This is a genomic window from Streptomyces sp. NPDC057136, from assembly GCF_042670885.1.
In the GTDB taxonomy this organism is placed as follows: Bacteria; Actinomycetota; Actinomycetes; order Streptomycetales; family Streptomycetaceae; genus Streptomyces.
Genome location: NZ_JBHUUV010000027.1, coordinates 55,985 through 108,762, shown reverse-complemented (window position 1 = coordinate 108,762; position 52,778 = coordinate 55,985). Strand labels below are relative to the sequence as shown.

The window sequence follows — 52,778 nt, the reverse complement described above, 5'->3', positions numbered from 1 at the left end:
GGCCCCGGACCTTTCTCGGTCCGGGGCGGCGGGCGCAGGTAGCGGGCGCAGGCGGCGGGAGCGCCGTTCGCTACTGCTCGGAGGGGTGCGCGAACCACTGGTAGGCGGGTACGTGCGGTCCCCAGGTACCGGGGCGGCCGTCGGCTTGCTTCGTCACGAAGACGCTCGGCTCGGAGGCGGTCACGCCGCCGCCGGGTGAGCGGGCCGTGACGAACCAGGCGTGGGCCGTACCGGGCCTGAGTCCCTTCCAGCTCACCGAAGCGGTCGTGCCGGAGTCGACCGTGGTCCTGCCGATGATGCTCACGGGGTTGTAGAGCGCCATCGAGTCGGTCTTGAAGGCGGTCGTACGGGTGGTGAGGTCGACGGGGAGGACCATGTTGTCCTCGGTGCCGTCGTAACGGTGGTCAGTGTCGTACTCCGTGGCACCGAACTCGTCGAGAAGCGGCGAGTAGGTGTCCACGGTCAGCTCGGACCGGTCGACGTCGAACTGGAGCATCCGGAAGAAGCTCGCACCGAACCGCAGCTGCTCGTCGGGCTGATAGCCACCGATCTCGGTCAGCCCGAGCCGGTCCGCCGACACCGTGTAGAACTGGTAGTCCGCGAGCAGTTCGACGACATCGTGGGCGACCTCGCCGACGCGCGGCTTCACGTTCGTACCCACGCCGTGCTCATGACCGGCGAGGATCAGGAAGACGTTCGGGTTGTTCTGGACGACCTTCTTGTACAGCATCGACCCGTCGGGCGCGGAGAACGCGGCGCCGCGTCCATCGGGGTTGCCGCTCGGCGCGAGGTAGTCGTGCGAGAGCAGGATGCCGTTGCGGCCGGGGTAGCGCTTGAACACGGCGTCGGCCCATTCGGCTTCCTCACGCGTCACCGAGTAGGACAGGCCGACGACGACGAAGTCGACGCCGCCTGCGGAGAACAGGTCGTAGTGGTTCTGGTTGTCGCCCTCGCGCCACGGACCGCCGTACTCCGCGTGCTTCCAGCCCTGGGCCGCCGTCTGGTAACGCTCGGGCCCGTAGTACTGGTTGTAGATGGCAGAGGGGCCGTTCTCGGTGCCCGACTGGTTGTCGTGGTTGCCCGCGATCACACCGTTCGGGACGCCCGCGTCGTCCAGGATCTTCTGCTGCTTCGAGGACACCTCCATCTCACCGACGACCTGCTGCTGGGCGGCCTCCGTGGTGGGTTTGCGGATGTTGTTCTCGATGATGTCGCCGGTGTGGGCGACGTAGGCGATCTTGCGGTCGTCCTTGTTGGCCGCGGCCCAGCGGGTGACGTCGCCGTACGCCTTCTCCCAGACCGCGCGTTCCTCGGCCGTCTCCTGTTCCACCGCACCCTCGGAGAGGTACTGCGTATCGGTGTGGTGGACGATCGAGAAGTCGTACGAGCCCGGGTCGGCGAACGCGTTCGGGTCGCCCGCCTCGATGTCGTCGGCGAACGGGTCCTCGCCGGTCAGCATGACGTGGACCTGCTGCCCGTCGATGTACGTCCGGTCGACGGAGGCGGTCAGGACCGTGTTGCCCTCGGCGGCGCCGCGGGCGCTGGTCAGGACGTCCCATTGCTTCGCCCCGGTGTTCCACACGCGCAGTGCGGCAAGGCGCTCGGGGTCGATGACGCCCTCCCAGCGCAGGACCGGCTCGTCGACGTGGCCCTTCACCTGTACGTCGAACCGCTGGAACGTGACGTCCTCGGCGGTCGGCGCATCGAGTGTCATGCCGTCGGCAGGTGCGAGGCCGACGGCCTTCACCTTCTTCTCGCCCGCGACCCGGAGCGTTGTGGGGACGGACGTGGCCGAGCCCTCGTACACCTGGTTGGGGGTGAGGATCTCGGCCTCGGAGAAGGTGGCGCGCACCTTTCCGCCGTCGGGCTCGGCCACCTTCGCGGACAGTTCGACGCTGCCGCCCGCGTCGGTCGTGCCGGACTTCGGGGCGAGGTCGGCGGGGGCGTCCGGGATGCCCGCGGAGGTGAACGTCACCTCGCGGACCCCTGTGTTGCCCAGGCCGTCGGTGGCGGACACCGACAGGGTGTGCTCACCGGCGGACAGGCCGGGGCCCACGGAGGCGCCGAGTTCGACCGGTCGGCCGTCGAGCTTCACGTCCGGGCCGTCCACCACACCGGAGGCGTCCTCGACCCGGACGTCGAGGACGACCGAAGCGGTGAGCCGCTGAGCCGCGGCGGGGGTGCTGCCGGCCACCCGGGGCGCCGCGTTGTCGGTGACCAGGGTGCGGGTCGCGGTCGTGCCGGACTTCGAGGTCGCGGCCAGGGTGTGGCTGCCGTCGTCGATCTTCGTGGTGTCGAGGTCGGAGCGCAGTCCCTCCGCCGGACCGTCGACGAAGAACTCGAGGTCGATCTCGGTCAGCGGGTTGACGTTGCTGCCGCAGTCGCCGTCGCCCATGGCGTACGAGCCCTTGACCATACGGCCGGTGGCGGTGCCTGCGGTGGGGGTGAGCGTGATGCCCGAGAGGCTGAAGTCATCGCGGTTGTCGCCGCACGCCGTCGCGTAGGTGCCGGTCACGAAGTCGACCGTGTTCCAGCCGGGAACGAGCCACTCGTTGGAGAAGGCCAGGTCGACGTGCTCGCTGACGAAGTCGCTGTCGAGCGGCAGTTCCTGGCCGTTGACCACGATCTTGTTACGGTAGTTGGTGTCGATCGAGTTGCTGCCGACGGCGAAGCCGAGGGTCGCGTTGCCGGTTCCGAGCGTCTCGGAGACGGCGACGGCCGGGGCATCGACCGCGAAGTGCAGGGCTGCTTCCCGGAGTCGGGTGTCGCTGGTCCCGCAGGCGCCGTCGCCCATGGCGTACGAGTCGGCGATGTCCCGGCCCGTGACGGTCGCGCCGTCGAGGGTGAGGGCGGGCTTCGCTATGTCGAAGTCGTCGCGGTTGTTGCCGCAACTCTCCTTGTAGGGGCTGGTGACGACCGTGATCGTGTTGTCCCCGGGCACCAGGTGGCGCGCCGGGATCGCTATGTCGACTCGCTGGCTCACCCAGGTGCCGCCGAGGTCGATGCGCTTGCCGTTGACCAGCAGGTGATTGTCGTACTTGTCGTCGATCGAGTTCGACCCGACGTCGAAGGAGAACGTCGCCGCGTCGTTGCCGAGGCGCGGGAACGTGACGGGTGCTTCACCGTCCACCGTCAGTGACTCGACGCCTTCCTCCGAGCCCGCCGGCCGACCGGCGAACACCGACTGCCGGCCGGCGGTCAGCGTGCCGTCCTTGGGCAGGATGCGCGGGGCTCCCGCCGGGGCGTTGTTCACCGTGACGGCGCTCTTGACGGTCTTGCCCGAGGTGGTCTTCGCGCTCAGGACGTGCTCACCGTTGCCGAGGCGGGTGGTGTCGAGGTCGGCCCGGAGGCCGGTCGTGCCCTTCGGGTCGCCGAGGGCGAAGAAGCTGAGCTCCGCCCGCTTCCGCAGCGAGGTGTTGGATCCGCAACTGCCGTCGCCGAAGGCATACGTGTAGTCGTTCTCCTCACCGTCCGCGACCTCGCCGAGCAGTTCCAGGCGGATGTCGGAGAGCACGAAGTCGTCGTAGTTGGTGCCGCACGAGCTCTCGACCGTGCCGGCGAGGATCTCGATCCTGTTCTCGCCCTTGACCAGGTGCTGGTTCGGGATGTCGATCGTGCCGCGCTCGTTGACGAGGTTGCCGATGTCTGCCCGGTAATCACCGTTGACCAGCACGTGGTTGCGGTAGCGGGCCTCCGTCGAGTTCGACCCGACGTCGAAGGTGAGGCGGGACACGCCGTGCGTCAGCTCGGCATCGATCGCCGTGCCGTCGACGGCGAGTGCTGTCACGGAGTCACCGGCCATCGTCGGCGTGGCGCGGACCTCCTCCGTACCCTCCATGTATGCCCCGTCTCCCGGGGTGAGGGTGGGGAGAGCCGTGCTGTCGGTGTCCGGCGACGCGCTGTGTCCTCGCGGGGGCTCTTCCGCCCCGGCGTCGGCGTTCGCCGTCGTCAGGTTCCCACCGACGAGTAGCAGGGCGGCGAGTGCCGCTCCCACCAGCCGTTGCCGGCCGGATACGCCACTCCATGGTCTTCGCCGCTCTGCCGGCCTCATCAGCAGCCGCCCTTCCTGATCGCCGCAAGGTGACGGGCAGGCGGTACCGATGCTCCACGTGCCCACGGTGATCCTGGTCAGCGCAGATGAACGGCGGCGGATCCCCCGTGGACCATCAGGGGAAGGGTGCGCTGTTCCGGGAAGGCGGCCGGGCGGGGACACCGGCCTGCCGGAAGAGGGCGCGGGCGCGGCGAACTCCGCGAGCGCTACGAACCGGTGTGTGATCCGGCCGGTCGGCCTTCGACGCCAAGCACCTCTGAGCGTCCGCTGTTCTGATCGAGCGGCGTCGCACCGTACGCCGTGGCATCGTGGGGGGCATGACCATCGAGGTGCGCCCGGCTTCGGTCTTCGGGGACGTCCGTACGCTGGTCGGCCCGAAGTCGCCCGGCGCCAACGTCTGCTGGTGTCTTAGCCACCGCATCCCGTCCAGGCTCAACAACGAGCTTCGCGGGCCGGCCCGAGGTGAGTACGTCGCCGAGCCGTGCCGTACGCAACCCCCGCCCGGAGTGCTCGCCTACGACGGTGACGAGCCGGTCGGCTGGGCCGCCGTGGCACCGCGCGCGGACACCTCCTTCGCACGCAACCGCAAGATCCCGCACGTCGACGACCTGCCCGTCTGGTCGCTGTGGTGCATCCGTGTACGCCCCGGTCATCGCAAGCAGGGGATCTCGCACGCCCTCATCGCCGGTGCGGTCGACTTCGCCCGGGCCCACGGCGCACCGGCGATCGAGGCGTACCCCCTGGACAACGGCGACGCCAAGGTCGACATGACGATGGCGTACGCAGGAATCCGGAAGAACTTCGAACGCGCCGGGTTCACCCACGCCGCCGACACCACCTCGGTGCTGGCCGGTCACCCCCGGGTCCTGATGCGGCTCGATCTGCGCTGACAGGTCGTCGTCGGACAAGCGAGGTGTGTCGCGCGCGCCGCTCAGCGGGCGATCGTCCACCGCTGGGCCTCGGATCCGTCGCACGTCCACACCCTGAGCTTCTTGTAGTCCTCGTTGTAGGTCAGGCAGTCCTGATCACTGATCCTGATCTGGTACGCGTCGCCCCCGACGTTGACCACCTCCCACTTCTGCAACGAACTCCCCTTCCAGGTACTGATGTTCGCGAAGTAGGTGCTCTTGTTCTCGGTAAGGTCCGGCCCCAGGCCGTTGGTGATCTCGTAGCGGCCGCCGTCCGTCTCCTTGAAGGTCCACTGCGCGTTCGCGGCGCCCAGCTTTCCGGCGACGACTGTCGAACCGGAGGCGGCGTTCGCCGCGACGGCTCCCAGGTTGTTGACGGTCTTCAGGTTCACGGGAACCCCACCGGCGGCCGGCCGGAGCCGGCGGGTGTGGTCGCCGCCGTGTCGGTGCGGTAGCCGGGACGGGGGCCGGGGTTGGCGGGTACCCCCGGTGTGATGGGTGTGTCGCCGGGGAACGGCGTCTCGCCCTTGGGCACCGCTGGGACCGTCGGCACGTCGGTGGGGCGGAAGTTCACGGTGGAGCCGTTACGGTCCCACAGGCCGTAGAAGGCCCAATTGCCCCAGCCGCCGTCGCCCTCATTGGTGAAGCTGCCGCCGCCGGAGAAGATCCAGATCCGCTCGCGGCGTTGCAGTTGTCCGCGATGGGGTCGTACGTGCCGTCCGCCGTCGCGGGTGTGGCGAGACCACCGACCGCCAGGGCGCTCACGCATACGGCGGCCAGAACCGACAGCTTACTTCTCGAACGCACGGTTCTCCTTCAAAGGGGACCGACAGAGCTACGTACGCCTAGAGCCCTAATGAACCTGGCGTGGTGCGTCGCTTTCCGGTCAACCTCTTCCGGCCGCGCGTACCCGGCACGTGCGGCATACGCTCGACGAGCACCATCCGGACGATCGGGGAGATTCGCATGCTTGCGTCCTGGTACGACGAACAGGGGCCGGCCGCCGATGTGCTGCACGTCGGCGAGATGCCCGACCCCCGGCCCGGCGACGGCGAGGTGCGCGTTCGGATCAGCGTCTCGGGCGTCAGCCCCGGTGACACCAAGAAGCGACGCGGCTGGCTCGGCTCGTCCATGCCGTACCCGCGTGTGGTCCCGCACAGCGACGCCGCCGGTGTGATCGACGCCGTGGGCGCCGGCGTCGACACGCGGCGTATCGGTCAGCGGGTATGGGTGTACGGCGCCCAGTCCTACCGGCCTTCCGGAACGGCTGCCCAGTACACCGTCGTGCCCGCCCTTCAGGCCGTTGACCTGCCCGATCACCTCAGCGACGACCTCGGGGCCAGCCTGGGTATTCCCGGAATCACCGCGCACCGCGCCGTGTTCGGTGACGGCCCGGTCGACGGCCGCACCGTGTTGGTGCACGGCGTCCTCGGCGGTGTCGGTGCGCTCGCCGCGCAGCTCGCCCACTGGGGCGGGGCCACCGTCGTCGCCACCGTCCGGCGCGGACATGACCTGGCGCTCGTCGACCCCGGCGTGGTGTCCCACGCGGTCTCCCTCGACCAGGACGATCCCGCGAAGGACATCCTGGCGTACGCACCCCCCGGTGTGCAGCGCGTCATCGAGGTGGCCCTGTCCGACAACGCCGACCTCGATGCCTCCGTCGTCGCCGATGACGCGGTCATCGCCGCCTACGCCACGTGTGACGACCGGCCGCACCTCCCGTTCTGGCCCTTGCTGTTCAAGAACGTCACTCTGCGCCTGCTCGGCAGCGACGACTTCCCCGTAGCCGCCAAGCAACAGGCGGCTCGTGACCTAACGGCGGCCGCAGCCGTCGGTGCCCTCACGACGGGCGTCGGCGACCACTACCCGCTCGATCGGATCGCCCAGGCCCACGACCGGGTCGACGCGGGCGCGCGCCGACGCGTCCTGGTCACCATCCCCGAGTAGCGTCCCGCGCCACCGCGGGTACAACTCTGGGTGACGCAGTCCAGCCGATTCCCCCGTTGGACACGTAGGACACGTAGGACAGGATGACCGCATGAACGATCCCGCAAAACCGCCTGCCCTGCGCCCCGTCCAGGGAGTGGCCCACGTCGCCGTCGCCGCCCTCGCCCTCGCCGGAGCGGCCTGGGCGGCCTTGGCTATGTGGCACATCCGACTCGCCGCGGCCGGACAGCCGCCGTCCGGGCCGCCGGAGCAGGGCGGCGGCCGTCACCGCCCACTGAACGCACTGGAGAACGCCTACCACCTCGTAAGCTCCCTCGCGGGAGTGGCCACAGCGCTCTGCGCGATCGCCTTCCTGGCCTGGCTGTGGAGCGTACGCGACAACGCGCGTACCCTCTCGGGACAGCACCACCGCTACGCCTGGCCATGGGTGTACGCCGGCTGGGTCGTCCCCATCGCCAACCTCTGGGTCCCCCGCGGAATCATCGCGGACATCCACCGCGCGAGCGCCCCCGACGAACGCCTGCCGCATGCCGTGAACTGGTGGTGGGGCCTCTGGCTGGTCGGCACCCTGACCGGGACGGGCCTGCTGCACGCCGAAACTGCGGACACCGTCATCGCCCGCGCCTACACGGACGTCTCACCGCTGTTGTTCGTCGACGCCGCCGTCGTCGGTACGGCCGTGGCCGGCGCCTTGATGGTGCGCGCCGTCACCGCCGTACAGCAGAAACACATGCCGGAGTTCCTGCGGCAGACCGCCGGCTCCAAAACCCCCGGCATCACGCTCAGTAACTCATGACCCACTCGATCAGAACGCTTGACTCGGTGTAGTCGCGCGGCCCGGTGACGTCTGTTACGTGACGTTCAGGTGCTCACGCAGCGCGCCGCCGCACCCCGCGCGAGCACCGTGAGCCCGCGAACGGGGGCCGTCGCTTCCGACGGCCCCCGAGCCGCTATCCGGCGTACGTCTCGAACTCGGCGACCTTCGGGGTACCGGTCGAGCTGGTGATCTCGAAGGTGACCTTGCTCAGTGAGGTCCGGGGGAAGGTGATGACGCCTGCCCCACTGCCGGTGGTCAGGACCGCGCCTGTGTCGGCGTTGATGACCTTCCAGGACCCGATGCTGCCCGTGGAGCCTGCCGCCTCACGGATGTTGACCGAGGACACGGCGGTGGCCGAGCCCCACTTGACCGAGACGGAACCGGTCGCGCCGGCCGGCGACCAGTAGGTGCTCATGTCACCGTCGCGCACGTTGCCGTAGCTCGTCCCGTCGGCCTTGCTGGAGCCGTCGGAGCCGGCCCCTGTGCTGAGGTTGGTCCCGCTGGGCTGGGTCGGTCCGGGGGTGGGCTCGGTCGGGTCCGGAGTGGGGTTGGTGGGCGTCGGAGTCGGTGTCGGCGTCTGCGGCGAGCAGTTGCCGTCCGACACCTGCAGCCCCTTGTTGGCACCTGCCGTCTGACCCACGATGGCCGGCACACAGCTCGCGTCATCGAGGCTGTAGGCGTACGGGATGTTCACAGTGGTGTTGGACTGCGGGTTGGGACCGGCAGGGTTGTTCTCGCTGCCGGGGCTGGACCAGGTCACGTTGTCGAACGTGTTGCCGCTGACCTGCCAGTAACCGGCAGCGTCGGTGTAGAAGGTGCCCAGGACGTCCTTGGAGTCCTTGAAGTAGTTGTTGTCCACCTTGGCGCGGGCCCCGGCACGGGAGTTGATGCCGGACTCATTGAGCTTCACGTAGTAGTTGTTGTACATGTGGGCTATTCCGCCACGCAGCAGGGGCGCACGGGAGTCGATGTTCTCGTACAGGTTGTGGTGGTACGTGATGAAGCCGTTCGAGAGTTCGGTCTCACTGGACCCGACGAGGCCACCGCGGCCGGAGTTGCGCAGAGTGCTGTAGGACAGGGTCACGTACTGGGTGTTGTCCTTCATGTCGAAGAGGCCGTCGTACCCCTCCGACTCCCCGCCCGACGCTTCGAGGCTGGCGTGATCGACCCAGACGTTGCGGACGTCGCTCTCCATGCCGATGGCGTCCCCACCGTTGGACGTGGGCGAGCCGGACTTCTTGACGTTCCGGACGGTCACGTTCTGGATGATGATGTTGCTGGACTCGCGGATGTGGATGCCCAGTTGGTCGAAGACCGCTCCGCTGCCGACACCGACGAGCGTGACGTTGCTGATCTGCTTGAGCTCGATCACACCGTCGGCAGTGTTGCAGCTGGTGCCCGACACCTTGGTGGTGTTGCCGTGGTTGATGGTCCCCTCGACCTCGATGGTGATCGGGGTGCTGCTACTGGCCCGGCCGCACAGAGCCGCATGGATCGCGGTCCCCGTGGAGGCCCGCACCGTCTGCCCACCCGCACCGCCGGTGGTCCCACCGTTCTGGGTCGCGTAGCCGGTGGGTATGCCGGTCGCTGCCGACGCCTCGGGCGTCGAAAGAACCACTCCACCCACGGCCGCAACGGCCAACGTGGCCAGCGCCGCACTGAGTCGGAGTACGAATGGTCGTCTCATTCTGGTCTCCCCATTCCTCTTCGCATGTCGGGTATTGGTGCTTCATGCCATGGGCATGTCAGGCGCCCCTTGAGGCTGCCGACGTTTCGCTGAGCAGGTCCTGGTTGCCCTCATACCTGAGGGCGCTTCGATATGATCCGGTCGAACTGTCGAACTGCGCCCACCCGTGCCTGATCGATAGCGGCTCGTGTATCGATTCACGGCAATGCAGGGGAAAGCGCTTTCTGTCGCGCAGCATAGGGCCGGCCCTATTGGGCTGGCAAGGCTCCTGCCGCTTTCCGAAATGGCCAACTCTCGTGATCTCCAAGGCTGTTGTCGTTCGCGATCAAGACCGGACGTCGAGGTAGCACGTCAGAGGCTTGCCGCCGGGCTCTGCACGCAACCTCGACCGAGGTTCGGCGCCCCGCACCGCATCCGAACCACGAAGAGACCTGTACCCGGAGCACCTGAGAACCTCCTGGAACCCGCCCCGCAGCAAGCGCTCTCACCATCACGGCACAGCAATCGCCGACGAGCCGACTACGCACCAGGGGCGGCCCGCCCGACACGGTGCCGTCAACGCCCAGGCTCCCGCCGGGAGTACGCCGTGCGCAGTGCATCGCAAGCGGCAGCCTCCTGCGTCAGGGGGTGGGACATGCGGCGCGCAGTGAAGACGGCGGCAGTATGCCTGGCGGCCGCGCTGACCGCCGCAGTCGCGGTGCTGGCTTCACTCGAAGCCAACGCCGCGACCGCGCAAGACCGTTGGCCGGGCATCCTCGTTGTACTCCGGGCCGACCCCTGGCCCTGGGTGGGCGCGCTCGGCGCCGGGGCCGTGGTGCTGTCCGTGATCGCGGCGCTGATCAGTGGCGGCCCCTCGGCGTCCGCTCAGGACCCGCCCCCACCCGGCGCGCCCACCGTCCCGGCCTGGGTGGTGGACCGCGCGGAGAGCCGCCTGGCCGTGGCCGCCGTGTGCGGACGCAGGGCCGAGGCGGTGGTCATCACCACCGCCCTGGAGGGTGCGGGCGGCTTCGGCAAGACCACGCTCGCCACGCTTGTCTGCGCACAACGGCGAGTACGGCGCCGGTTCCGGGGCCTGGGCCGGGTCTATGCGGTCACCATTGGCCGGGACGTACGGGGAAGGTCGGCGATCGCGGCCAAGGTGGCGGAGGCAACGGCCTTCATCACCGGGGACACCACCGCCTTCGAGGACCCGGACCGGGCCGGTGAACATCTGGGGCGGCTGCTGGAACGGCGGCCACGAACCCTGCTCGTGCTGAACGATGTGTGGGAGCCCGAACAGCTGGCACCCTTCCTGCGGGGTGGCCGGAACTGCGTGCGGCTGGTGACCACACGGGTGCCGGACCTCCTGCCGGACGGCGCGGAGCGGCTTCGGGTGGACGAGATGTCCCCCGAGCAGGCCCGGTCGGTTCTCACCTGGGAACTGCCCGAGCTGCCGGACGAGACCGTGGCCGGTCTGCTGTGGGCCACCGGCCGATGGGCACTGCTGCTGCGGCTGACGAACCGCCTGATCACCCGGCAGATCGCCACCGGAGCCCATGCGGCGGCCGCCGCCCGGGCGGCCTTGGAAGGGCTACGGACAGGGGACCTGCCACCGGGGAGGCCCCGCCCCAGGCCGAAGGCCATCAGGACGAAGCCGATGCCGCGGGCACCGTCCACGCCGGACCCGGCGTAGAGCAGCATGGCCATCGGTACCCCCAGCGCCAGGAACGCGAAGGCGCAGGGCACGATGGCGACAGCAGAGGTCCGCAGGCCGTAGGAGATGTCGTTCCGGATGGCCGCCATGTCGTCGTCCTGGGCCGAGCGGGAGATCCGGGGCAGTACCGCGGTCATCACCGACACGGTGATGACGACTTGGGGCATCTGCCACAGCAGCAGCGCGTAGTTGTAGGCGGTGATACCGGAGCCCGTATACCCGGACAGTTCGGCGAGGGAACCCGCCTTCGTGGCGAGCTGAGTGACGACGATCATGCCGAGCTGGTTGGCCGGCACGAAGAGGAGCGTCCACTTGGCCAGGCCTATGGCCTTGCCAAGGCCGTGAAGCGCAAACGCGGCGTGAAACCGGCGTCGCGCAGGTACGGGAGCATGGCAAGCGCCTGCACGGTGAGGCCGAGCAGGGTGCCGAGCCCCAGGAGCCGTACGCCTTAGGCGTGACGGTCGAGGGCTCGACGCCGGATGCGGTGAAGCCACCGAACGCCCAGATGAAACCACCGAACGAGGCGATGATCACGACATTATTGAGAACCGGGGTCCACATCATCGCGCCGAAGCGGCCTCGGGCGTTGAGGATCTGTCCGAGCACCACATGTGCGCCCAGGAAGAACAGGGTGGGCAGGCAGTACCGGGCGAACGTCACGGTGACAGCCATACGTTCAGGGTCGGAGGCGATGTCTGGCGACATCATGTGCACCAGGAGCGGAGCCGCCGGCACGCATAGTGCTGTGACACTCGCCAGCACGACAACGACCAGCGTGAGCAAACGGTTGGCGTACGCCTCGTCTGTCATCCGGCGGATCCGTCGCACAGCACCCTGCTGCTCACCGACCACGCCACCGCCGCCATGACTGTGAAGCTCCTCAACACCCTCGTCCTCGCGCAGAGCCGCTTCGCCTATCCCTCCGCCTGCAGCACCGCTGCGACCGCTGTGGACACGCAGCTGGACGAGGCCGTCCGCGCATTGCGTGATCGCCACCCCAGGCTCGTCAGCACATGGCAGCCCACCTGCACACCAGTGCCTGATACCACCGGCACCTCGGGGCGCATGCGGGATCGGGGCGGCACCGCACGAGTGGTCACACCGTCTTTATCGCGCCTCCGTCGATGATGTGGTCCGCCCCGGTGGTGCTGCCGGCGAGGGGCGAGGCGAGGTAGGCGACGAGGGCGGCGACCTCGTCTGGGCTTACGAGCCTGCCGGTGACCATGCCCATGGCGGTCGGGAGATGGGCGAGGAGCTGTTCCTGTTCCAGGCCCATCGACTTGGCCAGCTCGGCTCCGTAGCCGTCGGGGCTTTCCCACATGTCCGTGCGGACGGGCCCGGGCGAGACGGTGTTGACGCGTACCCCCTGGGGGCCGAACTCCTCGGCCAGCGCCTTGCCGAACGCGGTCAGTGCAGCCTTGGCGGTGGTGTAGGCGATAGGGCCCGCATGCGGGGTCCTGGCCCCGTTGGAGGAGATGTTGACGATGGCGCCACGACTGTTGGTGAGGTGGGGCAGCGCGGCCCGGGTCGTGCGGACCGAGGCGAGGAAATTCAGGTCGAACGCGTCGCACCACTGCTGGTCGCTGAAGGTGAGGAAGCCGCCGGTCTGTCCCTCCCCCGCGTCGCCACCGCCGACATTGTTGACCAGGAGATCCAGCCCGCCGAGCTCGGCTTCGGCCTGTGCGACGAGCCGGGCAGGGCCGTCGGCTTGTGAAAGATCCACGGACACGCCGATCGCCCCGGTGGCCTTGAGCTCCGATGTGATCGTCCGTGCCGCGGCCACCACCCGCATCCCCTCACTCACCAGTGTGGAGACGATGGCCAAGCCGATGCCCCGGCTCGCGCCGGTCACGACAGCGGTCTTGTTCGCCAACTGCATGTCCATGGAGCACCCCTACCCGTAGATGAGACTTATTCGATGCGCAAACCTTAGAACTTGCAACACCAGTGTTGCAAGTAGCCGATGAATGGCAACTGTCCCGTAGTCTCCTCGGACAGTCAGGGAGAGGGAGCCTTGTGGATCGGAAGAGTCAGCAGCGGCCACTGCGCGCGGACGCGGAGCGGACCGTGAGGGCAATCCTGGAAGCTGCCGAGCGTGTCCTCAGCTCCAATCCGGCAGCCACCATGGAGCAGATCGCGGAGGCGGCGGGCGTCGCCCGGACGACGGTGCACCGCCGGTTCACCAGTCGTGAGGCGCTGGTGGACGCTCTGACAGCCTGGGCAACGCGGGAGTTCCACGAAGCCGTGACGAGCGCCCATCCCGACAGCGCTCCCCCACTGGTTGCCCTCTACCAAGCGACCGCCAACGTCCTCCGGGTCAAGATCGGGTGGGGGTTCGCCATGAGCAGGACCACACCGGAGGACCCCGACGTGGCACGAGCACACACGGAGGTGCTCGCTCAGTGCGACCGCCTGTTCCAGCGTGCACTGGAAGCCGGGGTGCTACGCCCTGACGCCGACCTGGCGTGGGCTCGCCGCGTCTATTACGCCCTCATTCACGAGGCCGCCCAGAATCGCTCGGACGAAGCCGACGACGTCGATGAACTGGCAACCCTCGTGGTCGACACTTTGTTGCGTGGCATCGGTCGGCCGGGCGGCTTCCTCGGCCCTTGACGCGTTCTCGTGACGCAGCTCGTCAAGACCTGTGGATCGGTTGATCGCCGTTTCGCTCGGGTGACTCGATCGCGACGAGTTCGACCTCGAAGCCGTCGTCGTTCTCCAGATAGGCGGCGTAGTGCTGTCGGCCGCCGGCATACGGATGCCGCTCGGGGAACAACAAGTGCCAGCCGTACTGAACGGCGCCGGCAGCCAACTTCTCGACGGTGCCTGCGTCTTCGACGTGGAAGGCCACATGGTTCAGTCCTGGGCGGCGGCGGTCGTACTCATCGGCGGTCAGCGCCGGGGACTGCTCGATGACCAGGTAGGTCGGCCCCAGCCGCCAGCTGCGGCCGCCGTCCCAGCTCTGGAACGGGGCGTATCCCAGCTCCGCGAGCAGCCGGCCGAGCGAGGCGAGTGCGCGGTGGAGGTCCGGCACCCAGAGCTCGATGTGATGCAGCGTGCCGTGCACGGGTCGGCTCATGCGGCCACCGCCTCGGTACGCCCGACGAGGTGGGGTGCGTTGACGGACGCGATACCGTCAACGTTGACTTCCGTGAGCACGCGTGTCTCCCCGACGCCGATCCACAGGTACTGAGCATTGATCGGCACAACCGGGGTGCTCCTCACCGCCGTTGCCTCGGGCGGAGGCTGTGCCGGAAGATAGAAACATGCAGTTCCCCTACGTCTACCGCGTCACCAAGTATGACCCCGCCGATCGTGACGAACACGGGCACTACACCGGCTCCGAGGATGTCCTCAGCGACCACGGCGAGGTCGAGGCGGCGTATCTTCAGGCGGTCGCGGCATTCGCCGGGGACACCGGCATCGACCACCTTGCCGTACGCGAACCGGCGGTTCCGTCCTTCGCGCACTTCGGCATCGAGGCTCCGGTGGACGGTTTCGGGCTGGACGGGCTCTTCCTGTCCGGTCCGACCGGCTTTCACGACGGGGCTGAGGTGCCGCTCGGTATCGCGCTGGAACTGGTGCGGGCCATGCTGCGCGACAACGGCGCCTGGTGCCGACTGGAGGCGGAGAACATCTTCGCGGTCCACGTGGGATGGGACCAGTACCTCTACATCAGCAGCAGCCGGCCCTGCGTGGAGGCACTGGCGCGGACCCGCAAGCTCGGGCTGTTCCCGGAACGCCTGGATGCCTCCCCGTACGCCTTCGAGGCCGAGAAGGAAGGCGTCCAGCGGCCTGGTGACGATGACTTCTGGGCGTACCTGCGCCAGGCAGTCGGCAACGGCGGCGCCGGAATCCTGGAGGAGAGCCACCTCCAAAACGCCTCACGCTGGCACCATCTCACCCGCGACACCGTCGACACGGTTCGCACGGGCCTGGCTCCCCGGGCCCGCCTGGCTGTATGGCCTCCCCTGTCCTGCGACGTCGATGCCGTCCTGGGAGACCTCCCCACCGAAGGCCTCGTCGAAGGCGTCTGGCAGGACGAGGACGGCGGGATCCACAGCGCCATCGCCGATGAGGACGGGTTCCCGGAGTTGACCGCCCGAATGTCCAGTGCCCCCGCCGCCGCGCTCCTGCCCGTTGATTCGGATGAACGTATTCCGCTGTTCACCGCTGTCATGCCCGACAACGACGGCGTCCTACGGGCTCGCTGGCAGACCGAGCCGACCCCGAACGAACGGCGCTGGGCCTTCCTCAAGACCCTTCACCGCGGTGAGATCGTCACCGGCACGGTGACCTGTATCGCCAACTTCGGTGTCTTCGTGGACATCGGCGGCTTCGACGCGCTGATCAATATCCCCGAGTTGTCATGGCGTCACATCAACCACCCCTCCGACGTGCTCTCCATCGGTCAGGAGATCAACGCCGAAATTCTCGACATCGACCACAGCCGTGAACGCGTATCGATGTCTCTCAAAGCCCTGCACGAGGATCCGATGCCAATGCTGACCGGGCGGATCGGCCAGACGATCGCCGGCTGCGTCACCAAGCTCGTGCCGTTCGGCGTGTTCGTACGCATTGAAGAGGTGGAGAACGGCTTCGAGGGACTGGTGCACAACTCCGAACTGACCGACGGACATCCGGACAGCCCTCAGCTCGGCGTCCAGGTTGGTGACGCTCTCCTGGTCAAGATCCTGGACATCGACCCGGTCCAGCGCCGGATCACCCTCTCGCACCGGCAAGCGACTTCAGGGATCTAGGGCCTCTCGTTTGGATCAGGCCCTAGGAGCGGCGATCGGGCATCATCGGCGGATACGCCGTCTTGAAGGAGATCTTCGTTCCATGACAACGCCGCTTGGTGATGCACCGCCTGCTCCCTGTCAACTGCCTCGGATCGGGACCGGGGTGGACATCCATCCGTTCATGGTGGGGCGGCCATTGCGTCTCGCCGGACTGGACTGGCCGGACGAGCCGATGGGCCTGGCAGGCGAGCCCGATGGTGATGTCGTCGTTCATGCCGCATGCAACGCGTTGCTGACAGCTGCGGATCTCGGCGACCTGGGCACCCATTTCGACACCTCCGCCCCTGAATGGGAGGGGGCTGCTCCGACCGTGCTGCTGGCTGAGACTGCCCGGCTGGTCAGGGGCGCCGGATTCGAGATCGGCAATGTGTCGGTGCAACTGATCGGAGAGCGCCCCAAGCTGGGCCCCCGCCGCGTGGAGGCCCAGAAGATCCTCACGGCTGCGCTCGGCGCCCCTGTGTTCATCGGTGCCGCCACCCCCGAGGGGCTGGGCTGGATCGGCCGTGGCGACGGCCTGGCTGCCCTTGCCAACGCACTGATTGTCGAGTTGCCGAGCGTCACCGGCGGCGGCTGACCTCGCCCGCACAGGCGGGTCGGTGGCGTCTCCGTCCCCCCGTCGAGCGGGCCGGCGTCGGCCGGTCAGTTGAACAGTTGGTCGCCGAGGGAGCTGCGGCGGTACAGGACCTGCCGTCCGTCACGAGCCCGGGTGACGAGGCCGGTGGCGTACAGCACGCGCAGGTGCTGGGATACGGCACTCGGGGTGACTCGGAGGCGGCGCGCGATCTCGACCGTGGGGAGCGGCTCGTCAACGGGGCTGAGCAGTCGCTGCCGGCCGCGGCAGATGCGTCGAGCAACAGCCGGACGAAACAGCGCTGTGGACGAGGGCTGCAGAGCAGCTATCGTGCAGGCGTGACCGGCTCTGCACTACGTCCGCTGCTCTTCCTCGACGTCGATGGACCACTCATTCCCTTCGGCGCGTCACGGCAGGAGTATCCGGATGGCTACCCGACCTATGAGACCGGTCACGAAGTCGGGATGGCGACCTCGAATCCGCTTCTGGCCAGGATCAACCCCGAGCATGGTCCACGGCTGATGGCGCTGCCCTGCGATCTGGTCTGGGCCACGACATGGATGCATGATGCGAACGACTCCGTCTCCCCGCAGATCGGCCTGCCGCAACTGCCCGTGGTGATCTGGCCGGAGCCGTCCAACGCCGATGAACAAGCCGACCGGGACGGGGTGCACTGGAAAACCCGCGCCCTTGTGGAATGGGCGGCAGGGCGCTCATTCGCCTGGGTGGATGATGAAATCACCGGCGCCGATCGGGCCTGGGTATCCGCCCACCATCAAGGACAAGCCCTGCTCCACCGCGTCGACCCCCGGCACGGGCTCACCGACGCCGACTACGAGACTCTCAGTGAGTGGTTGCACCAGGCTCTCAGAACAACGTCGCCCCAACGTGGTGCTTGAACGGTCCCAGGAGTCACGACGCTGCTGCACGCCTTCCCGCCTGGGCTGCGTCCGGACTCAGTCCCAGGCCGATCACTTGGCGGGACGAGTCCACGCCTTGGCCTCAGCGGCTGGAGACCGACCGAACCCTCGTCGCCCACCCGGATTCGATCGGCGTACGCATCCTGGGCACCGACGGTTGGACCGAGTTGCACCTCGTCCTGTACCGAGGCGGCTGGGCCGACCTCGACGCGCTGACCGACGACAAGGTCCTTACCGAATGTCCCCGGATCACCACCCCGGCCGAGTTCGGCGGCGTCCTCGACTTCGCCGTCGCACGCTTCCTCAGCACAGGGCAGCGACGGACCACCTGACACAGGATCGTGTACGGAGCGCGCATTTGCGGTAGCCGACATGTCGTCTGCCACAAGGATGGACTCAGGCGCTGATGTCCTCGTCAGCAAAGACCGTACCCGCCGGCCCCGGAAGAGCTGGGGCAACTCCGGCATTCAGCAGCACCATGGTGGTGGTGCCGGTCCATCGGATGGTGTCGAGCGTCATTCCGTTGCTGGTCGGCCAGTCGAGGAAGGTAGCTGCCGCGGTGACATGGCAGCGGACGTTCAGGCCTGGAGGTGGGTGGCGTGCCTCGCCGAGCGTCGGCGGAGTCTGCGCGGGTGGAACCCAGATCGCGTATCCGTGGAGAATCCGGCGCTCGGCGAGGTCGTCACGTCACACCGCGGGCAGTGCGTACAGCCGCTTCCCGTGCATCACGGTGAGCCGCTTGCCCGCCACCACGACGTACCACTGTTGAATGTCGCCGGTCTTGTCGTTGTACGTCCAGCGCAGCTTCCCGGTCGCCGTGTCGAAGGCATGCACGCCTCCCTCGTCGTCGAACTCGGTCGCGCCGTACAGGGTGCCGCCCACCTTGGTGAACTGCCATGCCTGCGCGGCCGACTCCAGCAGGTCCTCGTTGTGCCAGATCTGCTTCCCCGTGGCGGGGTTCACCGCCCACAGGCCACGCACGCTGTCGGACGCGTAGAGCACCCCGTCCACCACCTGCGGGTCCTTGAACAGGCTGAACTCCTCCGTCGCAAGGGACCAGCGTTCCTTGCCCGATGCCAGGTCGAACGCCCGCAGCCGCTGCCCGTCCGCCACGATCACCAGATCCTCGTGGACGGCGAAGCGACGGTAGTTGGACTTGCCGATCTTCTTCGTCCACACCTGCCGGCCCGTCGTCGTGTCACGGACGGTCAAGTTCTTCCGGTAATCCGTGTACACAAGCCGCGTGTCCACGACCGACGCGGTGATGCCGTACTCCTCGGTGCCCGCGTCGCGCTTCTCGCTCCAGGCCACCTTGCCGGTGGTCGTGTCGATCGCGGCAATCACGTTGGTCGGCGTCGAGAAGTCCTTCTCCAGGATGCCGGCGAGCACGTATACGTGACGGTCGTCGGCCGCCATCGGGCGCGGCTGCTGGTACGACTTGCCCAGGCGACTGCGCCAGGTCTCCTTGCCGGTGGCCGGATCGAGACCCACGACGTCGCCGTCGTACTCGGCGCTGGAAAGGTAGAGCGTTCCGCCTCCGATGATGAGTCGGGCCCCGGGGGTGGTGATTCCCGCCCGCGACCACTTCTCCTTGCCGCTGACGACATCCCGTCCCACGAGTGGGTCGCCCGACACCAGGACTACGTCCCCGACCACAGCGAGGGCCTGGATTCCGGCCAGATTGTCGTTTGCGGTGTCCGCCTGCCACAGCGGCTCGGGCGCGGTGCCCGGAGGCGGCGTGGTGAAGTCGTCACCGGTCTTGCCCGCGTCGGGCTTCGCGCTGCCGACCGGCTTGTCAGCCGTATCCTCGGGACCGCACCCCACGACTCCGGCTCCTATGACGGCGAGCCCCAGCCCTGTCCCGGCCAGCCTGAGTATCTGTCTGCGCGACACCGATCGACCATCGCCTGTACCCATGCCTGTACCCATGCCTGTTCCCCCGCTTTCGTCCAGCTGAGACGACATTCCTCGGACGTCTTCAGCGCCGACAGACTAACGTCGACTTTCGGCCGGACTCCGGGCGGTACGTGATCGGGACAGGGCTGTGAAGTTCTCGTCATCGCGTCACAGGACCCCGCCGCGGAGATCCGGGTCCCGACCGAAGCGGCTCGGCGTGCAGCACGGCCGCGCCGTTACTGGTCGCCGCGTGCGCGGTGAGCAGCGCTGCCCGGCCCGCTGTCACTGGCGACGTGGGGCGGCCTCTTCTCTCGGATTATGGGGAGCGGTGAGGTCGAGCAAGAGCATGGCGTCGTAGTCGGGTGTGCCGGGCTCGGCGATGTACACGCCCAGACGTTGCCCAGGTGTGCCTTCGAGCTGCATGGCCTGGAAGCCGAGGGTGAGGTCGCCGACCGTCGGGTGGTGGAAGGTCTTGGTCGCGTACTTGCGTCCCGTGACGTCGTAGCGCTCCCAGAGCCCGGCGAAGTCGGGGCTCTTGAGCAGGAGTTCGCCGACCAGGGTGGTCAGGTCGGGGGCGTCGGGGTCGGTTCCGGCCAGGGCTCGCAGGCGGGCGACGCAGCCGCGGATCTGGTTGTCCCAGTCGGTGAACACCTCGCGGGCGGCGGGGTGGAGGAACAGGTAGCGGGCCAGGTTGCGCTGCTTGACCGGCCAGTCGCCGATCCCGGCGTACAGGGCGAGGCCACCGGGGTTCCACGCGAGCAGGTCCATGCTGCGGCTGACCACGTAGGCGGGGTGGGGCCGCATCGTCTCCAGCAGCTGTTTGATGTGCGGGCGCACCGTGCGGCTGGGCGTGGGGGGCGGTTCGGGGGCGTAGCGAGCGGCGCGGGCCGCGAGCTCGCGCAGGTGCTGGTGCTCGTCGTCGCCCAGGCGCAGCGCACGGGCAAGGGCATCGACCACCTCGGGACTGGGCCGGGTTTCCTTGCCGCGCTCCAGGCGGGCGTAGTAGTCGATGCTGACTCCGGACAGGGTGGCCAGTTCTTCGCGGCGCAGGCCGGGGGTGCGGCGGACCCCGGGGCCGGTGGCGAGGCCGGCCTGTTCGGGGCTGGTCTGAGTGCGGCGGGCACGCAGGAAGCGCCCCAGCTCGGTGCCGCTGTGCTGCTCGGGTGCCATGACTCCAGTCTCACACCGCCGTGACCTGGGCGGCAGCCTCGAGGGGGACCTGTCACACCGTGGCTGGCCACTCAGCGGCACAGCTCGGCCTTCCTCATGAACGCGCGCGGCGGCAGTGTGGATGGCGTACTCAGGAATCGTCCGAGCAGGCGTAGGCCCCTTCGTGCCCGCCCCCTGGTGCCCGGCTTCCTGCTGCAGCCACCCGCCCACGGACAACGCGCCTCGCCCGCAGCGGCCGGGCGGGGTGCCGGGAACTGAGGTTGCGCGACCCGTGTCCATGGCGGGAAATGACCAGGAGAGGAGAACCACGATGAAACACATCAAACTGCGTGACCTGGAGGTTTCCCGTATCGGGCTGGGCGCGATGGGCATGTCCCACGGCTACACCGACTCCGGAACCGACGAGGCGGAGTCCCTACGCACGATCCATCGGGCGCTGGAGCTGGGCGTCACCTTGATCGACACCGCCGAAATCTACGGCCCCTACGCCAACGAGGAACTCGTCGGACGCGCCCTGAAGGGCCGACGTGACCAGGTGGTACTGGCGACGAAGTTCGGCCTCGTCTCGCACAAGGGTGCCGGAGCGTGGAGCCTCGACAGCAGCCCGGCCAACATCCGCACCGCCGTCGAGGGCTCGCTGAAGCGCCTTGCCACCGACCACATCGACCTGTACTACCAGCACCGCGTCGACCCGAACACACCCATCGAGGAGACCGCCGGCGCCGTGGCCGAACTGATCGCCGAGGGCAAAGTCCGTGCGTTCGGCCTGTCCGAGGCCGGACCGGACACCATCCGCCGCGCCCACGCCGTCCAGCCCGTCACCGCGGTCCAGTCGGAGTACTCGCTGTGGACCCGCGGCCTGGAGGAGCGGGCACTGCCGGTGCTGCGCGAACTGAACATCGGCCTGGTGCCCTTCTCACCACTCGGTCACGGCTTCCTCACCGGCACGATCCGCTCCACCGACGACTTCAAGGAAGGCGACTTCCGGCACGGCAATCCGCGCTTCATCGGCGAGAACTTCCAGCACAACCTGCGTATCGCCGACGAGGTCCAGGCCGTCGCCGCCGAGGCCGGTGCCACGCCGGCCCAGGTCGCCCTGGCCTGGCTCCTTGCCCAGGGTGACGACATCGCGCCCATCCCCGGCACCAAGCGTGTCCACCGGGTCGAGGAGAACACCGCCGCCGACGGCATCCGGCTGACCGACGAGCAGCTCGCGAAGCTCAGCAGCCTGCCCCCGGCGGCCGGAGAGACCCACGCGGAAGGCGCCCGGCAGGCACTCGAGCGCTGAGCCCCCCGCACCCGCTTCACCTGCCGATTCGACGTCAAGGAACCCCATGCAGACCGTCACCCTGAACACCGGTATCGACATGCCGATCCTCGGCTTCGGCGTCTACCAGATCCCGCCCGAGGAGACCGAACAGGCCGTTACCGACGCCCTCGCGGCCGGCTACCGACTGCTCGACACGGCGGCCGCGTACGGGAACGAGAAAGCCGTCGGCCGGGCCATCAAGAACAGCGGCATCCCGCGCGAGGAACTGTTCGTCACCACGAAACTGTGGGTCCAGGACGCGCCCGCGCAGGAGAACACCAAGCGCGCCCTCGATGCATCGCTGGACAAGCTCGGCCTCGACCATCTCGACCTCTACTTGATGCACCAGCCCTACGGCGACGTGTACGCGCAGTGGCGCGGCATGAAGGACGCCTACCGAGAGGGCCGTGCCAAGGCCATCGGCGTCGCCAACTTCTACGCCGACCGGCTGGTCGACCTCATCGTCAACAACGACGTCACGCCCGCGGTCAACCAGATCGAGACCCACCCGTTCTTCCAGCGCACCACCGACCAGGAACTCATGCGTGCGCACGGGGTCCAGATCCAGTCGTGGGGCGGGTTCGCCGAAGGCAGGAACCACCTGTTCACGCACCCGCTGCTGAGCGGGATCGGTGAACAGCACGGCAAGTCCGTGGCGCAGGTGGTGCTGCGCTGGCTGACCCAGCGCGGCGTCGTCGCCATCCCCAAGTCGGTACGTGCCGAGCGCATGGCCGAGAACATCGACATCTTCGACTTCGAGCTCACCGACGCCCAGATGGCCGCAATCGCCACTCTGGACACCGGAAACTCCTTGTTCTTCGACCACCACGACCCGGAGATCGTCGCCGGGCTCGCCAAGCGGCGCCTGACCGCCTGACCTGGGCGCGCCCCCGCCGGCCGCCCACGTGGCCCGGGGTGACAGTGGGTGCGGGCCCCGGCGAAACCCCTCCGCTCGGAAGGAAAGACCATGACGACCTGGAAGGGCTCGGATCTGGAGCAGATCGGAGCAGCCGAAGAACTGGACCTGCAGTCCGAACGCGCCGACGGCACTCTGCGCGACCCCGTCACCATGTGGGTGGTCCGCGCAGGTGACCACGTCTACGTACGTTCGGTCAAGGGCCCCGACGGGCCCTGGTACCGGGCAATGCAGTCCCGTCACCAGGGCCGTATCGAGGCAGGCGGCGTGCAGCAGGAGGTGACCTTCCGCGAGGCCGACCCCGGCGAGTACGCAGATGTGGACGCCGCTTATCGCGACAAGTACGGGCGCTACACGAGCATCGTCGAGCACGTCCTGACCGACCGGGCCCGCGCCTCCACCCTCCGCCTGGAGCGGCGCTGACGGCAGCCCTCGCTGTCCTGCGCGGCGATCATCCCCACACTGCACCACATATCAACTTCCCCACGAGACAAGGGAGATCTTTGCTCATGCGAGCTGCGGCGGGGTGGATGATCACGGGGGCCCAGGGTGCGTTGAAAGCCGTGCGTCGTTGCTCCCACCAGGGGTAGTCACGGGCGTGGAAGACCTTCCGCAGCAGGTCGTGGACTTCTTGCTTGGCTGCGGTGCGGTGGTCGCGCCGGTCGTACGCGGGGTTGTCCAGGGCCGGGAAGTCGTCGGCCAGTTCGGTGCGGAGGCGGTCATCGGTGTACCTCCGATCGATACGTGGGGTGGAAGCCGGCAGGTCACGCCCAGCGCGATCCGCATGCCCTTGCCCTCCTCGCCCAGGAGGTCGACTGCATCCCACGCGAGCACCGCGAACTCGTCGCCGCGCTGCGCGCCCGCGACACCGACACCGCGCTCGACCCCTTCGCCGCGCACCGCCGCCACGCCGTCGACGTGGTCACCGGCACCACCGCCCCGAGGTGAGTGTGTGTACCGGACCGCTTCCGTGGCCAACTGCTGCTTGCCCTCGGGGAAGTAGTGGTACGTCGAGCCGAGCGGTGCCTTGGCGTGCTTGGCCATCTCCCTGATGCTCGTGGCGCTCAGACCGCGTCGACTGATCATGTCTGCGGCGTCGGCCCCCAATGTGTCGATTCGTGCGGCGGGGCGCAATGATTCCCTGCCTGTGTCGCAAATGCGCAATGATCATCCGCCGATGCGCAACAACCCTGCATTACGAGCGCGAACTCCGGGGCTTAGGCTCATGCCTCGTACCAGGAGTGGCGGCGACCGCCTGCTCGGCGGTTCCCCATCCCCCTCGGGTCTCCTTCGTGGCGCCCGTGTCACCGCCGTAGGTCCCGTCCACCGACCCGCAGCGATGAAGGAGTCCCCGCAGTGCTGGACCAAGGCACAGTCGCGCCCGACACCAAGGCCCCCGCGCCGAAGCCGTCCGTGCTCTCCGCCCTTACTCGGCGCAAGCCGGTAGAACGCCTGGTCGCCGAGGGTGGGCAGGGTGAAGGCGGCAGCCTCCGCCGCTCGCTCTCCATGTGGCAGCTGACCATGATCAGCATCGGTGCCACACTCGGCACCGGAATCTTCGTGGTCCTCGGCGAGTCCGTTCCCAAGGCCGGCCCCGCCGTCACCCTCGCCTTCGTGTTCGCCGGACTCACGGCGCTCTTCTCGGCCCTCTCGTACGCCGAACTCGCCGGCACCATTCCTGTCGCCGGCTCCTCCTACTCGTATGCATACGCAACGATGGGTGAACTCGTCGCGTGGGTCTGTGGCTGGTGTCTGCTCCTGGAGTACGGCGTGTCCGTCGCCGCTGTCGCGGTCGGCTGGGGTGACTACCTCAACGAGCTGCTCGACGGCACCCTCGGCGTCACCCTCCCCACGGCGCTCAGCGCACCCCCCGGCGACGGCGGCATATTCAACCTCCCGGCCCTGATCGTCGTCGTGCTCGCCATGATGTTCCTGCTGGGTGGGGCCAAGGAGTCCGCCCGCGCCAACACGATCATGGTCGTCGTGAAGATCGCCGCGCTCGTCCTCTTCTGCGCGATCGGCTTCATGGGCTTCAAGTCGGGCAACTACAGCAACTTCATGCCGCTCGGCATCGAAAGCGTGGGCGCCGCGGGCGCCATCCTCTTCTTCTCCTACATCGGTTTCGACGCCGCCTCCACCGCCGGTGAAGAGGCCAAGAACCCCAAGCGCGACCTGCCGCGGGCGATCATGCTCTCCCTGGTCATCGTCACCGTGCTGTACGTGCTCGTCGCCGCCGTGGCCGTCGGCGCCTGGGACTGGAAGAAGTTCGCGGGCTCCGAGGCGACACTGGCCGCGATCATGAACGATGTCACCGGACAGAGCTTCTGGGGCACCCTGCTCGCGGGCGGCGCGGTCATCTCCATCGCGAGCGTGGTCCTGACGGTGCTCTACGGCCAGACCCGCATCCTCTTCGCGATGTCCCGCGACGGCCTCGTGCCCAAGGTCTTCGGCAAGGTGCACCCCAAGTCCGGGACACCTCGGGTCAACACCGTGATCGTCTCGCTCTTCTGCGGTGTCCTCGCGGCGGCCATCCCGCTCGGCAAGCTCGTCAGCGCGACCAGCATCGGCACGCTCTTCGCGTTCGCCCTGGTCAACATCGCCGTTGTCGTGCTGCGCCACAACCGGCCCGACATGGACCGTACGTTCAAGGTGCCCTTCGGCCCGCTCTTCCCCGCTCTGGGCTTCATCTTCTGCGGTTACAGCATGTACACCCTCGACCTGGACACGTGGACAGTGTTCGGTGCCTGGATGGCCGTCGGCCTTGTGTTCTACCTCGTGTACGGCATGCGTCGCTCCCGTCTGGCCTCCACAGAGAAGTGATCCACCCGTAGCGCGACTCAACGACCTCGACGAACGCATCGTCCACGCCCTCGCGGAGGACGCCCGTCGCTCCTACGCCGACATCGGCTCGCTCTTGGGGCTCTCCGCCCCGGCCGTGAAGCGCCACACGGACCGGCTCCGGGCCGAGGGTGCCACCCGGCGACGCGGACGCCGTCGTCCAGGTCTTCGTCTCCGACATGCGCCACCGGCGCCTCCACAACACGACGGCAACCCCGGAACCTGTACGCCCACCCCCCAACGGCAGGTGGGCGTACGGATTCCGGGCGCCCGAACTTACGGCAGATCCTTCAGGAGGAAGGCCAGTCGGGGCACGTCGTAGCCGGCGTCCACCACGATCAGGATGTCCGGGTCACCGTCCTTCCGCTGCCCGGCTGTGATCAGCCGCTCGATGAGCTCGCGCATCTGCCACGCGGTGACGGTAGCGGCATCATCGCCCGGCGCCAGACGCAGTGCGTCCCGCGGCGCGGTCCAGGAATTGCGGCCGGTCTCCAGCGCGCAGATCACCGAGTACGGCCAGCCGGGAACGTGAATGTGCTGGTCCTTGCCCCGTCCGTAGGTGTGGCACAGGATCCGCTGTCGGCCGACAGAGCACACTCGTCCCAGGCCGTTCGGGAGTATCGGGCCGGCGTGTGTCAGGGCCGTGTTCCCGCGATCTGGGCATGCATCAGGCGTGCGGGTGGGGCACGCCCCCGCCACTCCGGTCGCTCGTCACGCCGGGTGTGGCGGGGGCGAGACCGGTATCAGGCGCGCGTGTTGACGCTCACCGGCCTTGATCCGGTGGTCGGCGTCCAGCCCTGAAGCGTGGCCGGGATACCGACGCGGGTGTTGCAGTTGATCACCTGGAAGTGCAGGTGCGCGCCGTCCGCCGCCCCGGTGGCTCCCGACCAGCCGATGATCCGGCCCTGCGGGACCCAGTCGCCCGTGTTGTAGATCGCCCGGTTGAGGTGCGCGTAGTGGGTGCACTGGCCGTTCGAGTGGCGGATGATGACCTCGATGCCGTTCTGCCAGTACGGCGACCAATCCGAGACGAGAACCGTGCCGCCCTGCGCGGCGGAGACCTCGTAGTTCGCCGGCAGTCCGAAGTCCCAGGCGTACTCGTTGTACGGGCCGGTGTGCGAGTACGTGCCCTCGGGCCCTTGGGTGACGAGGTAGGACTCACCCGACGGGTAGGGAAGTTCGTAGTAGTAGTCAACGGCCGCGGCCGGAGGGGCTGCTATGAGGCCGATCCCTGCGACTGTGAGTGCTGAGCTCGCCATGGCGCCGAATCTGAGGAGAAGTCGTCTCGCGTTGCGCACTGTGCCTCCCGTTGAGGGTCTGATCCAGATTGGGCAACACTGGCACCAACAACCCCATTCAACAAGGCTGTTGAAAAAACTTGCAGCAAGTTCTGCCGCAGGCGGGGGCGGGCGGCTGGAGGTGGCGAAACGGCCTACGCCCCTGGCCTTCCGGTGCGATGGAATGTCTACGGTCGTCCCATGGGCGTTACGAGGATCACCGTGCTGACCATGCGGGACTGCCCCCACGTCCCGGTCGTACGCGACCGGATCACCGCCGCGCTGGACGGGCGCGAGGTCGCGGTGAAGCCCCCCTGCGGCACACGCGGCAGACCGCCCACCCCCTCGGCGCACGGCCGGCGCCCCATTGCCAACGGGTAGCGCGCCACGGGTGCACGGCAAGGACGTCACTATGGCCACCGCGCGCTCGTCGGTGTTGGCTCACCTCCGCTCGAGCGGAGTGAGCCGACGACGTGCGGGTTCCTCCTCGCTCGCGCCAGCATGCAACGACGGTAGCTGTGGCTTCGTCGATGTCTAGAGACAGCATTTGTGGCCCGGATGGTTGACGAGAAAGGGCGGCGCTGCCCGGCCGGTTCTCCACCTACGTTTGATCAATGACCAACCCGTCAAAGAGACAGGCCCTAGGCACCTCCACCACACCAGCAGTCTTCGCCTCAGATCAAGACCCTCTTGTCAACAACTCTCGTACCCAATACAGCTAGGTAAGGAAGGAATTCGAGCCACCCTTCGCGAGCTCGGACCCGCCTGCCCGCCCTGCAGCATGGCGTTCTCGGCCAATGTGGCCTCAAGTGGCCCAGGAGGCAGATGAGTTGTATGTAGGTTCAATGGGAGTGTGATCGACTTAGGCAAGCGGGAAGAGGCTTCATGGCAACGGCACCGTCGGCTCGCTGGCACAGGCTGGCCGTGCTCGCGGCCCTGATGCTGGCCGCGTTCACTTTCAACACCACGGAGAACCTGCCGATCGGGCTGCTCAAGCTCATCTCGGCCGACGTGCAGGTGTCACTCTCGGCGGTGGGCTATCTGGTCACCGCCTACGGGCTGACCGTCGCTCTGGTCTCCCTGCCTCTCGCGCACGTCACCCGGTCCATGCCGCGCCGCCATGTACTCACCGTGCTGCTGGCCGCGCTCGTCCTGTCCAGCCTGATCTCGGCGCTGGGCTCCAGCTACTGGCTGCTGATGGTCGCCCGGCTGGTGACCGCGCTCGCCCAGGCGCTGTTCTGGGCGGTGATGGGGCCGGTGGCGGTCGGCCTGTTCCCACCGGCTGTCCGGGGGCGGGTGATCGGGGTGCTGTCGGTGGCCGGTTCGCTGGCCCTGGTGCTGGGTGTCCCGCTCGGTACGTGGCTGGGCCAGCAGAGCGCGTGGCAGGTCCCGCTCGTCGTGCTGGCCGGGCTGGGGCTGGTCTCCCTCGTCACGATCGCTGTTCTGCTCCCGACGTCCCGTCCGGAGGAGGGGCACGCGGCCTACGGTTCGGCACCCGACAGGCGGCGGTTCAGGATCGTGCTGGTGACCACCGCCCTGTCCGTCACGGGCGCGTTCGCGGGCTATACGTACCTCGTGAAGTTCCTGGGTGACGTGAGCGGTTTCTCCGACACCTCCGTCAGCGCTCTGCTGATGGTCTCCGGCATCGCGGGCGTGGTCGGTGTGGCGATCGCGGGGCCGCTCCTGGACCGCTACCCGCGCGGCACGCTGGCCGTTCCGGTGGCCACCCAGGCGGCCGGCATGCTGGGCCTGTACGCGTTCGGTGCCGCCCCGGCCGGAGCCGTCGCGTGCCTCGCGCTGCTGGGCGGCTCGCTCGGCCCGGTGTTCATGGCCACGCAGAACCAGATGCTGCGCTTCGCTCCCGGCCGTACCGAAATCGCCCTGGCGGCCAACTCCGGTGCCTACAACGCCGGGGTCGCGGGCGGGGCGCTGCTCGGCGGCCTCATCCTGCCCGCCTGGGACGTGCGGGCCACCTTCCTGGTGGGCGGGCTGCTGACCGTCGCCGCGTTCGCGGCACTGCTCACCGAACGGATGCTGCCGCATGTGGAGCAGGGCCGTCTGGCCGAATCCGGCCGGACGGTGGACAGCAGCCCCGCCGAGCACCACTGATACCGACGGGCGACGCCCCGTCGGGCCCTCTCACCAGGCGTACGCCTCCGGGGCGGGCCCGCCGGGTCCGGGGAAGAGCGCGTCGAGCTCCTTGAGCTGGCTCCTGTCCAGGGAGATCTTCAGCGCTGCGAGGCCCTGGTCGAGCTGCTCGGCCACGCGTGGACCCAGGATCGGCGCGGTGACACCCGGCTGGTGCAACAGCCAGGCCAGGGCCACTTGGGCGGGCGGCAGACCGAGGTCGGCGCACCACTTCTCGTACGCCGCGATCCGATCGTGGTGCCGCTTCAGCTGCTTGCCCGATTTGGGCTCCGCCGCGCGGCCGTCAGCAGTGCCGCGGCGCACCGCTCCGCCCAGCAGACCGCCGTGCAGCGGGCTGTAGGGGAGCAGGCCGATGCCGTAGTCGCGGCAGGCGGGAAGCACTTCCAGCTCGACGGTGCGTTCCAGGAGGTTGTAGACGGACTGCTCGCTGACCGGGCCGGGTGTGTTGCGCTGCCGGGCGTGCTCCTGTGCCCTGGTCAGGTGCCATCCGGCAAAGTTGGAGGTGCCGACGTAGGTGACCTTTCCTTGGGCGACCAGCAGGTCCAGTGCCTGCCAGGTCTCCTCCCACGGTGTGGTCCGGTCGATGTGGTGCACCTGCAGCAGGTCGATGTGGTCGGTCCGGAGCCGGCGCAGCGAGTCCTCGCACGCCTTCCTGACGTGGAAGGCGGAAAGGCGGCCGGAGTTGGGCTTGAGGCCCATCATTCCGTAGACCTTGGTGGCCAGAACGATCTGGTCGCGACGTGCGGGATCCTCGGTGAGCCAGTTGCCGATGATCTGCTCCGTGATCCCCTCGCCCATCTGCGCGCCGTAGGTGTTGGCGGTGTCGAAGAGGTTCACGCCCTTCTCCAGGGCCAAGTTCATGATGGCGTGCGCCTCGGGCTCCGGTGTGTGGGGGCCGAAGTTCATGGTGCCCAGACCGAGGCGTCCGACGACCAGCCCCGAGCGTCCCAAGTTGGCGTACTTCATGATGCGGGTGCCTCCACCTCGTGACGGGAGCCCGGGGACCGAGCGGATTGGATGGATCGGACGGATCGGACGGCGCTCAGCCGGTGTTCCAGATCTGCGACCAAGGGGCCTGGCGACCGCTGGACGAAGTAGTGGTCGCCCGGCATCCGTACGACTGCCGCCCGCCCCGTGGTGTGTTGCTTCCAAGCGAGTGCGGGCACGTCGTCCTGGTCCCCGTAGTAGGAGACGATGTCGCAGGACAGGGGCGCGGTGGGCGGCAGATGGCCGTCGTACAGCTCCAAGTCGGCCCGCAGGACCGGGGTGGTGAGCTCGATGATCTCCTCCAGCAGCGCCGGGTCGGCCGGGCCCAGGGACGTGCTGAACGCACGGGTGGTGCGCTCCAGTTCGGCGGGGTCGAGCCGACCCTGGTCCACGGGTGTGCTTGGGTGCGGAGGGGAGCAGCCCGCCACGCACAGCAGGTCGGGCTCGACCAGGGCGGCGACGTCCAGGGCGAGCAGAGAACCCAGACTGTGGCCGAAGTAGACCAGGGGGCGGCCGGTGCCGCCCAGGCAGGACCGCACGGCGGCGGCCACCTCCTGCGCGGCCGTTGCCGCGTCGGTGTGCGGGGGCTCCACGAAGCGCTGTCCACGCCCGGGAAGGCACACGGCGGAAAGCCTCCAAGCCGCCGGTATCCGCCGTGCCCATGGCAGAAAGACCGACGGACCGCCACCACCGAACGGCATGACCACGATGTCCGCCTCCACGTCCGCCGGCTCGGTCAGCGTCGTCAGGACCGGGAACGAGGCGTGCTGGGTCATTGCCGCTCCCCGTCCGGCAGACCGTCGCTGCGGAGGGACGCGGGACGCATGTCGGTCCAGGTGCGCTCCACGTGTTCCAGGGTGGCCGCGCGGCTGTCCGGGCCGAACACGGCGTGCCAGCCCGCCGGCACCTCGGCGGACGCAGGCCACAGCGAGTGCTGGCCCTCGTGATTGACCAGGGCGAGGAACGATCCCGTCGGGTCCTCGAAGGGGTTCGGCACGGTTCTGCCTCCTTGTCTCTGGGAGTCGGGAATGGCGCGTCTGTGCGTCTGTGTCTCTGTGCGTCTATACCTCTGCGTGCAGGCGCGCGGCGAGTGAGGCCACGGTGGGCGCTTCGAAGAGGGCCCGGACGCGGATGTTCGCATCGAGGTCGGCCCGTATGCGAGCGACCAGTTTGGTGGCGAGCAGGGAATGCCCGCCGAGGTCGAAGAAGCTGTCGTCGATGCTGACCCGGGGCACCCCGAGAACCTGCTCGAACAGGTCGCACAGTGCCTTCTCGTTTGGCGTGCGCGGAGTCCGCCCCGCCCTGTGTCCCGCGGTGTCCGGTGCGGGCAGGGCGCGGCGGTCGAGTTTGCCGTTCGCGTTCAGGGGCAGCTGGTCCAGCTCGACGAAGGCGGCGGGGAGCATGTACGCGGGCAGGGTCCGTTCCAGGTGCGTGCGCAGTTCCTCCTGCTGGGGCGCCGACCGGAGAGCTGCCGCGTCCCGCGTGCCGCGGCTCGGCACGTAGTACGCGACCAGCTTTTTGTCGCCCGGCCGGTCCTCCCGTACGGTCACGGCCGCTTGGCCGACGCCGGGGTGGTCGGTCAGGGCCGCCGCCACTTCATCCGGCTCGATACGGAATCCCCGGATCTTGACCTGGTCGTCCGTCCGCCCGATGAACTCCAGGCAGCCGTCCCGGTGGCGACGGACCAGATCGCCGGTGCGGTACATCCGCTCTCCCGGGCCGCCGAAGGGATCGGCGACGAATCGCTCGGCGGTCAGCACGGGGCGGCCGAGGTATCCGTGTGCAAGTCCGGCGCCCGCGATGTACAGGTCACCTGCCACACCGGGCGGAACGGGCTGAAGGTGCCGGTTCAGCACATGGACGCGAGTGTTGTCGAGGGGGCGGCCGATGGGCGGAGTGCGGTGGCCGCAGTCCTCGCCCAGCCAGGCCGTGGCGTAGACGGTCGTTTCCGTCGGCCCGTAAATGTTGGCGATTCGGGCGCCGGGGACGGCGGTCCGCAGTTCCGTGACGACCTGGGCGGGCAGTGCTTCGCCTGCCAGTACGACGGTCTCCGCCTTGAGGTCCACGTCGTGGTGGCCGACGAGGTTGGACACGGCCGAGGGCACGGAGCTGATCAGACTGCCCGTCCAACGTCCTGCCGGGCGCTCCGCCACCGCCAGCACATCGCGGACGATCTCGATGCTGCCGCCGCACAGCAGGGGGCACAGGATCTCGAAGACGGAGACGTCGAAGGTCAGTGAGGTGGCGGCCAGGACATGGGAGAGCCCCTGTCGCCCGAAGGTGTCGCGGGCCCAGAACGCTAGGTTCACGGCAGCGGAGTGCGGGACGGCTACGCCCTTGGGGCGGCCGCTCGTCCCGGATGTGTAGATCACGTACGCGGTGTTGCCGGGGAGCGGTGCCTGCGGCCGGCCGTGGTCGGCGAGGCCGTCATCGGCCAGGCGGTCGTCGGCGAGGCCGTCATCGGCCAGGCCGTCGACGCGGAGCACGGGAAGGCCGTCGGGAAGCAGTGCGGAGGTCTCGTCGGTGGCGACCGCGCAGACGGGGGCCGCGTCGTCCAGGACCAGGGCGATGCGCCCTGCGGGGTGGCGCGGGTCCAGGGGAAGGTAGGCGGCGCCGGTCTTCAGTACGGCCAGTACGGCCACCACCATGTCCGCGGACCGGGGCAGGGCCAGGGCCACGAGCCCCTCCGGTCCCGCTCCGGCGGCGCTCAGACGCCTGGCGAGCCCGTCGGCACGGGCGTCGAGCCGGGCGTAGGTGAGACGGTCGCCGTCACAGATCACGGCCGTCGCGTCCGGGGTGCGGACGACCTGGTCCCGGAAGAGAGCGGGCAGGGTGATGGCGGGCCGGGGGCGGTCGGTGCGTGTGCGTTCCGCCAGCAGCTGGTGGTGCTCCTCGGGGGTCAGGACGTCCAGGGCCTCGACGGGCGTGTCCGGGGCGGCCACCGCCCCGGTGAGCAGGAGGGTCAGCCGGGCAACCAGGCCGAGGACGGTGTCCCGGTCGAACAGGTCGGTGCTGTACTCGAGGAATCCGGTCAGCCCATCCGGTTCGCCGTTCGCCGTCTGCTGCTCGGTGAGGTTGAGCAGCAGGTCGAAGCGGGCTGCCCCGGGGTGCAGGAGCTCGCTGTCGATCTTCAGCCCGGGGGTGGTCCAGTTGGGTTCGGGGGCGTTCTGCAGGGCCAGGGACACCTGGAAAAGCGGATGGCGGCCGATGGCGCGGGCCGGGTTGAGGTCCTCGACGAGGTACTCGAAGGGCACGTCCTGGTGCGCGTACGCGCCCAACGCGGTGTCACGTGTGCGGTGGAGCAGTTCCCGGAAGCTCGGGGAGCCGGAGGTGTCCGTCCGCAGGACGAGGGTGTTGACGAAGAATCCGACGGACCGGTCCAGGGCCTGGTCGGTACGTCCTGCGACGGGTGAGCCGATGGGTATGTCGTATCCCGCGCCCAGCCGGGTCAACAGGGCGGCCAGGGCGGCCTGCAGCGCCATGAAGAGGCTGGTGCCACTGTGGTGGGCCTGGTCGGCCAGGGCGCGGTGCAGTCCCGCGTCCCAAACGACCGGCACCGTCGCGCCCCGGTACGTGGGGTCCGCGGGGCGCGGGCGGTCCGAAGGGAGGTCCAGTTCCGCGGGCAGACCGCTGAGCTCTTGCCGCCAGTAGGCGAGTTGGCGGGCCAGCCGGCCGGCCGGGTCGCCGGGGTCGCCGAGCAGGTCGCGCTGCCACAGTGTGTAGTCGGCGTACTGCACGGGCGGCCCGGGCCGTTCGTCGGCATGGGCGTCGGCGGCCTGGGCGTCGGCGGCCTGGGCGTCGGCGGCCTGGGCGTCGGCGGGTGTCCCGGCCGGGACGGGGGGCGTGGCAGCGGCCTCGGGCACGGCCCCGGCGTGGACCTCGTAGGCCGCCATCAGGTCCTCGGCCAACGGGGCGAAGGACCAGCCGTCGCAGGCGATGTGATGGATCAGGAGCAGCAGTACGTGCCGGTGCGGGCCGAGGGAGAAGAGGTGGGCGCGCAGCGGAATGCCACCGGCAAGGTCGAAGGGCTGGTCGATCGCCTCGTCGAGGGCGGTGGTCAGCGCGTCATCGGTGACGCGCCGTACGGGCATGGCCGCGGGGGCGTCCGCCGGGTCGAGGATCCGCTGGCAGGGCTCGCCGTCCTGGTCGGGGAAGATCGTGCGCAGGACTTCGTGGCGGGCGACGAGGTCCTGGAGGGCTGCGCGGAGCGCGCCGGTGTCCAGTTCGCCGGTCAGCCGGAGCAGCCAGGGCACGTGGTACGCCCGGCTCGGTCCTTCCAGGTGGTGCAGGAACCACAGGCGGCGCTGGGCGAAGGACAGCGGCAGCGTGCTGGGGCGGTCGGCCTGCCGCAGCGCGGGACGGGTGTCGGTGTCGAACCCGCGGTCCTGGATCCGGTCGGCCAGCTGGGCGACGGTGGGGCTGTCGAAGAGTGCGCGGATGGGGAGTTCGGTGCCCCGCGCGGCACGTACCCGTGCCACGAGGCGGGTGGCCAGCAGGGAGTGACCACCGAGGGCGAAGAAGTCGTCGTCGATGCCGACGTCCGCGACGCCGAGGATCTCGCCGAACAGCTCGCACAGCTCGCGTTCGAGGTCCGTGCGCGCGGGGCGGCCGGAGCCGGCCTCGACGGCCGGGGCGGGCAGCGCCGCCCGGTCGAGCTTGCCGTTGACCGTCAGGGGCAGCCGCTCCAGGAGCACGATCGCCGTCGGCACCATGTAGTCGGGCAGCTGTTCCCGCAGGTACGCGCGCAGTGCGGCGGTCAGTCGCGTGCCGTGGCGCGCCGCTGCCGGGCTGGTGGCGTACGCGGCCGGTGCGCCCAGGTCGTCGGCGGGCTCGTACGCCTGCAGGGCGGTGCCGGCGCGGGAGAAGAGGACGTCGACAGCGTCCACGTCCATCGGTGACGGTGCGACCGCCACCTGGTAGCCGAGTTCCGCACCGAGTGCGTACAGCTCGTCGGGCTCGACCCCGTGCGGTGCGGCTGACAGGAGGTTCAGTGCCTCGGCCGGGGTCGCTCCCTCGTCGAGGGCCCGGGCGGCCGCGGCCTCCTGGGTCGTTCGCCGGTTGGGGATCGCGGACATCCGCAGGTGCGTGGGACGGTGCTCGCGCAGGTGCTTCGTGAGGGCGGCCGGGGTGTCCTCGATGTCGGGCCGACGCAGCCGGAGGGTCGCTTCGTGCGGGCCAGGTGTGGGCGGTGTCGTCGTCTTGTGCAGCACTGCGTCGTAGCGGTAGCGGGTCATCTCGTTGTGGTGGCGGCCGCGGCGCACCTGAATGTCGACCGCGCCGACCGACGGCTGCCGACGGGCGAAGGCGTGGAAGTAGTCGGGCGCCAGAAGCAGTTCCTCCTCCAGCGTCACTGCGCGTTCCACGGCCAGGCGCAGCCTGGCCGTGTCGTCGTCCGCAGCGGCGCGGTGCAGCTGCACGGCGGTGGTGAAGCAGCGCAGGGAGCGCGCGTCACGGACGTCGCCGACGAAGAGGGCCCCGCCGGGTGCGAGCAGCACGAGGGCCTGCGTCAGTACGTCGTGGAGATAGCCGGGGTTCGGGAAGTACTGCAGGACGGAGTTGAGGACGACGACGTCGAAGTGACCGGCGGGCAGCTCGCCGACGGTGTCGGCCGCCCGACAGCTCAGCCGGATCCGCGGGGCCAGGGCGGGCCGCGCCGCCACTTCGCGGCGCAGCAGGTCCACGGCTTGCTGGGAGACGTCCGTGCCCCAGTACTCCTGGCAGCCGGGAGCCAGCTGCGACAGCAGCAGGCCGGTGCCGACGCCGATCTCCAGGACGCGGTCGGGGTGCAGGGCGCGAATGCGGCGGACGGTTTCCTCGCGCCATTCCCGCATGTGGGGTGCGGGCAGGGACGCGCCGTCGCGGTAGCTGTCGTGCCAGCCGGAGAAGTCCTCGCCGAAGGCGGGGGTACGGGCGGAGCGCGTGCGCGCGTACTGGGAGTCGAACACCTTCGCCCAGTCGCCGACCTGCTCGGCGGCCGTGTCATCGGGTGCCTCGCCGGTCCGGGGGGCGGTGACGGCGTAGGCGGTCAGGCGTTGGTCGCCGGGGCGGTCCTCGCGGACGACGACGGCTGCCTGGCTCACGGCGGGATGGGTGGTGAGGACCGACTCGATCTCGCCCGGCTCGATGCGGAAGCCGCGGATCTTGACCTGCTGGTCCGCGCGGCCGAGGAACTCCAGTGCGCCTTGGGCGTTCCAGCGCGCCACGTCTCCGCTGCGGTACATGCGGCTGCCCGGCGGCCCGAAGGGGTCGGCGACGAAGCGTCCCGCGGTGAGGGCGGGTCGGTTCAGGTAGCAGCGTGCGACGCCGGGCCCGGCGACGTACAGCTCGCCGGGGACTCCGGCCGGCACGGGGCGCAGGGCCTCGTCGAGGACGTAGGTGGACAGGTCGGTGAGTGCGGTGCCGATCCTGCTGGCGGGCCGGCCGAGGGTGTCGTCCCGGGTGAGCGCCGTGTAGGTGACGTGGACGGTGGTCTCGGTGATGCCGTACATGTTGACCAGGACCGGTGCGTCGTCGGCGTGGCGCTCGTACCAGGCGGCCAGCTTCCCGAAGTCGAGTGGCTCGCCGCCGAACACGACGGCGCGCAGGACGAGCCGGTCTCCTTGCGCGGGCCGGTCCCGGTCGGCCTGGATCAGGGGATAGAAGGCCGACGGGGTCTGGCTGAGGACCGTGACGCGTTCTTCGGCGAGCAGGGTGAGGAAGCGGTCGGGTGTGCGGCTGATGTCGTAGGGGACGACGACCAGTCTTCCGCCGTGCAGGAGGGCACCCCACATCTCCCAGACCGACACGTCGAAGGCGTAGGAGTGGAAGAGGCTCCACACATCCTGTTCGGTGTAGTGGAAGTGGGACGCGCTGTGGGTGAAGAGGCGGACCACATTGCGATGGCTGACCACGACCCCCTTGGGCCGGCCGGTGGATCCCGAGGTGTAGATGACGTACGCGGCCGTGTCCGGACCCACGGGGGCGGTGCGGTCCACGTCGGTGGGGGCGGTCGCGTCCTGTTCCGCCAGCTCCGCGGCGGTCTGCGGAGTGGAGAGCACCAGTCGTGGCGTCGCAGCGCGCAGGTCAAGGGGGTCGAGGCTGAGCAGGAGCAGCGGGCGGGCGTCCTGCAGAATGCTCTCCAGCCGTTCCTCGGGGTGGTGCAGGTCCAGCGGGAGGTAGGCGGCGCCGGACTTGAGGACCGCGAGAATGGCCACGACGAGGTCGATCGAGCGCGGCAGGGCGAGGGCGATGAGCTGTTCGGGTCCCGCGCCGCGCTGGATCAGGACACGTGCCAGCCGGTTGGCGCGTGCGTCGAGTGCGGCGTAGTCGAGGCTGTCGCTGCCGTAGTTGACCGCCGTGCGACGGGGATGGCGCAGCGTCTGAGCCTCGAACAGGTCTGTCAGGGCCGTACCGTCGGCCGCTTGCCGGTGGCACGCCGGTACGCTTTCCGATCCGGTGATCGCCATTGCTCAGTTCCTCACTTGTTCGTCCGGCGGATCCCGCGGCCGGTCTGTCCCAGGTCTCTGTTCCGGGTAGGGCGGCCGGTCTGTTCCGGGTTGCGGCGGGGTGTCCACGGTCCGTCGTGTCGTCAGCCGGCGACGTCGGCGGCCCCGTTTCGCGGTGCGGCCGCCGGGTGCGGAGCGGGGCGGCTGCCGGGCGCCAGGACGCGCAGCAGGTTGTCGCACAGGAGGAGCCGTTGGTCGGTGCGGGAGACCCCGGAGAAGACGGTCGGGCCGTGCAGGATTTCGTCGGTCAGGCGTTTCAGCCCGCCGCCCATGCGGCCCAGCGGCCAGTCCGTCCCAAAGATGATCTTGTGGTTGATGCCCGCCCGGAAGAGCCGGTTGAGATGCTCCGGCCAGTCCCGAAGGGTCGGGGTGCTGGCGAACCCGCCGATGTCCAGGTACACGTTGGGCCGGTATGCCGCGAGGTAGCCGCCGGTGTCCACGTGGGTCAGCCCCGCGTGCCCCAGGACGAAGTCGACCTGCGGGAAGTCGCGGGCCACCCGGTCGATCTTGATCGGGTCCGCAGGCTCGTAGTCCAGGCTCGCCGCCGTGGGTCCGGTGTGTACGAACACGGGCAGCGACAGGGCCGCGCAGATCTCGTAGTACGGGTAGAGATCCGGGTCGGAAGGCGAATAGCCGCAGGGCGGATACAGCTTCACCCCGTCCAGGGCGTACTCGTCCACCATCTGCGCGAAGGCTCGCACCCCTTCGGGGCCGCGCCGCGGATCGACCCCGATGTAGACCCAGAAGCGATCGGGGTGGCGCTGCCGGATCTCGTGGTGGAGCCGGGCCGCCTCGGGGGGCGGCACACTTCCGGGCATGCGCAGGCTGAAGTCCGGGACCAGCAGCACCGCCCGTGCGATCCCGGCGGCGTCCATCTCGGCGACCAGCCCGTCGGCCAGGTGGTCCTGGTGCTGGTCGGCGTAGCTGCGGGCGATGCGGGCGACCGACGGGGACGCGCCCCTCGCGGAGAGCTTGCTGTGGACGTTGCCCGCGACGTCCTCGACGAACGCCTGGGGGATGAAGCGCGTTGATGCCACATGGCAGTGGCCGTCGTAGATGGTGGTCATCCGACGCAGTGGTGGACGATGCCCCGGACGGTGACGCCGTCACTGTGGTCGAAGGTGGCGAAGTCGAAGGTCGTGTCGATCTGTTCCTCCAGGTGAGCGATCAGGCCGACGAACGCCATGGAGTCGAGCAGACCTGTGTGGCTGAGATTGGTGTCCGCGTCGACGACGGTCTGCGTCTCCCCGGCGTTCCAGTCCTCCACCCATGCGATCAGCGACTTTTCCAGTTCCGCTCTGTCCTGCTTCATATCAGGCCACTCCTGTGCGTCGTTGCGGCATCGTGTGGTTGTGGTGGTGTGCCGTGCGGCCCTCCGGGAGCGGTCCCCGTGGACTTCCTGCGGCCGATCAGGCGCAGGCTGTTGCCGCTCATCAGCAGTCGTCGGTCGGGCTCCCGCAGTCCGGCGACGGCGGGGGAGCCCTGGGCGAACGCGCCGGCCAGGCTGCTGAGCGACTCCGACAGCCGGTAGGAGGGCCAGCAGGTACCGAAGAGGATCTTGTGGCAGATCCCCGTGCGGAGGAGCCGGTTCAGGTGCGCCTGCCAGCCGTCCGCGGCCAGGACCGAGTGGAACTGGCTGATGTCCAGGTGCACGTTGGGCCGGTGGGCGCACAGATAGGTCGCCTCGTCGACGTGGGTGACCCCGCCGTGCCCCAGGATGAAGTCGACCTGGGGGAAGTCGCGGGCCGCCCGGTCCAGCAGGAGTGGACTGCCGTAGGAGAAGTCCAGGGGCCCCCAGCCGGGACCCGTGTGGGAGAGGACGGGCAGTCCGTAGTGCGCGCAGATCTCGAAGTACGGGTCCAACCGCGCGTCACTGGGCGAGTAGCCGCACAGCGGATACAGCTTCAGCCCGGCGAAGCCGTACTCCGTCACGCACCGTTCGAAGAGGTCGATGCCGTCCTGGCCGGCTCGCGGGTCGACGCCCCAGAAGACGTGGAAGCGGCCCGGGTGGCGACGGGCGACCCGATCGTGCCAGGCCGCGAGTTCGGGACGGGACAGGCGGCACCGCGCCACCTGGGAGAAGTCGGGGACGACCAGGAACGCCTGGTCGACGCCCGCCTCGTCCATCTCGGCGACGAGCTTGTCGGCCTCGTCGTCCTGGTGGAGGGCGAGTACGTGGTCCAGGGTGCGCGAGGGTCGCACCCGGTGGCCGTACGAGGCCAGCCGGTGGTGGACGTTGGCGGCCTGGTACTCCAAGAAGGCGCGCGGGATGGCCAGTTCGCTGCCGAGCTGTACTTGCGCGTCGACGACGAGTGGCCGGTCGGAACTCCCGGCCCCCGTACGGTTGCCGGCAGTTCCGGCCGTCGTCGGCTCGGCCGATTCGCTCACCGGCCCCCCTCGTCAGCTGCGGGATCCGCTGCGGGCGCGGCGGAGAGCGTGGCGGCGAAGTGCTCCGCCGCACGGGCCCTGCTCAGCTTGAGATTGCCGGTCAGGAAGGCGGGGTCGGAGCGCAGCGGCCGCTCGGAGAAGACCATCGACATCACGCGCTGGTGGGCCGGGAGCGACCCGTTGACCTCCTCGACGCGCTTGCGGAGCTGCGTGCGCAGGGCGGCGTCCTTGGGGTCGGTCGGGGTGATGATCGCGCCGAGCCTGGCCGATTGCGAAGTCGGCACCACAATGATCTCGCTGAGGCCCTCGACGGAGACGAACGCACTCTCGATCTCGGCGGGGTGCACCTTGCGACCGCTGCCGAGCACGATGACGTCCTTCTTGCGGCCGATCAAGGTGAGGTACCCGTCCTCGTCCAGCCGCCCGTAATCACCGGTCAGGATGGAGCCGTCGGGACGGAAGCAGTCTTCCGGCGTCGAGCCGTCGTCGGTCTCGAAGTAGCCCCGGCTCAGCGGCGCCGGGCGGTTGATGACCACCTCCCCGTCGTCCAGGAAGGTCACCGCGTCCGGGTCGATCAGCTTGCCGACGGAGCCGAGGCGGTAGGCGCCCTGGGTGTTCCAGGCGACCATGCCGGTCTCTGTCAGCCCGTACGCCTCAAGGAGTCGGACATCCTGTTTCCAGTACCCTTCGAGGGTTTCACGCCGGATCGGCGCCATCCCCGTGATCAGGAAGCGTATGCGCCCACCGAGGAAGTCGCCCAGGGTGATGTCCGCGCCGCTTGAGGCACAGAGCTGCAGCGCGGTGTCATAGAAGACGGGTGGGCCTATCAGGAAGGTCGGCTGTTCCTTGCGCAGGGCCTGGAAAACGCGCTGGTAGGGGGCGAGCACCAGATCCGCCCCGAGCCACAGGCAGCAGTAGACCGACAGCCGCTGCTGGTAGTTGGAGAGCGGCAGGAAGATCAGGTGCCGGTCGGCGGCGGTCAGACGGTAGCTGTCGATGAAGCGGTTGATGACGTAGTCGGTGCCGCTTCCGCTGATCTGGAGTCCCTTGAGCCGGCCCGATGTGCCCGAGGAGTAGACCAGGCTGTGCACGTCCTCGCGGTCGTACACCTCAGCACTCGGCGGCGCCACGTTTTCCCCGGGGACGCCGTCGGGCCGGATCACCGTGGGTGCCGTAAGCGGTACGGAGTCGTCCGCGATCAACAGTGCCAGGCCGTGCCGGGCGACGAACTCCGAGGGGGCGGCCACCTCCGTGGAGTCCGGGAACGCCTTGAGCAGGGCGCCGATGGCCAGTGCCGCGAGGTCCCAGGCCAGCCAGTCGAGGCTGTTGCCCGCTTTGATCCCGATGATGTGGCCCCGCCGCACGCCCGCGGCGGTCAACTGCCCGGCGCGGTCGGCCGCCAGGGCGTGCAGATCGCTGTGCGTCATCTCTCGGCGACTGCCCGAGACGTCGATCTCCACCACTCGGGCGTCCGTGTGGCCGCCGTACCGGTTCGTGAGGCCGTGCAGGGTCATGCTCACTTCGGGTTCGCCTTTCGTTGCCGCTCTTGCCGCTGTTGCCAACTCGTCGTTCGGGGCGTTCGCAGGGCTGCCTGCAGGGGGCTGCGCGCGGCTCACACGGTCTCCCGCACGGATCCGAGCGCGGACCGTAGCGCCGCGACGCACTCGGTCAGCGCCCGGCCGGCCAGGAAGCCTATGCGGCCGCCGAGCAGTTCCTCGTACGAGCCGCTGTCGGTGTCCCAGGTGATGCACAGGTGCAGGAGGCTGCTGCCGTCGGCGGCGGGCGTGACCGTCGCCTCGCGGCAGAGGGTGCGCCACAGCCAGCCGGCCTCGGCGCTCAGCCGGACACCCTGGGCGGTGGTCTCCGTACGGTCGGCCCAGACCACGGTGTCCGCCCCGAGCCGTCCGGCGAACTCCGGGTCGTACCCCTTCGGTCCGGTGTCGGCAGCGGCGAAGGGATCCAGGATGCGGGGCCGGGCGTGCAGGAGTTCCAGCACCTCATGGGCCGGGTGCGGCAGCGACACGGTGCGGGTGAGCGGGGACAGTTCGGTGCCGGAGCCCTCGGCACGTCCCTCGCCGGCAGCACGTAGATGCGCGTCGGCCTCCGCCAGGAGGGTGTCGAGGACCGACAGGCAGTGCTCGAGCTCGTCCACGGTGATGACCATGGGGGGTTGGACCCGCAGCACCCTCGGGTTGTACAGCGAATACGTGGACGTGATGCCCTCTTCCAGCAGCCGTCCCAGGACGAGACCGGCCAGGGCCTGGTCGTGGAATTCCAGGCCGTGCATCATGCCCACACCACGGTGCGCGGCGACCACGCCGGGGTGCCGCTCCGCAGCCGCGGCCAGCCGCTGCCCGATCGTTCGCGCTCTTTCCCGCACCCCGTCGAGGAAGAGGGGGTCCGAGGCGATGGCGACACTCTCCAGACCGACCCGGCACGACAGCGGATTGCCGCCCAGACTCGACCCGAATGTCGAGGGCAGTACCCGCAGCACTCCCCACACCTCCTCGGTGCCCAGCACCGCCGAGACGGGCAGCACACCGCCACCGAACGCCTTGCCCACGCACACCAGGTCGGGGACGATGCCGAACTGCTCGTAAGCGAAGAAGGTCCCGCACCGTCCGAAGGCCGTCTGCATCTCGTCGAGGATGAGGAGGGCCCCTGCCTCGGTGCACAGCCTGCGCACCTCCTGCAGGTAGTCGGGCGGCGGCACGATCACCCCGGCCTCCGCCTGTACGGGTTCCAGCAGAACCGCGCCGACCGAGTCGTCCAGCGCCGCGGCCAGCTCGGCCGTGTCACCGAAGGTCACCTGCCGGAAGTGCTCCATGAACGGCGCGAGATGCGCGCGGTGTTCGGGGCGGTTGGAGGCGCTGAGGGTGGCGAAGGTCTTGCCGTGGAAGCAGCCGCGGGCGCTGATGACACCGGGGCGGCCGGTCGCGGCACGGGCCAGTTTCAGCGCGTTGTCGATCGTCTCCCCGCCACCGTTGGCCAGGTAGGAGTACGGCAGACGCTGCCCGGTGATCTGCGCGAGCCGCTCGGAGAGCCGTATCTGTACATCCTCGAACATGATCTTGGTGCTGTTGAGCACCCCGGTGTCGAGCTGTTCCCGTACGGCCGCGACGATCCGCGGATGCGAGTAGCCGAAGGACTGGTTGCCGTACTGGTCGAACATCGCGAGGAACGACCGTCCCTCGTCGTCGCTGACGCGGCTCCCCTCCCCCCTGTCCTGGACCTTGCAGCCCATGACGAACGCCATCTTGGCGTAGGTGGGGTGGTTGTGTGCCGCCTTCAGTTCAGCCAGCCGCTGGCGTCGAGTGCGCATATACGGCCCCCTTCGGATCGGCGGACGTGTAGGTGTCGTAGTCGCCGAAGAAGTACTGCAGCAGCCGATTGCCGCGGTGTACGTCATCGCGCGCCGCCTGTACGGCTCCGGACACATCCAGGGTCGCCACCAGGCTGAGCGGCGCGCCCTGGAAGCGTTCGTCCGCGTACTGCTCGCCGAGCGCCACGAAGCCGATGTCCTGGTAGAAAGTGCGCAGGCCGCCCGAGTCGTCGACGAAGAAGTCGCCGATGATGTGCGTCGCCCCGTGTGTACGGACGCTGTGGACCAGCGCCCGGCGCATGAGCGCCATGCCGATCTCCTGGTGCCGAAGCTTCGGCAGGGTCATCAAGTGGCCGAACTCCACCAGTCGGTTTCCCGGCCGCAGCAGGGAAAGGTCGACGGTGTCGTCGCAGGGCAGCCCCGACGGTGAGTCCGGAACGACCTTGACGGTGCCCACCGGCACGCCGTCGAGGTAGCCGACGATGTATTCGGCCGTCCCGTCGAAGCGGTCGAAGGTGGCTGCCGTGTCGGCAGTGTCGGCGAGCCGGCCCTGGTCCTGCACGTAGACGGCGTCACGCAGCAGGATCACATCGGCTCGCTCGGCCTCTGTCCGGGCTATTCGATAAGTAACATCCACGACCTTCACCCCTTTTGAGATCACTTGCGGAGCAGCTTCACGAAAAAGTCGAGATATCCGCTGTGGAAATAGCGGATCCGGTCTCGGACTTCGGTGTGGAGAGCGGGCAGTCGCTCGATTGGAAGGTTCGGCATCAAGTGGTGCTCGACGTGGTAGTTGTTGCCGTTTGTGAACCACATGGCGATCCGGTTGGAACGTATCGTCCGTGTATTGGCGAACGGGTCCCGATTGAGGGTCTCGCACCGGTAGTGCTCGGGCAGTTCGATCACCGCGTGCACCGGAGCGGCGACGAGCAGAAGCGGCAGCAACCACACCCAGACGATGACGGCATATCCTGTCCACCAGGTCAGTGCGCCCAACCCGGCAACGACAGCCGCCGCAAGAAAATGGTCCCTCCGGATCCTGCGGGATACCAGGGCGTTCTCATCGGGGAAATCCCGACCCAGCAGCGAGCGGCCGAGATTCGCGACGAAGAACACGTAGTGGTGGGCCATGGAGAAACGAACGGCCCAGTCGAAACCGACAGCCAGTCGCGACCGGTCCCCTTTCGCGCCGTACTGGTCGCCGTAGTCGAAGAACTCACGGTTCATCGGGGTTCCCAGATCGCGGTGGTGGCGCATGTGGGTGGCCCGGTAGGCGGCGAAGGAGATGAGCATCGGCAGCCCGAGGACGATGCCGGTGACGGTATTCGCCCAGCGGCCGCGATAGGCCAGATTGTGCAGCGTCTCATGCTGGAGTTCCGCCGCGTGCGCGAACATGGCGCCGGTCAGGACCACTCCGACGATCCGACACCAGAGCACGGGCTGCAGCGCCAACGCGACACCCGCCCCGGTGAGGACGACGCACAGTGTCAGCTTGAGAGAGAACACCCAGCCCCGGGGCTCGGTACGCAGGTGTTTCAGCGTTGCTTTGAGATCAGCGGCCTTCTGATGCCGGGATGAACGAGGGACTGCCGTCTCGCCCGCGGACGCGTCCATGCTTCTGCCTCCTTTCCGATCACGACGCAAGGTGCGCAGTGCTGAGGGCGCGTGCGGGCAGGGTGTGTTCGTGGCACACAGCCCTCGACCTAGCCTGGTCCGGATCTGGCCAGGCCAGGTTCGCCGTTCGGCTCTGCTCGGGTCGGCGCGTGGTCAGCCCGTCGACGCACGGGACCGCTCGGGCCCGGGGCACAGCGCGTTGAGCGGCGTGTGCGGACCGGCCTTCTCGATCGCGTAGAACATCGACAGCAGCCCCGCCAGATGCGCCTCGGCCTCCGATGCGCTGTAGAGGTCGGAGTGGGTGTCGAGGATGAGTTCCATGGTCCCGTCGGACGCGATCCGGATCAGGTACACCGTCATGTCGACGGTGAGGGGGATCGAAACCGTGTGCTGGATCGCCGGGACTCCCGCGAAGTCCAGCCGGTGGTCGAACAGCATGACGTTGACCATTGCGGCCCACAGCCGTCCGCTGCCGCCCCGTTCGGTGATCTCCCGCGACAACTCGGCCGTGGGATAGCGCGAGTGCAACAGAAGTTCACGCACTTCGTGCGAGACGCGTTGTGCGTGACCGACCAGGGACGATCCGTCGTCAAAGGGGACCCGCAGCGGCAGGATGTTCATCGCCATGCCGACGGCGTTGCGCACCTGCGGACTCAGCCGGCCGGCTGTCGGAAGCCCCAGGACTACTTCGGGCACCTGGACCGTGCTGCCCACGTACGCGGCCATCGCGCTGACGGCCAGATCGGACCAGGTCACGCCCAGGCCGTCCGCCACCTCCCCCAGGCGGGCGACCCGGTCGGGCGCCAGCTCGTGCCGAAGCCGCCGGCCTGCGGTGACTTGGGCCCGGCGACGGGAGGGTCCGACGGGCTCCGGGCGGTCCGCCAGTTTGCTGTGCCAGTGTGCTTGATCTGCGAGGAAACGTTTACCCTGCCGATACGCGGCCTCGTTCTCCCGCAGCCGCTCGAAGGGCTGGAGCATCCCCTTCTCGTAACTCCGCCCCTCTGACAAGGCGCTGTAGACGGCTGCCATGCGGTTGAAGATCAGCGCGAGGCTCCAGCCGTCGACGACGGCGTGGTGGACCTTCCAGTACAGCAGGAAACAGTCGTCCGCCGTCTTGATGACGGCAGCACCGCACAGCCTCAGCGGATCCACCGGCCGGTGGACGTCCTCCGCCATCCACGCCGCAGCCGCCGCAGCCGGATCGGTCCGTGCACTCAGGTCGACCCATTGCAAGGGAGTCGGGTCCGGGTGCACGAATTGGCGGTGCTCGCCTTCCACCGTGATGATCCCCAGACGCAGCGCGTCGGCTTCGCGCTCGACCTGCAGATGTGCGGCGCGCAGGAGGTCGGGGTCCACTGGGCCGCGGATTTCCAAGTAGTCACAGATGGAGAAGACGGGATTGGTGAGGTCGCCGATCTGTGCATTCCAGGTTCTCAACTGTGCGGAGAGCAGCGGAAAGTGTTCCCCGTGAGGTGCGTGCACCGTGCGGCCCTTCTCCGATGTGGGACAAACCGAAATATTCAGAAGCAGGCGAGGAGGAAATTGGCTGGTAGCACTCGTTAATGATCATGCTCGGTAGTCGACCGGCAGGAGAGAAGAGATAGCCGGCATAAATGTCATGCCGGCGGCCATGGCTGATGGCCGGTGCCGGATAAGCGCTGCTAGCAGTTCGAATGTCGACCATCTTGTGGCCCGAAAATGATGCCCATCGGTCGACCGGGGAGACGCTACACACGCAACGAGATGGCCTCAAGGATCAATGACTAGCAAAGGCCGCGATCAAGACAGGCTGCGATACGGTCAAATTTGCTCACTGCGCACCCGGGGGATGCGGAAGATTCGCTGGTCACGGGAACGCCGTTGCCAGATTGGCCAGAGTGAGCGGTGTGGTCCAACGTGCCTCGTGTGACCGGTGGGCGGGACGTCCCGCCCACCCACGGACAGCTGACGGCCGGGGTGAAACGGCTGGTAGCAGCAGTGGGAGCGGGGCCCGGCGGCGTCTACCGGGGGACTTCGTCACCAGCTCACCGGCCGGCAATGAGCTGGGCCAGTTCCGGCAGGGCCATCTTGACAGTGGATCCGGAGGCGCGGCGCGAGCGCGAGTGGGGCCGCAGCCAAGGACACCTTCTTGGGCATGACAGCGCTGATCACAGCCACCAGTTTCGACGTTCCCCCAAGATGCGGAGGATGATGACAGAGGGGCAGATGGCTCTCATGAGAACAACTCTGACCATGGCCGCACCGAGGAAATATCCGCTGGAGTGCGTGAGCGCGCGGTGCGGATGCAGTTGATGCGGCGATTCCATGACTTCTCCGCGCGAGCGGAGGTGAGCCGTGGGCCGGGCTTGATCGACGCGGAGTCGCAGACGTCCTCTTCGCACGAGCCAAGGTGAGTCGTCGATGCGGGCCTCGGCGTCACCTCGTCCGTCGTCCCCTCCGCGCGAGTACGCGCTCGTCACCTACGCGGTCACGAGTCGACCCGTGTCCGCGACAGGCCGCAGACGTGCTTAGACCCTCCAGCTCCTGGACGAGCGGGATCTGGTCGACCTTTCCCGGGCGGTCCTGGACTCCGCGCACGTGAGGGCTAAAAAGGGGCGAACTTGCAGGAACGCTCACCGGCACTCAACTGATGGTCCTGCGTCCGTGCGCCATGCCTTCGCCGACCGACGACGCCCCGTGAGTGCCCTCGATCGTGTGCGGACCACGAACGGCCACACGTCGCGTATGGATGCGGGGCCCGGCGGAACTGCCGCCGGGCCCCGGCCGGCTTCAGCTCGCTGCGCTGTTCAGCGCCGCGAGGACCGCGCCGTATGCCTCCTTCTTCTGATAGTTGCCGTTGAAGAGCAGCGGGGTTTCCTGGGCGAGCCAGGAGTACTTGTCGGTGACGCCCCACACGGTGATGCCGTTGCACCGGGCGACGGCCACGCACGCCTGGGTGACCTGCCGGTACACATTGGCCTGTGCCGCGCCGGAGCCGGCGACGTCGAGCTCGGTGATCTGCACGTGCACGCCGAGGTCGGCGAAGCGCTGGAGGTTCTGCCGGTAGGTGCTGAGGTCGGAGTTCGAGGCCAGGTGGCTCTGGAAGCCGACGCAGTCGATCGGTACGCCCCGGGCGCGGAAGTCCTGGACCATCCGGTAGATGGCATCGCTCTTGGCGTTGATGCCGTCGGTGCCGTAGTCGTTGTAGCAGAGCTTGGCCTTGGGGTCGGCTGCTTTCGCGGTGCGGAAGGCGTCCTCGATCCAGCCGTTGCCGAGCTGCCGCTGGAGGTTGGACTGGCGTCGGCTGCCGTCCCATTCGAACGCCTCGTTGACCACGTCCCAGGAGTCGATCTTGCCCGCGTAGTGGCCGGCGACCTTGGAGATGTGGTTGCGCATCGCCTGGCGCAGGGTGTCGCCGGTCAGTCCCTGTACCCAGCCGGGCTGCTGGGCGTGCCAGACCAGAGTGTGGCCGCGTACGAACTTGCCGCGCTGCTGGGCGTAGGCGACGAGTTGGTCGCCACCGCTGAAGTTGAACTGACCTGGGCTCGGCTCGGTGGCGTCCCACTTCATCGCGTTCTCGGCGACGACGCTGGAGAACTCCCGGTTGAGAGTGGACTCGTAGTCCGTCTCACCGAGGTGGGGGGCGACCGCGGCGCCGAAGTACCGGCCGCTCTGGGCGGCCGCGGTGCCGAGGGATTCGGCGGCCTGAGCGGTGGGTGAGAACGTCAGGACGGCCGCTGCCGCCAGGACGCCGGTCGCCGCGGCGGTGATCGCCGACCGGGTGCGTCGCGGGGTGCGCCTTCTGGAGGATCTGTCGGTCATTGCGTGTCCCTCTCTGATGGGGGCGGGGGCAGTGCAGGGCCTGGACTCGTACGGCCGTCGGCCGTCAGGCCAGGGCGGCTTCCCAGCGGGTGCCGGAGCCGGTGGCGTCGGCGGGGAGGCGGTCGCGGGCGGCGGTGTCGTCGTACAGACGCCAGCGGAACCAGTCCACGAGGGTGTTCTGGGTCCGGCCGAAGGTGGGGAACCCCGGATTCAGGTACGCGGCGTGGTCCGCGCCGACGTGGGTGAGGAACGCCTTGGGCGCGGGCAGTTCCTCGTACGCCCGCCGGGCAAGGGCGTAGTCGCAGGTCGGGTCCTTGTCGCCGTGGATGAACAGCACGCCGGCACCGACCGAGGCGGCGGGGGCGCCCATGTCCACGCAGGCGACCGGGACCGCGGCGGCGATACGGTCGTCGGGCCAGGCGGTCACCAGGCCGTGGGTGGTCATGCCGCCCATCGAGTGCCCGGAGACTCCGACGCCGGCCGCGGTGTCGATGTGCCCGGCGAAGGGGCCGCCCGTGGCGTCGTTGAGCGCCAGGGTCCGGGTGATGACCTCGGAGACGTCCCTCGACCATTCGCCTCCGTAGACGGAGCCGAGGTTCGTGTTGTCGGAGAACGAGGGGGCGGGGCAGATGAAGCCGGCGGAGGCTATCGCGTGGGTCTGCGAGGCGTAGGAGTCGGAGTTGCCGCCCATGCCGTGGCTCCACTCGGCGACGGGGAACACACCGTCGGCGAGAGGGGCGTCGGGAACGGGGGCGCCGCCGGGGGTGCCGGGGGTGGGGTAGAAGACCTTGGTGAACAGCGAGCGGGCGCCGCGGCTCCAGTTGAACTGGCGCACTCCGATGGCGAACTCACCGGCAGGCGCCGACGGTTCGGCACCCGAGGCGGGGTGCAGTGCGGAGTCGAGCAGGGGGGTGCTCAGGCCCGCTGTCGCGGCCGCGGTCAGGCCGAGGAAGGTACGTCGACTGAACGACATGTGTGACTCCTTGCGTGAGGGGACAGGGAGGGGTCTCAGCAGGTGGAGTCGGCCTGGGTGGCCAGGCCGAGCCGGTAGGGCAACTGCGAGTACTCGCCGCTGGAGCCTGGGTCCCGGCCCTGGTAGAGGAGCCGGAGGCGGCAGGGCTCGATGGTCATGGTCTGGTCGTTGGTGGCGCGGATCAGCTCGCCGTGGCTGATGTCCTTCGTCCAGGCGCCGCCGGGGAAGGCGACGTTGGTGGAGCGGGCGAAGGGGTTGGCTTCGGTGGCGGCGAGCGGCTGCCAGTTGCCGGTCAGGCCCTTGGATGTGAAGGAGCGGTAGTACCGGTTGCCGTCGCTGCCGATGGCCTCCCAGATCAGCAGGTAGGTGCCGGTGCCCTTGACGCGGTAGACCGCGCCTCCTTCGAACAGCGCGAAGCGGGAGTCCTGGAGCACGATCCGGGTGTTGCCGAAGCCGTTCGGGAAGTTGGCGACGGTGGTCTCGGACCGGTACACGTGGCCGTTGTCGTCCGCGGAGAACAGGTAGCACTTCGCGTCGTCGCAGATCACGTAGAAGTCGAGCCAGTTGCCGATGTTCTGCCGGACGACGTCGGGCACGCTGCTCATGAGGTTCTTCGGGGCGGACCAGCTGGTCGGGTCGTTGATGTCCTTGGTGGTGGAGTACGACGGCAGGCCGGTCTGGTAGACGAGGTACCACTCGTCCTTGGGGGCGAAGTAGAAGGCGTGCGGGGCGGCACGGTAGCCGGGGCCGATGCGGGAGGCGGTCTCCAGGTGGGTCTGTTTCGCACCGGCGGCCTGGGACCAGTCGGAGAAGCTGGTGTGGGCCAGGCTCCAGTCGCCGGAGGTGCTCGCGGTGGTCATAAAGACGTGCCATCTGCCGTTCTTGTCCTGGACCACCGACGGGTCCTTGACGGCGACGGAGTTACTGCCGTCCTGCTGCGGTGAGATCACCGGTCCTGTGGACGACCATCGGAAACTGCCCGGCAGGTCCTGCCGGAGGGTGCCCGCCGGTGTCGCTCCCTTGGCGGGCACGGCTAAGAACGCCGCCAGCAGGGCGATGAGCAGGGCCACATAGGCATGGCGACGACGGGGACGGGGGCGGAGACGATGTGTCAATTGGGCAACTCCATAGCGGCTCGAATGGTGCGCCTGCGGTGAAGCGGGGTTGGTCGGCTGTACGGCCCAGGCCGGACCAGCCCGAAGTTTGGTCGAAATACCGGACGGCGACCGGACCTTCGGACGTAGGAATGATGGGGCGCTTGACGGAGTCCGGTCAATGCTGTGCCCGCAATATTTTCGGCCCGGCACTCGAAAGTTTTGCGCGAAACTTTCTTGCGCGAAACTTTCAACACCTGTGGTGAGCGGGCGACTTGGAGGGCACCGGGGCACACCTGGGTCGCGCCGGACGCTGCGCTCGGTTCGTCGGCGGAGCCGCGCTCAGCTCTTCGGCGGGGCCGTGCTCTGGCGGACCACGAGTTTCGTGGCGACCTCCAGGCCGAGCTGCGGCACCCTCTCCCCGCGACCGAGCGCGAGGGCCAACTCGGTGGCGGAGGCGGCCATTTCGCTCAACGGCTGATGCACCGTCGTCAGCGGGGGATCGGCCCAGACCGCGACCGGCATGTCGTCGAAGCCGACCACGCTCAGATCCTGTGGGACGCGCAGCCCGGCCTCGCGGGCCGCCTGGTAGACACCGAGTGCCTGCATGTCGTTCGCGGTGACGATCGCGGTGGGCCGATCGGGCCGGCCGAGCAGGGTGCGTGCCGCGGCCTGGCCGCCCTCGCGCGTGAGCTGGGTACGGACCGTCAGATCCGGGTCCACGGGGAGTCCGGCCGCCTCGAGAGCGGACCGGTAGCCCGCCGCCCGGGCCAGGCAGAACGCGTGATCGGGGCCGCCGATCATGGCAATGCGCCGGTGCCCCAGCGAGATCGGGTGGCGCGTCGCGGACTGGCCCCCCTTGAAGTTGGTGGCGCCGACATAGGGAACACCGTCGGGAACGTCGTCCACCGGATCGAAGACGACGTAGGGGATGCCCTTCGCCTTGAGTCGCTCCCGTTCCGCTTCAGGGAGCTGGAACACCGACAGCACACACAGCGGGCGTCGCCCCACGGTGTCGTCGAGCGAGGCGTCGGCGTCGTGCAGGCCGAACTTGGAGACCACGACGCCGGCGCGGTTCCTGCGGGCCACCTCCTCGACACCGCGGATGATCTCCCCCACCCACATGCTCTCCAGCTCTCGGAAGATCAGCTCTACGAACTTCTGCTTGTTGTCCGAGGACTTGCGGTATCCGTACTCGTTGATCAGTTCCTGGACTCGGGCCCGGGTCTCGTCGGACACCCCTGGTCGGCCATTGAGCACCCGCGACACCGTGGGCACTGATACGCCCGCCAACTCGGCGATATGCGCGATCTTCACCGACGTCGACCCGTCACTCTGCGCGGCCTTCCCGCTGTCCACCGACGCTCCCCCATGACTGTCCGCCACGACTGCTCTTCCCCGCTCCGGACGGACGCGCCGCATGCATGGTCATGTACGCCACCCACCCGATCGACACCGCCTGCGAGCCGTCATTCTGACACTCACGTCCGCGCGCCATGGCCCGGAGGTACGCCTACGAGAACATCCGGCGCATGCAGACCATCGACGCCACCACAACACGCACAGTCGTCGTCACCGGCGGGGGCATCACCAACTCCGAGTCACTGGAGACCTATTCACGGGACTCGGCCCGCACCCTGCTCGCCACCAACCTCGTCACCCCGACCTCCTCACCCGGGCGGCGCTGCCCGGTCCGGGCAACCCGGACACGCCCATCCGCCGGACAGGCGCTTGTAGGGCTTGGTCGGGTTGGTGCCGGGTCGGGGATGTTGCGGTGACAGGTGGGGCAGGCGCCGGACCAGGCTGCGAGGAGTATCTGCAGTTCGCGGACGACTCGGTAGAGGCTCAGGCCGACGCCGACTTTTTTGGGGACCGGGACAGCCGCTGCACCGTGCAGAAGGCGCGGGCGACCGAGACGAGGGTGACGTGGTGGTGCCGGCCGGGTTAGGTGCGACCCTCGAAGCGGTGGGCCTGGGCACAACCTGGAACGCGGATCTCGTACGACGGGTCGGCGAGGCGGCGGGGGACACCGCCGAGGCCGCATTTTCCTTGCACGATGCCCGACCGAACTCGCGGGCGCAGGCGGCGACGTACCACCGGTCACGGACGAATGCGGCCATGGCGGCCTTCTGGAGCGGTCGCGACAGTAGCCCAAATCTACGGAA

Annotated in this window: 44 protein-coding genes and 5 pseudogenes; 18 read left to right on the top strand and 31 right to left on the bottom strand. The window is 68.7% G+C overall.

Going from position 1 to position 52,778, the window contains the following annotated elements:
- Nucleotides 1–70: 70 nt before the first annotated feature.
- Nucleotides 71–3,838 (bottom strand): metallophosphoesterase, encoded by a 3,768-nt coding sequence (locus tag ACFT7S_RS27555; RefSeq protein WP_382736346.1) that lies wholly within the window; start codon nucleotides 3,836–3,838, stop codon nucleotides 71–73.
- Nucleotides 3,839–4,368: 530 nt separating this feature from the next.
- On the opposite strand from ACFT7S_RS27555, the gene ACFT7S_RS27550 reads away from it, so the two are divergent.
- Nucleotides 4,369–4,941, top strand: a complete 573-nt coding sequence (locus ACFT7S_RS27550) for a GNAT family N-acetyltransferase (RefSeq protein WP_382736344.1) — start codon at nucleotides 4,369–4,371, stop codon at nucleotides 4,939–4,941.
- A 41-nt stretch (nucleotides 4,942–4,982) separates the two neighbouring features.
- Here the strand turns inward: ACFT7S_RS27550 and ACFT7S_RS27545 are convergent, their stop codons facing one another.
- On the bottom strand, nucleotides 4,983–5,351 hold the full coding sequence (locus ACFT7S_RS27545) for an RICIN domain-containing protein (RefSeq protein WP_382736342.1): 369 nt from the start codon (nucleotides 5,349–5,351) through the stop codon (nucleotides 4,983–4,985).
- On the bottom strand, nucleotides 5,348–5,728 hold the full coding sequence (locus ACFT7S_RS27540; RefSeq protein WP_382736340.1) for a hypothetical protein: 381 nt from the start codon (nucleotides 5,726–5,728) through the stop codon (nucleotides 5,348–5,350). Before ACFT7S_RS27540 ends, ACFT7S_RS27545 begins: the two co-directional genes overlap by 4 nt.
- A 197-nt stretch (nucleotides 5,729–5,925) precedes the next feature.
- On the opposite strand from ACFT7S_RS27540, the gene ACFT7S_RS27535 reads away from it, so the two are divergent.
- Together ACFT7S_RS27535 and ACFT7S_RS27530 are read left to right on the top strand one after the other, a co-directional pair.
- Entirely contained in the window at nucleotides 5,926–6,906 is a 981-nt protein-coding gene (locus ACFT7S_RS27535) for an NADPH:quinone reductase (RefSeq protein ID WP_382736339.1), read from the top strand.
- A gap of 91 nt (nucleotides 6,907–6,997) precedes the next feature.
- The gene (locus ACFT7S_RS27530; RefSeq protein ID WP_382736337.1) at nucleotides 6,998–7,702 is read left to right on the top strand and encodes a DUF4328 domain-containing protein; all 705 of its coding nucleotides are present in this window, start codon (nucleotides 6,998–7,000) and stop codon (nucleotides 7,700–7,702) included.
- A gap of 154 nt (nucleotides 7,703–7,856) precedes the next feature.
- Here the strand turns inward: ACFT7S_RS27530 and ACFT7S_RS27525 are convergent, their stop codons facing one another.
- Entirely contained in the window at nucleotides 7,857–9,410 is a 1,554-nt protein-coding gene (locus ACFT7S_RS27525; RefSeq protein ID WP_382736335.1) for a polysaccharide lyase family 1 protein, read from the bottom strand.
- Between the two features lie 205 nt (nucleotides 9,411–9,615).
- Between ACFT7S_RS27525 and ACFT7S_RS27520 the strand changes: the two genes are divergently transcribed.
- Nucleotides 9,616–11,082, top strand: coding sequence for an NB-ARC domain-containing protein (locus ACFT7S_RS27520; RefSeq protein WP_382736358.1), 1,467 nt, complete (start codon nucleotides 9,616–9,618; stop codon nucleotides 11,080–11,082).
- On the opposite strand, the pseudogene ACFT7S_RS27515 reads toward ACFT7S_RS27520, so the two are convergent.
- A pseudogene (locus ACFT7S_RS27515) lies at nucleotides 11,016–11,904 on the bottom strand (lipid II flippase MurJ); the annotation flags it as partial. The gene ACFT7S_RS27520 and the pseudogene ACFT7S_RS27515 overlap by 67 nt on opposite strands.
- Before the next feature lie 295 nt (nucleotides 11,905–12,199).
- Nucleotides 12,200–12,988, bottom strand: a complete 789-nt coding sequence (locus tag ACFT7S_RS27510) for an SDR family NAD(P)-dependent oxidoreductase (RefSeq protein ID WP_382736333.1) — start codon at nucleotides 12,986–12,988, stop codon at nucleotides 12,200–12,202.
- 131 nt (nucleotides 12,989–13,119) lie between these two features.
- Here ACFT7S_RS27510 and ACFT7S_RS27505 point away from each other — a divergent pair, with 131 nt between their 5' ends.
- Nucleotides 13,120–13,716, top strand: coding sequence for a TetR/AcrR family transcriptional regulator (locus ACFT7S_RS27505; protein ID WP_382736331.1), 597 nt, complete (start codon nucleotides 13,120–13,122; stop codon nucleotides 13,714–13,716).
- Between the two features lie 22 nt (nucleotides 13,717–13,738).
- Here the strand turns inward: ACFT7S_RS27505 and ACFT7S_RS27500 are convergent, their stop codons facing one another.
- Nucleotides 13,739–14,182, bottom strand: a complete 444-nt coding sequence (locus tag ACFT7S_RS27500) for a VOC family protein (protein WP_382736329.1) — start codon at nucleotides 14,180–14,182, stop codon at nucleotides 13,739–13,741.
- Nucleotides 14,179–14,310, bottom strand: coding sequence for a hypothetical protein (locus tag ACFT7S_RS27495; RefSeq protein ID WP_382736327.1), 132 nt, complete (start codon nucleotides 14,308–14,310; stop codon nucleotides 14,179–14,181). Before ACFT7S_RS27495 ends, ACFT7S_RS27500 begins: the two co-directional genes overlap by 4 nt.
- 59 nt (nucleotides 14,311–14,369) lie before the next feature.
- On the opposite strand from ACFT7S_RS27495, the gene ACFT7S_RS27490 reads away from it, so the two are divergent.
- Both ACFT7S_RS27490 and ispF read left to right on the top strand, forming a co-directional pair.
- A complete protein-coding gene (locus tag ACFT7S_RS27490) occupies nucleotides 14,370–15,863 on the top strand; it encodes a S1 RNA-binding domain-containing protein (RefSeq protein WP_382736325.1) in 1,494 nt (497 codons plus the stop codon).
- An 82-nt stretch (nucleotides 15,864–15,945) separates the two neighbouring features.
- Nucleotides 15,946–16,479 carry a 2-C-methyl-D-erythritol 2,4-cyclodiphosphate synthase gene (ispF, locus tag ACFT7S_RS27485; protein ID WP_382736323.1) on the top strand — a complete coding sequence of 178 codons (534 nt, stop codon included), beginning with the start codon at nucleotides 15,946–15,948 and terminating at the stop codon, nucleotides 16,477–16,479.
- Between the two features lie 65 nt (nucleotides 16,480–16,544).
- On the opposite strand, the pseudogene ACFT7S_RS27480 reads toward ispF, so the two are convergent.
- Nucleotides 16,545–16,736, bottom strand: a pseudogene (locus ACFT7S_RS27480) (ArsR/SmtB family transcription factor); the annotation flags it as partial.
- A gap of 78 nt (nucleotides 16,737–16,814) precedes the next feature.
- On the opposite strand from ACFT7S_RS27480, the gene ACFT7S_RS27475 reads away from it, so the two are divergent.
- Together ACFT7S_RS27475 and ACFT7S_RS27470 are read left to right on the top strand one after the other, a co-directional pair.
- Complete coding sequence (locus ACFT7S_RS27475; RefSeq protein ID WP_382736356.1) at nucleotides 16,815–17,375, top strand: HAD domain-containing protein; 561 nt, start codon at nucleotides 16,815–16,817, stop codon at nucleotides 17,373–17,375.
- Between the two features lie 188 nt (nucleotides 17,376–17,563).
- Nucleotides 17,564–17,728: a hypothetical protein gene (locus tag ACFT7S_RS27470; RefSeq protein ID WP_382736322.1), complete on the top strand. Its 165-nt coding sequence runs from the start codon at nucleotides 17,564–17,566 to the stop codon at nucleotides 17,726–17,728.
- Nucleotides 17,729–17,792: 64 nt separating this feature from the next.
- Here the strand turns inward: ACFT7S_RS27470 and ACFT7S_RS27465 are convergent, their stop codons facing one another.
- The 3 genes from ACFT7S_RS27465 to ACFT7S_RS27455 form a co-directional block, all read right to left on the bottom strand.
- On the bottom strand, nucleotides 17,793–17,915 hold the full coding sequence (locus tag ACFT7S_RS27465; protein ID WP_382736320.1) for a hypothetical protein: 123 nt from the start codon (nucleotides 17,913–17,915) through the stop codon (nucleotides 17,793–17,795).
- A 168-nt stretch (nucleotides 17,916–18,083) separates the two neighbouring features.
- Nucleotides 18,084–19,325 (bottom strand): PQQ-binding-like beta-propeller repeat protein, encoded by a 1,242-nt coding sequence (locus tag ACFT7S_RS27460; protein ID WP_382736318.1) that lies wholly within the window; start codon nucleotides 19,323–19,325, stop codon nucleotides 18,084–18,086.
- Nucleotides 19,326–19,574: 249 nt separating this feature from the next.
- Nucleotides 19,575–20,462, bottom strand: coding sequence for a helix-turn-helix transcriptional regulator (locus tag ACFT7S_RS27455; RefSeq protein ID WP_382736316.1), 888 nt, complete (start codon nucleotides 20,460–20,462; stop codon nucleotides 19,575–19,577).
- A gap of 310 nt (nucleotides 20,463–20,772) precedes the next feature.
- On the opposite strand from ACFT7S_RS27455, the gene ACFT7S_RS27450 reads away from it, so the two are divergent.
- From ACFT7S_RS27450 to ACFT7S_RS27435, 4 genes are all read left to right on the top strand, one after another.
- On the top strand, nucleotides 20,773–21,750 hold the full coding sequence (locus ACFT7S_RS27450; RefSeq protein WP_382736314.1) for an aldo/keto reductase: 978 nt from the start codon (nucleotides 20,773–20,775) through the stop codon (nucleotides 21,748–21,750).
- A 46-nt stretch (nucleotides 21,751–21,796) separates the two neighbouring features.
- Nucleotides 21,797–22,648 (top strand): aldo/keto reductase, encoded by an 852-nt coding sequence (locus ACFT7S_RS27445; protein ID WP_382736312.1) that lies wholly within the window; start codon nucleotides 21,797–21,799, stop codon nucleotides 22,646–22,648.
- Nucleotides 22,649–22,738: 90 nt separating this feature from the next.
- Complete coding sequence (locus ACFT7S_RS27440; protein WP_382736311.1) at nucleotides 22,739–23,110, top strand: DUF2255 family protein; 372 nt, start codon at nucleotides 22,739–22,741, stop codon at nucleotides 23,108–23,110.
- Between the two features lie 321 nt (nucleotides 23,111–23,431).
- Complete coding sequence (locus ACFT7S_RS27435) at nucleotides 23,432–23,635, top strand: hypothetical protein (protein WP_382736360.1); 204 nt, start codon at nucleotides 23,432–23,434, stop codon at nucleotides 23,633–23,635.
- A 3-nt stretch (nucleotides 23,636–23,638) separates the two neighbouring features.
- Here ACFT7S_RS27435 and ACFT7S_RS27430 read toward each other — a convergent pair.
- A pseudogene (locus ACFT7S_RS27430) lies at nucleotides 23,639–23,773 on the bottom strand (TetR family transcriptional regulator); the annotation flags it as partial.
- Nucleotides 23,774–24,043: 270 nt separating this feature from the next.
- On the opposite strand from ACFT7S_RS27430, the gene ACFT7S_RS27425 reads away from it, so the two are divergent.
- Entirely contained in the window at nucleotides 24,044–25,507 is a 1,464-nt protein-coding gene (locus ACFT7S_RS27425) for an amino acid permease (protein WP_382736309.1), read from the top strand.
- A 13-nt stretch (nucleotides 25,508–25,520) separates the two neighbouring features.
- A pseudogene (locus ACFT7S_RS27420) lies at nucleotides 25,521–25,661 on the top strand (AsnC family transcriptional regulator); the annotation flags it as partial.
- A 143-nt stretch (nucleotides 25,662–25,804) separates the two neighbouring features.
- Here the strand turns inward: ACFT7S_RS27420 and ACFT7S_RS27415 are convergent.
- A pseudogene (locus ACFT7S_RS27415) lies at nucleotides 25,805–26,146 on the bottom strand (transposase); the annotation flags it as partial.
- Between the two features lie 122 nt (nucleotides 26,147–26,268).
- Nucleotides 26,269–26,784 carry a M23 family metallopeptidase gene (locus tag ACFT7S_RS27410; protein ID WP_382736307.1) on the bottom strand — a complete coding sequence of 172 codons (516 nt, stop codon included), beginning with the start codon at nucleotides 26,782–26,784 and terminating at the stop codon, nucleotides 26,269–26,271.
- A gap of 219 nt (nucleotides 26,785–27,003) precedes the next feature.
- On the opposite strand from ACFT7S_RS27410, the gene ACFT7S_RS27405 reads away from it, so the two are divergent.
- Entirely contained in the window at nucleotides 27,004–27,183 is a 180-nt protein-coding gene (locus ACFT7S_RS27405) for a hypothetical protein (protein ID WP_382736305.1), read from the top strand.
- Nucleotides 27,184–27,687: 504 nt separating this feature from the next.
- The gene (locus ACFT7S_RS27400) at nucleotides 27,688–28,911 is read left to right on the top strand and encodes an MFS transporter (RefSeq protein WP_382736303.1); all 1,224 of its coding nucleotides are present in this window, start codon (nucleotides 27,688–27,690) and stop codon (nucleotides 28,909–28,911) included.
- A gap of 30 nt (nucleotides 28,912–28,941) precedes the next feature.
- On the opposite strand, the gene ACFT7S_RS27395 is transcribed toward ACFT7S_RS27400, so the two are convergent.
- The 16 genes from ACFT7S_RS27395 to ACFT7S_RS27320 form a co-directional block, all read right to left on the bottom strand.
- A complete protein-coding gene (locus ACFT7S_RS27395; protein ID WP_382736301.1) occupies nucleotides 28,942–29,916 on the bottom strand; it encodes an aldo/keto reductase in 975 nt (324 codons plus the stop codon).
- On the bottom strand, nucleotides 29,913–30,713 hold the full coding sequence (locus tag ACFT7S_RS27390) for a thioesterase II family protein (RefSeq protein ID WP_382736300.1): 801 nt from the start codon (nucleotides 30,711–30,713) through the stop codon (nucleotides 29,913–29,915). The genes ACFT7S_RS27395 and ACFT7S_RS27390 overlap by 4 nt, the downstream gene beginning before the upstream one ends.
- Nucleotides 30,710–30,934 (bottom strand): MbtH family protein, encoded by a 225-nt coding sequence (locus ACFT7S_RS27385; protein WP_382736298.1) that lies wholly within the window; start codon nucleotides 30,932–30,934, stop codon nucleotides 30,710–30,712. Before ACFT7S_RS27385 ends, ACFT7S_RS27390 begins: the two co-directional genes overlap by 4 nt.
- Nucleotides 30,935–30,998: 64 nt before the next feature.
- On the bottom strand, nucleotides 30,999–37,382 hold the full coding sequence (locus ACFT7S_RS27380; protein WP_382736296.1) for an amino acid adenylation domain-containing protein: 6,384 nt from the start codon (nucleotides 37,380–37,382) through the stop codon (nucleotides 30,999–31,001).
- A gap of 122 nt (nucleotides 37,383–37,504) precedes the next feature.
- Entirely contained in the window at nucleotides 37,505–38,488 is a 984-nt protein-coding gene (locus ACFT7S_RS27375) for an amidohydrolase family protein (protein WP_382736294.1), read from the bottom strand.
- Entirely contained in the window at nucleotides 38,485–38,733 is a 249-nt protein-coding gene (locus ACFT7S_RS27370) for a phosphopantetheine-binding protein (protein ID WP_382736292.1), read from the bottom strand. Before ACFT7S_RS27370 ends, ACFT7S_RS27375 begins: the two co-directional genes overlap by 4 nt.
- The gene (locus ACFT7S_RS27365) at nucleotides 38,730–39,809 is read right to left on the bottom strand and encodes an amidohydrolase family protein (protein WP_382736290.1); all 1,080 of its coding nucleotides are present in this window, start codon (nucleotides 39,807–39,809) and stop codon (nucleotides 38,730–38,732) included. The genes ACFT7S_RS27370 and ACFT7S_RS27365 overlap by 4 nt, the downstream gene beginning before the upstream one ends.
- The gene (locus tag ACFT7S_RS27360; RefSeq protein WP_382736353.1) at nucleotides 39,806–41,323 is read right to left on the bottom strand and encodes an AMP-binding protein; all 1,518 of its coding nucleotides are present in this window, start codon (nucleotides 41,321–41,323) and stop codon (nucleotides 39,806–39,808) included. Before ACFT7S_RS27360 ends, ACFT7S_RS27365 begins: the two co-directional genes overlap by 4 nt.
- A gap of 98 nt (nucleotides 41,324–41,421) precedes the next feature.
- The gene (locus tag ACFT7S_RS27355) at nucleotides 41,422–43,131 is read right to left on the bottom strand and encodes an aspartate aminotransferase family protein (protein WP_382736288.1); all 1,710 of its coding nucleotides are present in this window, start codon (nucleotides 43,129–43,131) and stop codon (nucleotides 41,422–41,424) included.
- Nucleotides 43,103–43,768, bottom strand: coding sequence for a GNAT family N-acetyltransferase (locus ACFT7S_RS27350; protein WP_382736287.1), 666 nt, complete (start codon nucleotides 43,766–43,768; stop codon nucleotides 43,103–43,105). Before ACFT7S_RS27350 ends, ACFT7S_RS27355 begins: the two co-directional genes overlap by 29 nt.
- A gap of 20 nt (nucleotides 43,769–43,788) precedes the next feature.
- Entirely contained in the window at nucleotides 43,789–44,745 is a 957-nt protein-coding gene (locus tag ACFT7S_RS27345; RefSeq protein WP_382736285.1) for a fatty acid desaturase family protein, read from the bottom strand.
- Nucleotides 44,746–44,898: 153 nt separating this feature from the next.
- Entirely contained in the window at nucleotides 44,899–46,227 is a 1,329-nt protein-coding gene (locus ACFT7S_RS27340; protein WP_382736283.1) for a condensation domain-containing protein, read from the bottom strand.
- A 1,287-nt stretch (nucleotides 46,228–47,514) separates the two neighbouring features.
- Nucleotides 47,515–48,546: an endo-1,4-beta-xylanase gene (locus tag ACFT7S_RS27335; RefSeq protein WP_382736281.1), complete on the bottom strand. Its 1,032-nt coding sequence runs from the start codon at nucleotides 48,544–48,546 to the stop codon at nucleotides 47,515–47,517.
- A 64-nt stretch (nucleotides 48,547–48,610) separates the two neighbouring features.
- Nucleotides 48,611–49,519 (bottom strand): alpha/beta hydrolase family protein, encoded by a 909-nt coding sequence (locus tag ACFT7S_RS27330; protein ID WP_382736279.1) that lies wholly within the window; start codon nucleotides 49,517–49,519, stop codon nucleotides 48,611–48,613.
- 35 nt (nucleotides 49,520–49,554) lie between these two features.
- A complete protein-coding gene (locus ACFT7S_RS27325; protein ID WP_382736277.1) occupies nucleotides 49,555–50,634 on the bottom strand; it encodes a non-reducing end alpha-L-arabinofuranosidase family hydrolase in 1,080 nt (359 codons plus the stop codon).
- A 321-nt stretch (nucleotides 50,635–50,955) separates the two neighbouring features.
- On the bottom strand, nucleotides 50,956–51,930 hold the full coding sequence (locus ACFT7S_RS27320; RefSeq protein ID WP_382736352.1) for a LacI family DNA-binding transcriptional regulator: 975 nt from the start codon (nucleotides 51,928–51,930) through the stop codon (nucleotides 50,956–50,958).
- A 215-nt stretch (nucleotides 51,931–52,145) separates the two neighbouring features.
- Between ACFT7S_RS27320 and ACFT7S_RS27315 the strand changes: the two genes are divergently transcribed.
- On the top strand, nucleotides 52,146–52,391 hold the full coding sequence (locus tag ACFT7S_RS27315; protein ID WP_382736275.1) for a hypothetical protein: 246 nt from the start codon (nucleotides 52,146–52,148) through the stop codon (nucleotides 52,389–52,391).
- The last annotated feature ends 387 nt before the right edge of the window (nucleotides 52,392–52,778 follow it).

Excerpts from the sequence above, each read along its gene's own strand:
- ACFT7S_RS27555 (WP_382736346.1), bottom strand. The coding sequence starts at position 3,838 with ATGGAGGGTACGGAGGAGGTCCGCGCCACGCCGACGATGGCCGGTGAC.
- ACFT7S_RS27550 (WP_382736344.1), top strand. The coding sequence starts at position 4,369 with ATGACCATCGAGGTGCGCCCGGCTTCGGTCTTCGGGGACGTCCGTACG.
- ACFT7S_RS27540 (WP_382736340.1), bottom strand. The coding sequence starts at position 5,728 with ATGCGTGAGCGCCCTGGCGGTCGGTGGTCTCGCCACACCCGCGACGGC.
- ACFT7S_RS27535 (WP_382736339.1), top strand. The coding sequence starts at position 5,926 with ATGCTTGCGTCCTGGTACGACGAACAGGGGCCGGCCGCCGATGTGCTG.
- ACFT7S_RS27530 (WP_382736337.1), top strand. The coding sequence starts at position 6,998 with ATGAACGATCCCGCAAAACCGCCTGCCCTGCGCCCCGTCCAGGGAGTG.
- ACFT7S_RS27525 (WP_382736335.1), bottom strand. The coding sequence starts at position 9,410 with ATGAGACGACCATTCGTACTCCGACTCAGTGCGGCGCTGGCCACGTTG.
- ACFT7S_RS27520 (WP_382736358.1), top strand. The coding sequence starts at position 9,616 with ATGCAGGGGAAAGCGCTTTCTGTCGCGCAGCATAGGGCCGGCCCTATT.
- ACFT7S_RS27510 (WP_382736333.1), bottom strand. The coding sequence starts at position 12,988 with ATGGACATGCAGTTGGCGAACAAGACCGCTGTCGTGACCGGCGCGAGC.
- ACFT7S_RS27500 (WP_382736329.1), bottom strand. The coding sequence starts at position 14,182 with ATGAGCCGACCCGTGCACGGCACGCTGCATCACATCGAGCTCTGGGTG.
- ACFT7S_RS27490 (WP_382736325.1), top strand. The coding sequence starts at position 14,370 with ATGCAGTTCCCCTACGTCTACCGCGTCACCAAGTATGACCCCGCCGAT.
- ispF (WP_382736323.1), top strand. The coding sequence starts at position 15,946 with ATGACAACGCCGCTTGGTGATGCACCGCCTGCTCCCTGTCAACTGCCT.
- ACFT7S_RS27465 (WP_382736320.1), bottom strand. The coding sequence starts at position 17,915 with ATGACGCTCGACACCATCCGATGGACCGGCACCACCACCATGGTGCTG.
- ACFT7S_RS27460 (WP_382736318.1), bottom strand. The coding sequence starts at position 19,325 with ATGGGTACAGGCATGGGTACAGGCGATGGTCGATCGGTGTCGCGCAGA.
- ACFT7S_RS27455 (WP_382736316.1), bottom strand. The coding sequence starts at position 20,462 with ATGGCACCCGAGCAGCACAGCGGCACCGAGCTGGGGCGCTTCCTGCGT.
- ACFT7S_RS27450 (WP_382736314.1), top strand. The coding sequence starts at position 20,773 with ATGAAACACATCAAACTGCGTGACCTGGAGGTTTCCCGTATCGGGCTG.
- ACFT7S_RS27445 (WP_382736312.1), top strand. The coding sequence starts at position 21,797 with ATGCAGACCGTCACCCTGAACACCGGTATCGACATGCCGATCCTCGGC.
- ACFT7S_RS27440 (WP_382736311.1), top strand. The coding sequence starts at position 22,739 with ATGACGACCTGGAAGGGCTCGGATCTGGAGCAGATCGGAGCAGCCGAA.
- ACFT7S_RS27410 (WP_382736307.1), bottom strand. The coding sequence starts at position 26,784 with ATGGCGAGCTCAGCACTCACAGTCGCAGGGATCGGCCTCATAGCAGCC.
- ACFT7S_RS27405 (WP_382736305.1), top strand. The coding sequence starts at position 27,004 with ATGGGCGTTACGAGGATCACCGTGCTGACCATGCGGGACTGCCCCCAC.
- ACFT7S_RS27400 (WP_382736303.1), top strand. The coding sequence starts at position 27,688 with ATGGCAACGGCACCGTCGGCTCGCTGGCACAGGCTGGCCGTGCTCGCG.
- ACFT7S_RS27395 (WP_382736301.1), bottom strand. The coding sequence starts at position 29,916 with ATGAAGTACGCCAACTTGGGACGCTCGGGGCTGGTCGTCGGACGCCTC.
- ACFT7S_RS27390 (WP_382736300.1), bottom strand. The coding sequence starts at position 30,713 with ATGACCCAGCACGCCTCGTTCCCGGTCCTGACGACGCTGACCGAGCCG.
- ACFT7S_RS27380 (WP_382736296.1), bottom strand. The coding sequence starts at position 37,382 with ATGGCGATCACCGGATCGGAAAGCGTACCGGCGTGCCACCGGCAAGCG.
- ACFT7S_RS27375 (WP_382736294.1), bottom strand. The coding sequence starts at position 38,488 with ATGACCACCATCTACGACGGCCACTGCCATGTGGCATCAACGCGCTTC.
- ACFT7S_RS27370 (WP_382736292.1), bottom strand. The coding sequence starts at position 38,733 with ATGAAGCAGGACAGAGCGGAACTGGAAAAGTCGCTGATCGCATGGGTG.
- ACFT7S_RS27360 (WP_382736353.1), bottom strand. The coding sequence starts at position 41,323 with ATGACCCTGCACGGCCTCACGAACCGGTACGGCGGCCACACGGACGCC.
- ACFT7S_RS27355 (WP_382736288.1), bottom strand. The coding sequence starts at position 43,131 with ATGCGCACTCGACGCCAGCGGCTGGCTGAACTGAAGGCGGCACACAAC.
- ACFT7S_RS27345 (WP_382736285.1), bottom strand. The coding sequence starts at position 44,745 with ATGGACGCGTCCGCGGGCGAGACGGCAGTCCCTCGTTCATCCCGGCAT.
- ACFT7S_RS27335 (WP_382736281.1), bottom strand. The coding sequence starts at position 48,546 with ATGACCGACAGATCCTCCAGAAGGCGCACCCCGCGACGCACCCGGTCG.
- ACFT7S_RS27330 (WP_382736279.1), bottom strand. The coding sequence starts at position 49,519 with ATGTCGTTCAGTCGACGTACCTTCCTCGGCCTGACCGCGGCCGCGACA.
- ACFT7S_RS27315 (WP_382736275.1), top strand. The coding sequence starts at position 52,146 with ATGCAGACCATCGACGCCACCACAACACGCACAGTCGTCGTCACCGGC.